This is a genomic window from Erwinia sp. TECH1, assembly GCF_054057575.1.
In genome coordinates this window covers 2281970-2339332 of record NZ_JBSRZK010000001.1, presented here as the reverse complement: position 1 = coordinate 2339332, position 57363 = coordinate 2281970, and the positions used below count along the sequence as shown (strand labels likewise).

At 55.5% G+C, this 57363-nt stretch carries 49 protein-coding genes and 1 pseudogene (2 of these 50 only partly in view); 19 read left to right on the top strand and 31 right to left on the bottom strand.

Annotation, left to right across the window (positions count from 1 at the left end; genetic code table 11):
* Both ACVWZ0_RS10965 and ACVWZ0_RS10960 read left to right on the top strand, forming a co-directional pair.
* A protein-coding gene (locus tag ACVWZ0_RS10965; RefSeq protein ID WP_253454260.1) for a GMC family oxidoreductase crosses the window boundary here: on the top strand, nt 1–485 show its end. Its footprint begins 1150 nt before the window's first position; 485 of the gene's 1635 nt are visible here — the last part of the coding sequence; its start codon lies beyond the left edge, outside the window; the stop codon is at nt 483–485.
* 355 nt (nt 486–840) lie between these two features.
* Nucleotides 841–1407, top strand: coding sequence for a hypothetical protein (locus ACVWZ0_RS10960; protein ID WP_253454261.1), 567 nt, complete (start codon nt 841–843; stop codon nt 1405–1407).
* 143 nt (nt 1408–1550) lie between these two features.
* Here the strand turns inward: ACVWZ0_RS10960 and ACVWZ0_RS10955 are convergent, their stop codons facing one another.
* Both ACVWZ0_RS10955 and ACVWZ0_RS10950 read right to left on the bottom strand, forming a co-directional pair.
* Nucleotides 1551–3923 (bottom strand): membrane-bound PQQ-dependent dehydrogenase, glucose/quinate/shikimate family, encoded by a 2373-nt coding sequence (locus ACVWZ0_RS10955; protein ID WP_253454262.1) that lies wholly within the window; start codon nt 3921–3923, stop codon nt 1551–1553.
* Nucleotides 3924–4357: 434 nt separating this feature from the next.
* Entirely contained in the window at nt 4358–5509 is a 1152-nt protein-coding gene (locus tag ACVWZ0_RS10950; RefSeq protein ID WP_253454263.1) for a glycosyltransferase family 4 protein, read from the bottom strand.
* Between the two features lie 998 nt (nt 5510–6507).
* On the opposite strand from ACVWZ0_RS10950, the gene ACVWZ0_RS10945 reads away from it, so the two are divergent.
* A complete protein-coding gene (locus ACVWZ0_RS10945; RefSeq protein ID WP_253454264.1) occupies nt 6508–7404 on the top strand; it encodes a LysR family transcriptional regulator in 897 nt (298 codons plus the stop codon).
* Nucleotides 7405–7464: 60 nt separating this feature from the next.
* Here the strand turns inward: ACVWZ0_RS10945 and ACVWZ0_RS10940 are convergent, their stop codons facing one another.
* The 7 genes from ACVWZ0_RS10940 to ACVWZ0_RS10910 all read right to left on the bottom strand — a co-directional run bounded on the left by ACVWZ0_RS10940 (nt 7465) and on the right by ACVWZ0_RS10910 (nt 13937).
* Entirely contained in the window at nt 7465–9114 is a 1650-nt protein-coding gene (locus ACVWZ0_RS10940) for a methyl-accepting chemotaxis protein (protein ID WP_253454265.1), read from the bottom strand.
* 105 nt (nt 9115–9219) lie between these two features.
* Nucleotides 9220–9750, bottom strand: coding sequence for a PadR family transcriptional regulator (locus tag ACVWZ0_RS10935; protein WP_253454266.1), 531 nt, complete (start codon nt 9748–9750; stop codon nt 9220–9222).
* Between the two features lie 64 nt (nt 9751–9814).
* Nucleotides 9815–10597 carry a siderophore-interacting protein gene (locus tag ACVWZ0_RS10930; RefSeq protein ID WP_253460984.1) on the bottom strand — a complete coding sequence of 261 codons (783 nt, stop codon included), beginning with the start codon at nt 10595–10597 and terminating at the stop codon, nt 9815–9817.
* A gap of 256 nt (nt 10598–10853) precedes the next feature.
* Nucleotides 10854–12170 carry a PQQ-dependent sugar dehydrogenase gene (locus ACVWZ0_RS10925; protein WP_253454267.1) on the bottom strand — a complete coding sequence of 439 codons (1317 nt, stop codon included), beginning with the start codon at nt 12168–12170 and terminating at the stop codon, nt 10854–10856.
* Nucleotides 12171–12179: 9 nt separating this feature from the next.
* Nucleotides 12180–12605 (bottom strand): DUF2231 domain-containing protein, encoded by a 426-nt coding sequence (locus tag ACVWZ0_RS10920; protein ID WP_253454268.1) that lies wholly within the window; start codon nt 12603–12605, stop codon nt 12180–12182.
* Nucleotides 12606–12722: 117 nt separating this feature from the next.
* Complete coding sequence (locus ACVWZ0_RS10915; protein WP_253454269.1) at nt 12723–13436, bottom strand: GNAT family N-acetyltransferase; 714 nt, start codon at nt 13434–13436, stop codon at nt 12723–12725.
* A 72-nt stretch (nt 13437–13508) separates the two neighbouring features.
* Complete coding sequence (locus ACVWZ0_RS10910; RefSeq protein WP_253454270.1) at nt 13509–13937, bottom strand: thiol-disulfide oxidoreductase DCC family protein; 429 nt, start codon at nt 13935–13937, stop codon at nt 13509–13511.
* A gap of 110 nt (nt 13938–14047) precedes the next feature.
* On the opposite strand from ACVWZ0_RS10910, the gene ACVWZ0_RS10905 reads away from it, so the two are divergent.
* Nucleotides 14048–15817 carry a sensor domain-containing diguanylate cyclase gene (locus ACVWZ0_RS10905; RefSeq protein WP_253454271.1) on the top strand — a complete coding sequence of 590 codons (1770 nt, stop codon included), beginning with the start codon at nt 14048–14050 and terminating at the stop codon, nt 15815–15817.
* 101 nt (nt 15818–15918) lie between these two features.
* Here ACVWZ0_RS10905 and ACVWZ0_RS10900 read toward each other — a convergent pair whose 3' ends face one another.
* Nucleotides 15919–17310 carry an NAD-dependent succinate-semialdehyde dehydrogenase gene (locus tag ACVWZ0_RS10900; protein WP_253454272.1) on the bottom strand — a complete coding sequence of 464 codons (1392 nt, stop codon included), beginning with the start codon at nt 17308–17310 and terminating at the stop codon, nt 15919–15921.
* 116 nt (nt 17311–17426) lie between these two features.
* Between ACVWZ0_RS10900 and ptrR the strand changes: the two genes are divergently transcribed.
* Together ptrR and ACVWZ0_RS10890 are read left to right on the top strand one after the other, a co-directional pair.
* Nucleotides 17427–18290 carry a putrescine utilization regulator PtrR gene (ptrR, locus tag ACVWZ0_RS10895; protein ID WP_253454273.1) on the top strand — a complete coding sequence of 288 codons (864 nt, stop codon included), beginning with the start codon at nt 17427–17429 and terminating at the stop codon, nt 18288–18290.
* 47 nt (nt 18291–18337) lie between these two features.
* Complete coding sequence (locus tag ACVWZ0_RS10890) at nt 18338–18883, top strand: sterol desaturase family protein (protein ID WP_253454274.1); 546 nt, start codon at nt 18338–18340, stop codon at nt 18881–18883.
* On the opposite strand, the gene crtB is transcribed toward ACVWZ0_RS10890, so the two are convergent.
* From crtB to ACVWZ0_RS10855, 7 genes are all read right to left on the bottom strand, one after another.
* Nucleotides 18780–19736, bottom strand: coding sequence for a 15-cis-phytoene synthase CrtB (gene crtB / locus ACVWZ0_RS10885; protein WP_253454275.1), 957 nt, complete (start codon nt 19734–19736; stop codon nt 18780–18782). The genes ACVWZ0_RS10890 and crtB overlap by 104 nt on opposite strands.
* Nucleotides 19733–21214 (bottom strand): phytoene desaturase, encoded by a 1482-nt coding sequence (locus tag ACVWZ0_RS10880; RefSeq protein WP_253454276.1) that lies wholly within the window; start codon nt 21212–21214, stop codon nt 19733–19735. Before ACVWZ0_RS10880 ends, crtB begins: the two co-directional genes overlap by 4 nt.
* A complete protein-coding gene (crtY, locus tag ACVWZ0_RS10875) occupies nt 21214–22374 on the bottom strand; it encodes a lycopene beta-cyclase CrtY (RefSeq protein WP_253454277.1) in 1161 nt (386 codons plus the stop codon). The genes ACVWZ0_RS10880 and crtY overlap by 1 nt, the downstream gene beginning before the upstream one ends.
* The gene (locus ACVWZ0_RS10870; RefSeq protein ID WP_253454278.1) at nt 22371–23642 is read right to left on the bottom strand and encodes a glycosyltransferase; all 1272 of its coding nucleotides are present in this window, start codon (nt 23640–23642) and stop codon (nt 22371–22373) included. Before ACVWZ0_RS10870 ends, crtY begins: the two co-directional genes overlap by 4 nt.
* The gene (fni, locus tag ACVWZ0_RS10865; RefSeq protein ID WP_253454279.1) at nt 23639–24682 is read right to left on the bottom strand and encodes a type 2 isopentenyl-diphosphate Delta-isomerase; all 1044 of its coding nucleotides are present in this window, start codon (nt 24680–24682) and stop codon (nt 23639–23641) included. Before fni ends, ACVWZ0_RS10870 begins: the two co-directional genes overlap by 4 nt.
* Nucleotides 24683–24703: 21 nt before the next feature.
* Entirely contained in the window at nt 24704–25615 is a 912-nt protein-coding gene (locus ACVWZ0_RS10860; RefSeq protein WP_253454280.1) for a polyprenyl synthetase family protein, read from the bottom strand.
* Between the two features lie 591 nt (nt 25616–26206).
* Nucleotides 26207–26896, bottom strand: a complete 690-nt coding sequence (locus tag ACVWZ0_RS10855) for a hypothetical protein (protein ID WP_253454281.1) — start codon at nt 26894–26896, stop codon at nt 26207–26209.
* Nucleotides 26897–27386: 490 nt separating this feature from the next.
* Between ACVWZ0_RS10855 and ACVWZ0_RS10850 the strand changes: the two genes are divergently transcribed.
* From ACVWZ0_RS10850 to ACVWZ0_RS10840, 3 genes are read left to right on the top strand one after another with little or no spacing between them, the layout of a single operon-like run.
* Entirely contained in the window at nt 27387–28148 is a 762-nt protein-coding gene (locus ACVWZ0_RS10850) for an alpha/beta fold hydrolase (protein WP_253454282.1), read from the top strand.
* A gap of 22 nt (nt 28149–28170) precedes the next feature.
* The gene (locus ACVWZ0_RS10845) at nt 28171–28845 is read left to right on the top strand and encodes a heavy metal response regulator transcription factor (RefSeq protein WP_253454283.1); all 675 of its coding nucleotides are present in this window, start codon (nt 28171–28173) and stop codon (nt 28843–28845) included.
* Nucleotides 28842–30311: a heavy metal sensor histidine kinase gene (locus ACVWZ0_RS10840; RefSeq protein ID WP_253454284.1), complete on the top strand. Its 1470-nt coding sequence runs from the start codon at nt 28842–28844 to the stop codon at nt 30309–30311. Before ACVWZ0_RS10845 ends, ACVWZ0_RS10840 begins: the two co-directional genes overlap by 4 nt.
* A gap of 170 nt (nt 30312–30481) precedes the next feature.
* On the opposite strand, the gene ACVWZ0_RS10835 is transcribed toward ACVWZ0_RS10840, so the two are convergent.
* The 4 genes from ACVWZ0_RS10835 to ACVWZ0_RS10820 all read right to left on the bottom strand — a co-directional run bounded on the left by ACVWZ0_RS10835 (nt 30482) and on the right by ACVWZ0_RS10820 (nt 36666).
* Nucleotides 30482–33556: an efflux RND transporter permease subunit gene (locus tag ACVWZ0_RS10835; RefSeq protein ID WP_253454285.1), complete on the bottom strand. Its 3075-nt coding sequence runs from the start codon at nt 33554–33556 to the stop codon at nt 30482–30484.
* Nucleotides 33540–34703: an efflux RND transporter periplasmic adaptor subunit gene (locus ACVWZ0_RS10830; protein ID WP_253454286.1), complete on the bottom strand. Its 1164-nt coding sequence runs from the start codon at nt 34701–34703 to the stop codon at nt 33540–33542. The genes ACVWZ0_RS10835 and ACVWZ0_RS10830 overlap by 17 nt, the downstream gene beginning before the upstream one ends.
* 98 nt (nt 34704–34801) lie before the next feature.
* Complete coding sequence (locus ACVWZ0_RS10825) at nt 34802–35974, bottom strand: sensor histidine kinase (RefSeq protein WP_253454287.1); 1173 nt, start codon at nt 35972–35974, stop codon at nt 34802–34804.
* Nucleotides 35971–36666, bottom strand: coding sequence for a response regulator (locus tag ACVWZ0_RS10820; protein WP_253454288.1), 696 nt, complete (start codon nt 36664–36666; stop codon nt 35971–35973). Before ACVWZ0_RS10820 ends, ACVWZ0_RS10825 begins: the two co-directional genes overlap by 4 nt.
* A gap of 120 nt (nt 36667–36786) precedes the next feature.
* Between ACVWZ0_RS10820 and ACVWZ0_RS10815 the strand changes: the two genes are divergently transcribed.
* The 3 genes from ACVWZ0_RS10815 (at nt 36787) to ACVWZ0_RS10805 (ending at nt 39572) form a co-directional block, all read left to right on the top strand.
* Nucleotides 36787–37569 (top strand): MipA/OmpV family protein, encoded by a 783-nt coding sequence (locus tag ACVWZ0_RS10815; RefSeq protein ID WP_125290026.1) that lies wholly within the window; start codon nt 36787–36789, stop codon nt 37567–37569.
* Between the two features lie 105 nt (nt 37570–37674).
* On the top strand, nt 37675–38049 hold the full coding sequence (locus ACVWZ0_RS10810) for a helix-turn-helix domain-containing protein (protein ID WP_125290027.1): 375 nt from the start codon (nt 37675–37677) through the stop codon (nt 38047–38049).
* A gap of 440 nt (nt 38050–38489) precedes the next feature.
* Nucleotides 38490–39572, top strand: coding sequence for a mechanosensitive ion channel family protein (locus ACVWZ0_RS10805; protein WP_253454289.1), 1083 nt, complete (start codon nt 38490–38492; stop codon nt 39570–39572).
* A 160-nt stretch (nt 39573–39732) separates the two neighbouring features.
* Here ACVWZ0_RS10805 and ACVWZ0_RS10800 read toward each other — a convergent pair whose 3' ends face one another.
* Nucleotides 39733–40992, bottom strand: coding sequence for a sensor domain-containing diguanylate cyclase (locus tag ACVWZ0_RS10800; protein WP_253454290.1), 1260 nt, complete (start codon nt 40990–40992; stop codon nt 39733–39735).
* Nucleotides 40993–41415: 423 nt separating this feature from the next.
* On the opposite strand from ACVWZ0_RS10800, the gene ACVWZ0_RS10795 reads away from it, so the two are divergent.
* Both ACVWZ0_RS10795 and ACVWZ0_RS10790 read left to right on the top strand, forming a co-directional pair.
* The gene (locus tag ACVWZ0_RS10795) at nt 41416–41895 is read left to right on the top strand and encodes a glutathione peroxidase (protein ID WP_253454291.1); all 480 of its coding nucleotides are present in this window, start codon (nt 41416–41418) and stop codon (nt 41893–41895) included.
* Nucleotides 41896–42229: 334 nt separating this feature from the next.
* Nucleotides 42230–42694 carry a hypothetical protein gene (locus tag ACVWZ0_RS10790; protein ID WP_253454292.1) on the top strand — a complete coding sequence of 155 codons (465 nt, stop codon included), beginning with the start codon at nt 42230–42232 and terminating at the stop codon, nt 42692–42694.
* A 201-nt stretch (nt 42695–42895) separates the two neighbouring features.
* On the opposite strand, the gene ACVWZ0_RS10785 is transcribed toward ACVWZ0_RS10790, so the two are convergent.
* Nucleotides 42896–43966: a LacI family DNA-binding transcriptional regulator gene (locus ACVWZ0_RS10785; protein WP_253454293.1), complete on the bottom strand. Its 1071-nt coding sequence runs from the start codon at nt 43964–43966 to the stop codon at nt 42896–42898.
* A 204-nt stretch (nt 43967–44170) separates the two neighbouring features.
* Here ACVWZ0_RS10785 and ACVWZ0_RS10780 point away from each other — a divergent pair, with 204 nt between their 5' ends.
* From ACVWZ0_RS10780 to ACVWZ0_RS10770, 3 genes and pseudogenes are all read left to right on the top strand, one after another.
* Entirely contained in the window at nt 44171–47278 is a 3108-nt protein-coding gene (locus tag ACVWZ0_RS10780) for a beta-galactosidase (RefSeq protein WP_253454294.1), read from the top strand.
* A 54-nt stretch (nt 47279–47332) separates the two neighbouring features.
* Nucleotides 47333–48599 (top strand): annotated as a pseudogene (locus ACVWZ0_RS10775) (oligosaccharide MFS transporter).
* 200 nt (nt 48600–48799) lie between these two features.
* A complete protein-coding gene (locus ACVWZ0_RS10770; RefSeq protein WP_253454296.1) occupies nt 48800–49798 on the top strand; it encodes an aldo/keto reductase in 999 nt (332 codons plus the stop codon).
* Nucleotides 49799–49878: 80 nt separating this feature from the next.
* Here ACVWZ0_RS10770 and ACVWZ0_RS10765 read toward each other — a convergent pair whose 3' ends face one another.
* The 8 genes from ACVWZ0_RS10765 to ACVWZ0_RS10730 are packed head-to-tail and all read right to left on the bottom strand — an operon-like array spanning nt 49879 to nt 55805.
* Complete coding sequence (locus tag ACVWZ0_RS10765) at nt 49879–51054, bottom strand: acetyl-CoA C-acetyltransferase (protein ID WP_253454297.1); 1176 nt, start codon at nt 51052–51054, stop codon at nt 49879–49881.
* Nucleotides 51051–51464 (bottom strand): carboxymuconolactone decarboxylase family protein, encoded by a 414-nt coding sequence (locus ACVWZ0_RS10760; RefSeq protein ID WP_253454298.1) that lies wholly within the window; start codon nt 51462–51464, stop codon nt 51051–51053. The genes ACVWZ0_RS10765 and ACVWZ0_RS10760 overlap by 4 nt, the downstream gene beginning before the upstream one ends.
* A complete protein-coding gene (locus tag ACVWZ0_RS10755; protein ID WP_253454299.1) occupies nt 51448–52671 on the bottom strand; it encodes an MFS transporter in 1224 nt (407 codons plus the stop codon). Before ACVWZ0_RS10755 ends, ACVWZ0_RS10760 begins: the two co-directional genes overlap by 17 nt.
* 22 nt (nt 52672–52693) lie before the next feature.
* On the bottom strand, nt 52694–53362 hold the full coding sequence (locus ACVWZ0_RS10750; protein WP_367399481.1) for an HAD family hydrolase: 669 nt from the start codon (nt 53360–53362) through the stop codon (nt 52694–52696).
* The gene (locus ACVWZ0_RS10745; protein WP_253454301.1) at nt 53349–53573 is read right to left on the bottom strand and encodes a tautomerase family protein; all 225 of its coding nucleotides are present in this window, start codon (nt 53571–53573) and stop codon (nt 53349–53351) included. The genes ACVWZ0_RS10750 and ACVWZ0_RS10745 overlap by 14 nt, the downstream gene beginning before the upstream one ends.
* 7 nt (nt 53574–53580) lie before the next feature.
* A complete protein-coding gene (locus tag ACVWZ0_RS10740; RefSeq protein WP_253454302.1) occupies nt 53581–54414 on the bottom strand; it encodes a hypothetical protein in 834 nt (277 codons plus the stop codon).
* Nucleotides 54407–55183 carry an AfsA-related hotdog domain-containing protein gene (locus ACVWZ0_RS10735; protein ID WP_253454303.1) on the bottom strand — a complete coding sequence of 259 codons (777 nt, stop codon included), beginning with the start codon at nt 55181–55183 and terminating at the stop codon, nt 54407–54409. Before ACVWZ0_RS10735 ends, ACVWZ0_RS10740 begins: the two co-directional genes overlap by 8 nt.
* 16 nt (nt 55184–55199) lie before the next feature.
* On the bottom strand, nt 55200–55805 hold the full coding sequence (locus tag ACVWZ0_RS10730) for a hypothetical protein (protein WP_253454304.1): 606 nt from the start codon (nt 55803–55805) through the stop codon (nt 55200–55202).
* Nucleotides 55806–55995: 190 nt separating this feature from the next.
* Between ACVWZ0_RS10730 and ACVWZ0_RS10725 the strand changes: the two genes are divergently transcribed.
* Both ACVWZ0_RS10725 and ACVWZ0_RS10720 read left to right on the top strand, forming a co-directional pair.
* On the top strand, nt 55996–56922 hold the full coding sequence (locus tag ACVWZ0_RS10725; protein ID WP_253454305.1) for a LysR family transcriptional regulator: 927 nt from the start codon (nt 55996–55998) through the stop codon (nt 56920–56922).
* A gap of 358 nt (nt 56923–57280) precedes the next feature.
* On the top strand, nt 57281–57363 hold the 5' end (the start) of the coding sequence (locus ACVWZ0_RS10720) for an oxidoreductase (protein ID WP_253454306.1). 808 nt of this gene lie beyond the right edge of the window; 83 of the gene's 891 nt are visible here — the first part of the coding sequence; the start codon lies at nt 57281–57283; the stop codon falls past the right edge of the window.

Here is a 57363-nt window from a genome sequence, read left to right as displayed (position 1 = left end):
AGAAAGGCGTGCTCGGCTCAAAGCTGGATGAGGAATTAAAAAGGATGTCGGCGCGTTCGCTTAATTTCGCTATCGACTTTGAGACGCTGCCGCTGGTGGAAAATCGTATCGTCCCCAGCAAAACCAAAAAGGACGCAATAGGGATACCTGTACCAGAAATATATTACAGCGTCACCGACTACTGGCACGCAGGAAAAGAACAGGGCCTGAAGGATTTTGATAAATTTGCTCAGCTACTAAATGCGGATATATCAAAAATTGATACGGGTTATCAGGATCGCCAGCATATTATGGGCACCACAATTATGGGTGATAATCCGGCTGATTCCGTGGTTAACAGACAGTGCCAGAGCCACGACCACCCTAACCTGTTTATCGCCGGCACCAGCGTGATGCCCTCTGCCTCCTGCATGAACCCGACGCTGACCGGCGCCGCGCTGAGTCTGCGCCTGGCCGACTATATGCTGAATACCGTTAAGGTTTAAATTAACGGGTTAGCGTTATTATACGGGCAGCATTAATACCGACTGCCCGTTATTTCCTGTGCGGCCCATTTGAGCATTTGGGCATTTGGGCATTAATATGAAGCTGCTTCAGAAAAAAATGTAAATCTCATGGCAGTGTTGCAAAAAGCTGAAGCCATCTCGAATATCCAGTGTTAAACTCCCTGGCAGCAGTAAATTCCTTTTTCATTCTTCTCTCGCCGCAATAATATAGCGGCAGGACAGAAAAAGGAGTTCTGCTATGTTTTACGATCGCGTTGCGTTAAGGAAATCGCCGCTCGTGTCCGGGAAGGAAAAACGAGCGCGCGCAAGGGATAAACCACAGGGAGGAGAGCCGATGAGCAGGCAGGTTAACCGTTTTGACCGGCTGGAACAGGATACGCATCAGATAAAGCTCAATTTAGCGATATTAACCGAGCGGGCCGAAACTTTCGTTACTAAAAACGATTTTAACGCGCTGGCCTCGCGTGCCGACACCTTCGCCACTAAAAGCGATATTCGCGAGCTGGCTACGCGAGCCGAAATGCACGCTGTCAAAAGCGATCTGCAGGTGCTGGCTGAACGCGCCGACACCTTTGCCACTAAAAGCGATCTGCAGGTGCTGGCTGAACGCGCCGACACCTTCGCCACCAAAAGCGATCTGCAGGTGCTGGCTGAACGCGCCGACACCTTCGCCACCAAAAGCGCTCTGCAGGTGATGGCTGAACGTATGGAGACCTTTGCCACCAAAAGCGATATCCTCGGACTGGCTACGCGTGAAGAGCTGGCTGAGGTCAGGAACGATCTGAACCTGTTGCGGGTCGAGATGTATAAAGCGCTAACCGGACAGACTAAGTGGCTGACGGCCTGCATGTTTACGGTAGCGATCCTGAGCCTGACTGCTGCAAAGCTGATTTTTGTCTGACGGAGCGGACGTAAAGCTGAGGTTTTTTGCTGACGGAGCGGACGTAAAGCTGCGGTTTTTTGCTGGTGTGACGGTGATGTCGACATCGTTATGAACAAATGAATAACGGACGGCATCCTGCCGTCCGTGTTTTTATTACGCCACTATTGCTTCAGGCGCCAGGCGACAACGCTGTCCCCTGCTTTGGTGCCCAGCGAACCGTGACCGCCTGCGGCGATAATCACATACTGCTTGTTATCCGCGCCCATATAGGTGGCTGGCGTCGCCTGACCACCTGCCGGCAGCTCGGTTTGCCACAGCAGCTCGCCCGTATTGATGTCGTAAGCGCGGAAGAAGTTATCCGCCGTTGCGCCATGGAACACCAGATCGCCCGCCGTAGTCAGCGGCCCGCCGTGCGCCACCATGCCCATCGGGAAGCCAATCGGGAAGCGGCCCGGCAGGAAGGTGGTTTTCAGGTTTTTGGTAGTGCCCACGCGGCGCAGCCATTCGGTTTTACCGGTAGTCAGATCGACACCGACCATACGGCCCCAAGGCGGAGCAATGCACGGGATCCCCAGGCTGGAGGCGAACTGCTGAATATGGATCGCGTAATCCCCTTCAAAGTTCTCGTTCCAGTATGGCGTGCCGTCTTTAGTAAACAGACGTTTGTTTTCCGTTTCTGGGGTACGCTTGATCAGGTTGTACTTGTAAGCCAGACGTACCGGCGAAGCGATCAGAATTTGACGTTCCGGATCGATGGCCACCGAGCCCCAGTTAAATACGCCGATATTGCCGGGGAAGACAATGGTGCCCGCTTCGGTAGAAGGCGTCCACGGGTTGCCGTCATAGCGCATAGATTTAAATTCGATGCGGCAGGCCATCTGATCGAACGGCGTCAGCCCCCACATCGACTTCTCTTTCAGCGGATCCGGGATAAAGTTCAGCGCCGAAACGGGCTGAGTCGGCGAAAACTTCTCGCCCTGCACGCCGCCTGTAGTAGAAACATCTACCTGATTAACAGGATAGACGGCCTGACCGGTCAACCGGTTCAGTACAAACAGGTTGCCGGTTTTGGTTGGCAGGATCACCACTGGCTGACGGCTGCCCTGATAGTCGATATCCAGCAGCGAAGGCTGGGAAGGATTATCACGATCCCACAGGTCGTTTTTGGATGACTGGAAGCGCCACTTAAAGGCACCGGTTTTTAAATCCAGCGCTACCAGGGTATCGCGGAACTTCTCTGTATTGCTGTTAGCGTCGCGGCGATTGCCCAGCTCGTCTGGCGATGCGTTGCCGAACGGCACGTACACCAGGCCATTTTTCAAATCGGCGCTCAGCGTAGCCCACGCAACCGGCGTGTCCTGAGGATAGGTCTGGCCTGCCAGCAGCGGCTGCGTCTGCTGCGGATTAGCCGGATCGAAGTTCCAGACCAGGCGACCACTGGTGACGTCATAAGCCCGAATAACGCCGGATGGGTTACCGCTGTTAAAGCCGTTATCCATCACCGAGCCGCCAACGATCACCAGGTTACCTGCAACCAGCGGTGCAGCGGTCTGCATCAGCGCGTGTGGACGAATGTTGCCCATATTCGCACGCAAATCAACGATGCCGTTTTCGCCAAAGTCAGCGCATGGCTTGCCGCTGTCCGCATCCAGCGCGATCAGCTTAGCGTCGGTCGTCGCGTTAAAAATGCGCTTGCGGCACATGGCCGGCGCTTCTGCTGCTGACGCTGGCTGCGCTTCTGGCGCATAATAGCTGACGCCGCGACAGGTCTGGTGCTGCTGCAGATAAGAACGATCTTTCGCAGGCTGATATTTCCACTTCAGCTCGCCGGTTTCCGGATTCAGCGCGTGAACTTCATTATGCGGCGTACAGAAATAAACGGTGTTGTTCACCTTCAGCGGCGTGGCTTCAAAAGTGTACTCCGTCGCATCCTTTTCGGTGCGCAGATCGCCGGTGTGATAGGTCCAGGCCACTTCCAGATTACTGACGTTATCCTTAGTGATCTGCTTCAGATCGGAGAAGCGCAGGCCGTTGCTGGTGCCGCCGTAGGCCGTCCAGTCATTGCTCGCCACGGCGGTATCAACCGGGGTGCGTTTGTTGGTCAGCTTGCCTGCCTGCGGATAAGGGTCATAGAAAGCCAGACCGATAACGAGAGCGATAATAACGATAACTGTCGTGCCGAGAAAAGGATGGAAGCCGGCAGGTTTAGCTGCGCCCTGCGCTTTTGACAACGGGCGTACAATCCAGGGTAAAGCCAGCCAGACGCCGAGCAGGCCAATAATGTCGCCGCGCGGGATCCACTGCCACTTATCAAAACCAACCTCATAAATGGTCCAGGCGACCACCAGCCACATTAAAATTGCATAAATCGACAGCGCAATTTTTTTATTTTTGAACAGCGCAATAGCCGTCAGCAACAGGCCAATCGCTATCACCACATAGAATGGCGACCCGCCCAACAGCAGCAATTTCCCACCCATGTAAAGCATAGCAATACCGACGATTGCTATAACAATACTCGTTAGCTTTATCATTTTCGTCTCTCGAATTAACCACAGGGATAGTTGATTTCAAATTACAATTACGCAACGTAAAATTAACCAAATTCAGTCAAAAAGAAAATACCATTTAATTAATGTATTTTAGGTGATAATTCAGGAGCGGAAGGATTATGTCGCGTACGCATTGCTGTCTGCATAAAGCGGGTAGTTCAGTTATGCGTTGTTGAGTGCATAAAGCGGGCATAACGGGTACGCATTACTCAGTGCATAAAGCAGGCATTTCAGGTATGCGTTGCTGAGTGCATAAAGCAGGCATTCCGGATACGCATTACTGAGTGCATAAAGCAGGCATTTAAAGCGCGGAAATCGTCAGCGTTTGTTTATTGCGCATGCTGAAAAGGGATAAGGCGGCGTTGTACAGACCGGGAGACTGAGCATGCTCCCGGCGTTGTTTAAGCGTGGTGAGGTTATTTGCTGTAAAGCTTCTTCAGCCTGGCCTGATACGCTTCTACGTTATGCTCAGACTGGATCCTGGCGATAGCCGCATTGGCTTTATCGTGGATCTGTTCAGGATGGCGAATAATATCCTCAATAATGTTTTTCATGCGGTCGACCGTTTTACGACGCAGGGCATCGCGGTCTTGCAGAGAAGTAATGGCATAGTCGCAATCGTCGTTCAGCGGATGACTAATCAACCAGCCCGCCTCTTGCGGATTGATTTCCGGCAGCGCACGCACGTTAGTGGTGATCACCGGACAGCCGCAGGACTGCATCTCCAGCACGGAAAACCCATAGGTTTCAGCCCAGGTTGGCAGCAGGCCGACATCCGCTTTTTGCAGCAGCTGCATCACTTTATCATTCGGCATGGCGCTGTGATGCTCGAAAAGATCGTAGCGGGCAATGGTCGCTTCCGTCTCACGGGCAAACGCCGGATCGTCCTGATAAGGGCCGAACGCGTAGTTGTTCGTTTTCTCAAGATCGCCTATCAGCGTAACTTTGATTTGTTCCGGCTGGATAGCGTTGGCGGCCAGCAGTTCGCCGAAGGCCTGCACGATTTCGCCGCCGCCTTTGCGATAAAAGTCTTTGCCAATAAAAACAAAATGAACCGGGTCGGCGGCATTACGCGCCGGTCGCTCGGTCATATAGAGCTTTTGCGGCGGATGCATAACCACCATCTTGTCGCGCAGCACGCGCGACAGCTCCGGGCTGTCGTTGAACAGCTTCATTTCCATCTTATAGGCCGCGCCGGAAAGCGCGATCAGCGCTAAACAATTATTGGCTGTCAGCGCTGAAGAGAGCCGTTGCAGCTTTGCGCGATTGTCCTCTTTGCTGCCGTTTTTAGGCGGCAGGATGCGTGGCAGCTCGGTTTCAAACGTCGCCACCCATTTACGGTCGGTTATTGCTATCTCGTTGAAAACGTGAAAGACATCAATGTTTTTTTTCTGCGAACCGACCAGCGGCCGAAACAGGAAAATTTTGTCTTTTTTAAGAAACTTCATGTTCAGAAGATTTATATAAGAATAAATATTCTTGTTTTTGAAGTTCACATATTCCACGTCAGCATCAACAATTATCGTCCGTTTCTCCGGGTAGTTATCGTTAGATACGCCGACTCTCATACCGCCACCTCATAGAAAATAATGCTAACCGCACTGAGTAATGTTATTAGAATTCAAATTTGCCCTGGTATTCATTCCATGACGCCCCGGTACTCCATCACATCGGCCGTCGCAAGTAAATACAGGCATATTCTTAATATCAAAACTGGCAAAATAGTTGCTGCTAAAAGCGGTGATGCTTACGCAGGCAATAGTTAAAATTTAGTTAAAATTTGTCGTCAATCTGGCGAAGCACCCCGGTTAATACTGGCTGCAACAATATACACAGAAAGACACCACATGAAATAAAATGTTACATTTACCGTCTCATATTTTTTTCTGAAAAGTAAGAAGCCAGGCATCACGGGCCTGTTGGCGCATTGCGGCCTCCTTCTCTGACACAACAACTCTATCCGACACGTAAAATAGAGGCCAGCCTTAATCAGAAAAAAGTAAACAAAAGGTTAACAAAATTGAGTGAGATCAATAAAAATATAACAGCCGCTTATATAAGATTTGGTCGACCCGAACCGGACCAGGACTTTTCTTCTGCCCTACATTTAAAGTATTAGTATTTGTAAAAATGATGTCCGGTTAATATCTGCGCCACTGCCGCTTTTATTTGCTCACCTGAGATAGCTTGTAGCGATTTTGTAATTAAGATAGTTCTGTTTTCATCGAGAGCACTTTCTGGATTGCGCCGAATTTCCCGGGCAAAAAGAGAGGTAAAAAACAGGGTAACTGAATAAGAAATTTCTGATTAAAAAACGCCGGGGCAACATTCAGATTAGCGGAAAAAAGCGCTTAAAAAGTACCAATAATGACCAGAATAAAGCGAAAATGCCGCACGCGCGACGGATTCAAAAACCTGGCCCGCTTTTGCCGTAAAGATAAGCCTGCCTTTTTTGCAGTGCTTTGATTTAATTTAGAATTACTCAGGTGAATGGCAGGAAGCCGTCGCACCCCGGCCCCAGCCAGGTTACACTTGGTTCCCTGCCTTGTTCACCTCTGAGATAGCCATGCTGAAAGAAAATTTTAACGACCTTATCTCGCTGATGGTGATCGCTCGCGAGAGAAGCTTTACCCGCGCGGCGGCCAGGCTGGGCGTTTCCCAGTCCGCTTTAAGCCATGCCATACGCGGGCTGGAGGAGCGGCTGCAGCTGCGTCTGTTAACCCGAACCACGCGCAGCGTCGCCCCTACCGAAGCGGGCGAACGCCTGATAAAAACCATTGGCCCGCACCTTGAAGAGATTGAAAACGAGCTGGCTGCCCTGCATGAACTGCGCGACAGGCCGTCAGGCAATATTCGCCTTAACGTGGGCGAGCACGCCCTTACCTTCGCCCTGTGGCCCGCAGTAGAACAGTTTTTACAGGCGTGGCCGGAAGTGAATATCGAAATTATGTCCGATAATTCCCTGACGGATATCGTCAGCGGCCGTTTTGACGCGGGCGTACGGCTGGGCGAACAGGTTGCAAAGGATATGATTGCCGTCAGGATCGGGCCGGACTGGCGGATGGTTGTAGTGGGCTCGCCCGCTTATTTCGCTCGCTACGGCAGGCCCGCTACGCCACAGGATCTGCAGCAGCACAACTGCATCAATATGCGCCTGCCGACCATGGGCAGCATCTATGCCTGGGAGTTTGCTAAAGCTCAGCGCGAAATCCGCGTGAAGGTGGACGGCCAGCTGACGCTGAATAATCTGCAAACCCGAATTAAAGCTGCCGTGGCAGGGATTGGCCTGGCGATGGTGCCTGAGGATACCGTTGAGGAAGCGGTTAAGGCAGGCCAGCTGGAAAAGGTGCTGGAAGAGTGGTGCGCGCCTTTTCCGGGCTATTACCTGTACTACCCCAGCCGCCGCCAGCATACCTCCGCCTTTGCGAAGTTTGTTGAGGCGGTTCGCTACAGCGAGATCTGACGGCAAACGCAAAGGCCCGAAGACAGATCGGGCCTTTGATTAATAACGTTTAAACGCCGGTCAGAAGGCTTCCCAGTTATCCGTTGAGGCGGTCGCCAGCACCGGCGATTTCAGCGCTGTCACGCCAGAACGACGGGCTACCTCTTTCCTGCCGGCCAGGCGAAACACGGCTACCGCTTCGTTCAGGCGAGCGGCCTGCTCTTCCAGCGAGGCGGCGGCTGAAGAAGATTGCTCCACCAGCGCGGCGTTCTGCTGCGTCACCTGATCGAGTTCCGACACCGCGATGCCGACCTGACTGATGCCCCGGCTCTGCTCCTCAGAGGCAGAGGAGATCTCATCCATGATATCGCGTACCTGCTGTACCGAGCTAAGGATACCGCTCATTGACTCTTCCGCCTGTCCGGCCAGCCGGGAACCGTTGTCAACGCGGGCCGAGGATTCAGCGATCAGCGCGTTGATATCTTTCGCCGCTACGGCGCTGCGCTGCGCCAGGTTGCGCACTTCTCCCGCCACCACCGCAAAGCCACGGCCGTTTTCGCCAGCGCGGGCGGCTTCTACCGCCGCGTTCAGCGCCAGAATATTGGTCTGGAAAGCGATGCTTTCAATTACGCCGGTGATTTCCGCGATTTTTTTAGAGCTTTCCTGTAGCCCAAAGATGCTTTTTATCACACCGTCCACGATAGCGCCGCCCTTCTCCGCCGTTTGCGCGGCAGAAAGCGCCAGCTTCGCCGCCTGATGCGAATTGTCCGCGTTCTGCTTCACCGTGGCGGTGATCTGTTCCATGCTGGCGGCGGTTTGCTCCAGCGAGGCTGCCTGCTCTTCCGTACGGGATGAGAGATCGTTGTTGCCCGCCGCAATTTCGCTGACGCCGGTTAAAATCGTATCCGCGCCGTTGCGCACGTTACCCACGGTTTTCACCAGCGACTGTTGCATTACCGCCAGGCCGGAAAGCAGATGGCCCATCTCGTTACGGGCGCGCGGATCGACCGCTATCTGCTCCGTCAGATCGCCCTGTTCAATAGCGTTGATATGCCCCAGCGCGCGCGCCAGCGGCTGGATCAGCACGCGTTTGATCACCGACCAGCTCACGATCACAGCGCTCAGCACCACCAGCAAAATAGCGCCCATCAGCCACAGCATCTGCGTGAATACCTGCTTGCTTTCAGCGGAGGTGGTCTTCGACAGCTGGCCAACGGCGGCGCGCCAGCGATCGTAATCGCCCTGCATAATCTTCTGGTTGCCCGCAACGTTAATGCTGAACAGGCCGGTTAAATCGCGGCGTGAAGCGATTTCCATCAGCTGATTAAGCTGTCCGGCGTACGCCTGGTAGCTTTGCGCCAGCCTGCTGTTAAGCGTGGCATCGAGTCCGGGAATAACCGGCCCGTTCTGGTAGTTTTTAAAATCGCGATCGGCCAGCGCCAGCTGCGCTTTGCCGTGCGCGACCATACCGCCCACTACGCTGCTGGTCGGCCCCTCTTTTTGCAGCCAGATCACCACGCGGTTAACGTCCGCACGCGCCGCGTTAAGTTCATACCAGGCATTGGTCAGCGCGGTCACCTGATCGCTGGCCGTCGAGGCGGTTTCGAAGCTCTCTTTATTGTGATCCAGCGCGCTGAGGAAGAGGATGCCAGCGACAAGCTGTAGGGTGCCGAAGGCAATGATCGTGCTGAGCAAGAACGAGGAGGTTTTGATTCGGGAAAAAACGGACATAGCCACACCTGATTATTGTTTCAGAAGCGACTTATATCGGCAAAGTTACCGGTAACATTAGAAAAAAAACGTGATTATTTATGTTGATAGGCAAATGGCCCTGCATCAGCTGCGCTCGATTTTACGCGCGGCTTCATCCAGCGCATCAATGATGTCGTGCAGCGTCTGCTGCGGCAGCGCCGACTGGGAAAGGCGCATATTCAGCGCCATACGCATATTGTTGATGGCCCGCTCCACTTCCGGAATGCTGCGGTTATTGACGAGGATCGCCATCGAGCTGAGTCGGTTAATGATGTCATGCAGCATTTCCTGCCCTTCTGCCAGCTGGCGCTCTCCTTCCCGGGTCAGGCTATAGGCCTTGCGCGCCGCCTGCGGATCGCGGGATTCGATGCATTCCATTTCTTCCAGCAGCGTCAGGTTGGGATAAATAATGCCGGGGCTGGGGCTGTATTCGCCTTTGGATAGCTCTTCAATCGTCTTGATTAGCTCATAGCCGTGTGCGGCGCCCTGTGCGATAAAGTGCAGAAGCAGCAGGCGAACGTCGCTGGCGTCCAGCATCTTTTCACGCCGTTTTCTCCGTGCGGCGCTGGCCGGGCCGCCGGATAAGTCATATTGAGAACTGCGCTGTGATTTCATCGCCTGCCCGAGCCTGTTTGAAGGGGATTGATAGTAAGTTAGCCCCCTGAAAAATACAACAACCCTACTTATCGTGCCAGTAAGCCACTGCACGGACGAAATCGGCGTCGCGCTCGCGCTTGCCGATAAAGTAGTCGCTGAGCTGCTTCACCGCCGCGCCTTCGCCCGTCAGCCAGATAAAGTAGTCGTCCGTCGGTAAGGCAACCTTATCCAGGTCGGCGATAAGCGATCCGACGCCAGCCTGCATTTTGCCGCTGCCCAGCCAGACGATTTCCACGTTTGGCGGATCGCCGAGATAGGCTTTGCCCTGCGCTGCGTCGACAAAGGCATAAAGCCTTACCGGCCTGTCGCCAAGCGAGGTCAGCCGTCGTTTGAACGCGGGCAGCCCCGTTTCATCGCAGACGTAAAGCTGGAAAGCGTAATCCTCCGGCACGATCAGCGAGCCGCGCGGGCCGCCGATGGCCAGCCTGTCGCCAGGGTGCGCCGTAACGGCCCAGTCGCTGGCTACGCCCGACTCGTGCAGATAAAAATCCAACGTCAGCCTGTTTTTCTGCGCGTTAAAGTACAGCGGCGTGTAGTCGCGCGCCAGCGGACGAATGCCGTCTTTCCAGACGATGCCCTCTTCCGTGACCTGGGGCAGATAAAGCTCGCCGGTGGCGGGATCCGGGAAAAAGACCTTAACGTGATCGTCGAAGCCCGCCGAATTAAAACCGGCCAGCGCTTCGCCGCCGAACTCAATGCGGTAGAAGCTGTTGGCGACGAAAGTTTTCGCAATCACTTCTACCGGACGAAAACGCAGTTCATTTCTTACGCGACGGGGAGCGCGACCTGTTTTTTCGGTCAAAATAATTCTCCTGACGGGGGCTGGCCCGTAATAGTAAACCGTAATTATTCTCAATAGCGGAGGAAAATATATCTATGATATATCTTAACCGCAAGCGGATATTTGCTCAGCGTCTGACCACCCGCACAAATAGTCCCTGGAAAACCGCGCAAAAAAGCCGCCGGGCAGAATGCCGGGCGGCTTGATAGTGATGACAAATTTAAAAGGACGCGCCGCCGTTTTTACAGCGCCACCACGGCGGCAGAGGTTGATAATAAAGTTAAGGCGCAGTCGCGCCGGTGACGCGCCAGACCACGTTTCCGGCATCGTCGGCAATCATCAGGCCGCCCTGTTTATCCATGGTCAGGCCTACCGGCAGGCCGCGAACCGATTTTTGATCGTCAGTGAGGAAGCCGGTGACCACCGGCTCTGGCTGACCCTGCGGCATACCGTTGCGGAAGGCGACCCACACCACCTGATAGCCGTTCAGCGGCTTGCGGTTCCAGCTGCCGTGCTCGCTGACAAAAGCGCCGCCACGGTATTTCTCCGGCAGGTTGGTGCCGGTATAGAACCACAGTCCCAGCGGCGCCACGTGCGAGCTGAGCGCATAGTCAGGCTTAATCGCTTTTTTCACCAGATCCGGGCGCGGCGGCTGCACGCGTTCGTCCACGTGCTGGCCGAAATAGCTGTAAGGCCAGCCGTAAAAGCCACCTTCCTGTACCGAAGTCAGGTAGTCCGGCACCAGATCGGCACCGATTTCATCGCGCTCGTTAACGATGGCCCACAGCTTGCCGGTTTGCGGCTCCCACTGCATCCCGGTGGGGTTGCGCAGCCCGCTGGCGTAGATCCGGCTGGCGCCGCTAGCCGCATCGACTTCCAGGATGTCGGCCCGACGATACTCCGCGCCGATGCCGTTTTCAGTGATATTACTGTTGGAGCCGACGCCAACATAGAGTTTGCTGCCGTCCGGGCTGGCCAGCAGCGACTTGGTCCAGTGATGGTTAATAGGCCCGCCCGGCAGCTCGGTCAGCTCGGTGCCGGGATCGGTAATCTTCGTCGCGCCGCTCTCATACCGATATTTCATCAGCGAGTCGGCATTCGCCACATACAGCGTGTCGCCGATCAGCTGCACGCCAAACGGCGAACGCAGGTTTTCCAGGAAAGGATATTTTTGCCAGCTTTTGCCGTCGCTGCTGCGCAGCAGCGTAATGCGATTGCCGCCGGCGCCGCCCTTGCCGGAGGCCTTTTGAACCAGACCGGTCACCAGCTGCTTCGGCTGGCTGGTCGGCGCTGCCGGAGCGCTGCCTTCCACCACCAGGATATCGCCGTTTGGCAACGTGTAGAGCTGGCGCGGATGCTGAAAACCGTCCGCAACTTTCTCTATCTTCAGGCCATCCGCGACTTTGGGCTTTTCACCCTCCTTCCATGACGTACCGTTCGGAACCTTCATGGGTGGGACAAGGAAGTTTTTTGCCGCCGGCAGCTCCGGATTTGCACCGGTTTGCTTTGCAGGATCGATTTTAGCGCCGTCGTCACAGCCGGCGAGCAGCAGCGAAACCGATACGGCCAGCAGTGAGAGTGTGGTTGACGTTTTCATAACTCCTCCTTAAGCGGTGCGATCGCGCACGGCGAGCTGCACGTTGGCGAACAGCATCAGAACCACCGCCAGGGTGGAGAGAATAACGCCGGCAGGCACCACGGCCCACGCGTCGCGGCTGTGTATAAAGGCGTTAAAGATTTCCAGGATAATAGCCAGCAGATAAGCCCAAAAATGCACTTTTATCGCCGATCCCTGCGGATAAGAGACGCCTACCCAAACCTGCACAAGGTTAATCAGGCGAGGAATAATCGCGATTATCAACCCGATAGCGATCAGCCAGCTCGCCGCCTGCGTCCAGAAGATTTCGGTACTGTAGAGATAAATAATGTCGAAGATCCAGCCCGCCACAAAAAAGCCGAGCGGGACAGGATGAAACAGCGAATAAACGGCCACCGCAAAAGTCGAATGGCGGGATGTTACCTGGGAAGTCATTTACCGGCTCCTTAAACAGGGAAAATGCGCGCGGCCCGAAAGCAATGCGGCAGCGCAGACTGTAAAAGGTTAGTAAAGTTAATGACTTCTTGTTTAATAATATGAAGAAAATTAGGATTATGCCCGCTGCTGGCGTAAATCGGCCAGCGAATGCCGCTGCACGCCTGCCGCGTCAAAATTGCTGACGTCCAGCCAACGCTCAAAGGCTTCGCGCAGCGCGGGCCATTCTTTATCAATAATGGAAAACCAGGCGGTATCGCGGCTGCGACCCTTATAGACGATGGCCTGACGGAACAGCCCTTCATAGCGAAAGCCGAGGCGCTCCGCTGCCCGCCGCGAAGGCGCGTTGAGGCTGTCGCACTTCCATTCGTATCGACGATAGCCCAGCCGATCGAAGGCGTAACGCATCAGCAGAAAATGGCTTTCGGTAGAGAGCGGCGTGCGCTTCAACGCGGGCGAAAAGGTCACGTATCCCACCTCCATCACGCCGTGCGCTGGCTCAATTCTCATCAGCGCCAGCGTGCCGACCGCGCGGCCGCTTTGTCGGTCGATTACGGCGAAATGCAGCGGATCGCGGCTGGCTTCGGCCCGGGCAAGATAGTCGCGAAGCTCCTCCGCGTTAAAAGGGCCGGCAGGCAAATAAGTCCAGTCCCGATCGTCTTCGGCGCCGCGCCACGCGGCCAGCAGATCCTCATAGTGACGGGCGCTTTCCAGCGGCTCCAGCACGCAGAAGCGCCCCGCCAGCGCCATGCGTTCAGGCAAAGGGCGCGGCGTCCATTCGGGAAGCGGTTCACCAACCGGCTGTTGAAATTCATTTAATCGCACGGACAATTTTCACCTCAGGCAATAAATACGTTGATTTTCCAGCATAACCTGCCGCACAACGAAAGCCAGTAGTGTTTGTTACCTGTCGATAAACCGGCCCGGATAGTCCGCCGGCGGTTTTTGTCGCTCATTAAATCGGCCAAACAGCCGATAACGGTTTTGTGCGATCAGATTGTAGCAGCGGTCGCTGATGAACTTTGGACAGAAGCGCAGTACCGAAAGCGCTCGCCACGGCCAAGGCAGCCCAAGCATAACGCGGAAAATAGCGTCGGCGCGCAGATAAACCTGCCCCCGTTCAAGCAGCACAATGGTATTGATTTCGTCAGGCGACATACCGGCGGCTTTCAGCAGGGATTTGCCTTTTTCAGTCTGAACCGCGGCCAGGCGTACGGTGCGGCGCCTGTCATAGCGCAGCAGAAAATTGACCCAGCCGTTACAGAGTTTGCACACGCCGTCATAGAGCACAATGCGCTCCTGCGACGGCAGAGTTTCAGCAGTATCGGACATAGCATCACCAAAGTCAGATAAAAATAAAAAGCCGCTTGTATGCGACCAGACCTTAAGCCTGGCCTGAAAAGCGGCATACATCCATTTTGAATCGTTTCAGGAACACCAGAATGCCGACTCCTCAAGGCGAAACCCGCTACCAGCTGGCGTTAGAGATGCTGACAGCAGACGACGCGGGACGGGATGAAATTCTCAGCAAGTTCACCCGGCTCACCAGCGAGCTGCTGAATATTCCCGGTAGCTTCGTGTCGATTATGAACGAGCACCAGCAATACATTAAGGCGGCGCGGAATTTCTCGCTACAGCAAAGCTCGCTGGAAGACGCGCTCTGTCGGCACACGCTCGCCAGCGGCGAGGTCATGGTCTGTCCCGACACCCATCTGGACGAACGGTTTAAGGCGCACCCGCTGATTAAAGACTCGCCCTATATCCGTTTTTACGCGGGCGCGCCGCTGAAAATGCGCGACGGCGCCATTGTCGGCACCCTGTGTGTTACGGACGTGCTGCCGCATATTTTCACTGAGGAACAGGTGAAGCTGCTGGAGCTGCTGGCGGAGATCATGACCGCCTGGCTGGACGCCTGGTATCACACCAGCCTGCGTGACGTTGTCACTCTTTTGCCCAATCGTCAGAGCCTGCTGCGTGATTTGGAGCAGCTGGAGGATGGCGGCATTATTCAGCCCTACAGCCTGGTACTGATTGACTGCATTGATATGGCACGCGCCTACGACATCGCCCGCGCGCTGGGGATGTATGCGCTGGAAGCTCTGCTGCAAAACATCGCCGCCCTGCTGCGTACGCGCCTGCAGCTCAGAGACGATGACCGGCTTTATACCGTGTCGAAAGGCCGGTTTGCGCTGCTTTCCGCCGGTAAAACGTCCGGCTGGCCAAAACAGCTGAGCGAAAAGCTGGGTCAGGTACGCGCGCGTATAGGCGAAGAGATTGCTATCGATCTGACTCTTCACCTGGGCGAAGTCTCTTTTGCGCCTGCGCTCTGCCCGCCGGTTGAAGCGCTGCGGCGCGGCGTCAGCGCGCTGCATGAGGCTATCGGCCAGGGCCTGCCCTACGCCGCTTTCGATCTGGAGAGCGATAACCGCCGCAAGCTGGATTTTCTGCTGCTGCACGATCTGGCGGAAGCGCTGCGCAGCGAAGGCGGGCTTTATCTGGTTTATCAGCCGCAGATCTCGTTGCACAGCGGCCTGCCGGTAGGCATGGAGGCGCTGCTGCGCTGGCAGCATCCCCGCCTCGGCAACCTGCCGCCGTTACAGTTTCTGCCGCTGGCGGAGCAAACCAACCTGATGGCTGGCGTCACCGACTGGGTGATCGTCAGCGTGCTGGCGCAGCTTAAGCTCTGGCGGGCAAAAGGCATTAACCTGCCCGTGTCGGTCAACGTCAGCGTCAGCGATCTGGCCCGTGAAGGCTTTGCCGACTGGCTGGAAAGGATGCTGCTGCGGGCGGGCCTCTCCAGCGATTTGCTGAGTATCGAGTGCCTGGAAACGGAAAAGCTGCTGGAAAGTCCGGATGCGATGCGCGGCCTGAATCAGCTCAAGCTGCGCGGCTTCACGCTGGCACTGGACGATTTCGGCAGCGGCTACAGCAATATTAACTATCTGAAGCGCATTCCAATGGACGTCATCAAGCTGGATCGTTCGCTGATCGCGCCGCTTGCTGCCGACGGCGGCAGCCAGATTGTGGCGCGCCACGTGATAACCATGCTTAAGGAGCTGAACTATATTGTGCTGGCGGAGGGCGTGGAGGATGAGGAAACGCTGCTGATGCTGCGCGGATTCGGCTGTGATGAAATTCAGGGCTACTTTTGCAGTAAACCCCTTCCGGCGGAAGGGGTTGAGCAATGGCTTAAGAGCGGGAAAACGCCTTAGATCAGGCGCCTGCGCAGACGATCGGCTCAGGATGCAGCCCAAAGGGTCAAATCAGGCGCCTGCGCAGACGGACAGCTCAGCGTCCTGCCCAAAGGATCCAATCAGGATTCTGCCCAGACGGTCTGCGCGTTGGTAAATTCCCGAATACCAAAGTGGGACAGCTCGCGACCGTAGCCGCTGTGCTTAACGCCGCCAATCGGCACGCGCGGGTCGGAGAAGCTCGGCGTATTGATAAACATGCCGCCGGTTTCCACCTTCGCGGCCAGCCTGCGGGCTTTCGCCACGTCGCGGCTCCACAGGCTGCCGCCCAGGCCGAACTCGGAGTCGTTAGCCAGCGCAATCGCGTCGTCCGCGTCCTTCGCCACAATCAGCGAAGCAACCGGGCCAAACAGCTCCTGCTTAAAGCTGGTCATGCCGGGTTTGACGTTGCTCAGCACGGTAGGCGCATAGAAGTTCGCCTTGCCCTGCATCACGTGGCCACCCAGCAGGCACTCCGCGCCTTCGGCGATGGTAGCCTGAACCTGAGAATCCAGCTCGTCGCGCAGATCGAAACGGGCCATCGGGCCGATATAGGTCGCCTCGTCACGCGGATCGCCCACCACCAGCTCTTTTACCGCCGCCACGAATTTGTCGCGGAACTCGGCAAAAACGGCCTCCTCCACGATAATCCGCTTAGCAGCCATACAGACCTGGCCGCCGTTCATAAAGCGACCCGCCACCGCGCCTTTCACCGCCGCATCGATATCGGCGTCGGCCAGCACGATAAAGGCATCGGAACCGCCCAGCTCCAGCACGCTTTTCTTCACCGCCGCGCCCGCCAGCGCCGCAATAGCCGCGCCTGCGCGCACGCTGCCGGTCAGGGTCACGGCCGCGATGCGTGAGTCTTTGATAATAGTAGCGACGGCGTCGTTATCGGCATTCAGGACGCTAAACAGTCCCTGCTGCACGCCCGCTTCCGCCAGCACGGATTGCAGCAGCAGCGCGCTGCCCATAATGCTTGGGGCAGGTTTCAGCAGATAGCTGTTGCCCGCCATAATAATCGGCACCGCGCCGCGCAGCACCTGCCATACCGGGAAGTTCCACGGCATCACGGCCAGGATCGGGCCAATCGGCAGATAGTTGACGTGCGCTTTTTCGTTTTCAACCAGCGTGGCTTCCGGCGCCAGGATTGTTGGCCCCTGTTCCGCATACCATTCACACAGGCGCGCGCATTTTTCCACTTCGGCCAGGCTCTGGGTAATCGGCTTGCCCATTTCGTCGGTCATCATTTCCGCCAGCGCGCGAGCATGTTTACGCAGGCTGGCCGCCATGTTCAGCAACAGCTGGCTGCGTTCCGCCACCTCGCTGTGACGCCAGTGCTGAAACGCGCCTTGGGCCTGCGCCAGCGCGGTTTCCACCTCGGCGGCGGTAGCGAAAGGCGTCTGGCGAATGATGTCGCCGGTAAAAGGGTTACGGGATACGGCGCCCGCCTGAACTGCTGATGAAGTCGTCATAAGATCCTCCGTCGGCCTCTCAGGCCGGTTGGTGATAGTGACGCTATCTTAGCCTTGCGCATCCTTCCTGAAAAATGAATAATAATGAAAATATCCTGCTCAAAATGAGAATGTTTATGGATCTGACCCAGCTGGAAGTGTTCCGCGCCATCGCGGAAGAAGGCAGCGTGACGGCGGCAGCGGGTAAACTGCACCGCGTTCCTTCTAATATTTCTACCCGCCTGCGCCAGCTGGAGGACGAGCTGGGCACGGCGCTGTTCAGCCGCGAAAAACTGCGCCTGCATATTACCGACGCGGGCCGCACGCTGCTGGATTACGCCAACCGCATCCTGGCACTGACTGAGGAGGCGCGCCTTCAGGTTTCCAGCCAGCATCCTGCCGGCGTCTTTACCCTTGGCGCGATTGAGAGCACCGCCGCGGTGCGGCTGCCGCCGCTGATTGCCCGCTATCATCAGGCCTGGCCGGAGGTAGAGCTGGATCTCTCTACCGGGCCGTCCGGCGCGATGACCGACGGGCTGCTGGCGGGCGAGTTCAGCGCGGTATTTATCGACGGGCCGCCGAAGCATCCGCAGCTGGAAGGCATCCCGGTTTTTAACGAGGAGATGGTGCTGATCTCTTCGCTGAACCATCCGCCGGTCACCTGCGCCAGGGAAATTTCAGGCGCCACTATTTACGCTTTCCGCGCCAACTGCTCCTATCGCCGTCTGTTCGAGAACTGGTTCGCCCGTGAAAACGCGTCGCCCGGCAAGATTTTCGAGATGGAGTCCTATCACGGCATTCTGGCCTGCGTCAGCGCGGGCGCCGGGCTGGCGCTGATCCCGAAAAGTATGCTGGAGAGTATGCCCGGCAGAGACAGCGTCAGCGCCTGGCCGCTGAGCGACAGCATGGGCGAGCTGGCGATCTGGCTGGTGTGGCGCAAAGGCAGCGGCTCCGCCAATCTGCGGGCGATGGTGAAGATGTTAGAAGCCGTGCAGGAGTAATAGCGCTGAACTACGCTTAACCCACCTGATACCGGATGGAAAAAACTATGTTGTGGCTGTACAACACATTGATTGTGCTGGCGACTATCGCCGCGATGGAGATTATCGCGGCGCTGGCGCACAAATATATTATGCACGGCTGGGGCTGGGGCTGGCACCTTTCCCACCACGAGCCGCGCAAGGGCTGGTTTGAAGTAAACGATCTGTACGCCGTGGTGTTCGCCGTGCTCTCTATCGTGCTGATCTATCTGGGCAGCATCGGCTACTGGCCGCTGCAATGGATCGGCGCAGGTATGACCGCCTATGGCCTGCTCTATTTTATGGTGCACGACGGTCTGGTGCACCAGCGCTGGCCTTTCCGCTACGTGCCCCGCCGTGGCTATCTGAAACGCCTGTATATGGCGCATCGTCTGCATCACGCGGTGCGCGGCCGGGAAGGCTGCGTCTCTTTCGGTTTTCTCTATGCGCCGCCGGTAGATAAACTTCAGGCTACGCTGCGCCAGCGGCACGGTCGCCGCCGCCGCCGGGACGCTGCCACAGGGCCGCAGAACGAGGCGGCGCAGCCTGCTTCCCGCGAGAAGCCAGCGCCCTGACCGCCCCGCCCGCCAGCAGGCCCAGCTTTTCCGCCTTGCTGGTGCCCTGGCGGCGATCCCAGGCTTTGCTGCCGGCGCGATCGACCTTCACGCCAATTTCCCGATAGACGCCGCGCGCGGTGGCGATAGCCCAGGCGGAGCGCAGCGGCAAGCCGGCCAGGCCCACCTCGGCCGACGCATAGTAAGGTTCAGCCGCCGCCACCAGCCGCTGCGCCACTTTCGCCAGCCGGTCGCGACTGGCCGGTTGCGCATAGTTCTCCAGCGTGAGTCCTTCTTCAGCCAGCCAGTTAATTGGCAGATAGCAGCGGCCGTTTCCGGCGTCCTCAACGATATCGCGGGCGATATTGGTCAGCTGAAAAGCCAGCCCCAGATCGCAGGCCCGATCCAGCACCGCTTCATCACGCACGCCCATCACTCGCGCCATCATCAGGCCGACCACGCCCGCTACGTGATAGCAGTAGCGCAGCGTATCGTCCAGCGTGGGGTAAAGATCGCCACGCACGTCCATGGCGTAGCCTTCCAGATGATCGAACGCCTGCTGCTGCGGAATGGCATGGGCCAGCGCCACCTCCTGAAACGCGGCGAAAGCGGGATCGCTCATCGGCTCGCCCGCGCAGGCGCGCAGCGTTAACGCCTTCAGCGTTTCCAGCCTTTGCAGCGGCGTGCTTTGCGCGGCGGCGGCCTGAAAGCCCAGCTGCTGATCGTCGATCACGTCGTCGCAGTGGCGGCACCACGCGTAAAGCATCAGCGCGCTGCGCCGGGTGGCCGGATCGAACAGTTTGGCGGCGGTGTCGAAGCTTTTCGATCCCGCCGCCATGGTTTCCGTGGCATGGCTGAGCAGCGCCTCATTCATCGTGCCCTGTCCTCCAGCATCAGGCTGGCGGTCACTTTCGCAGAAGCGATCACGCCGGGAATGCCCGCGCCGGGATGGGTGCCCGCGCCGACCACATAGAGGTTATCGATTTTGCTGTCGCGATTGTGCGGCCGGAACCAGGCGCTCTGCGTCAGCAGCGGCTCTACGGAGAAGGCGGAGCCCAGATGCGCGTCCAGCTGGTCGCGGAAATCAAACGGCGTAAAGATACGCTGCGTCACCAGCTGCTCGCGCAGGCCCGGCATGTAGTGCTCCTCCAGATAGGCGAAGATGCGATCGCGCAGGCGCGGCCCCTCCACGTCCCAGTCCAGGTTCGCCGTTCCTAAGTTAGGCACTGGCGCCAGCACATAGAAGCTGCCGCAGCCCGGCGGCGCCAGCGAGGGATCGGTTACGCACGGCGAGTGCAGGTAAAGAGAGAAGTCATCCGCCAGCTTGTCATGATGGAAAATCTCCTCAATCAGCTCTTTGTAGCGCGGCCCGAAGCAGACCGTATGGTGCGCCAGCTGGCTGTGCGGATTGTTCAGGCCAAAATAGATCACAAACAGCGAGTTGCTCATGCTTTTTTTCTTCAGCACGGCGGCCTGCGCAGCGCCGTGAGGATGATGACCAAGCAGTTTGGCGTAGGTTTGCACCACATCGGCATTGGAAGCGACGGCCGCGACTTCAATCCGTCGACCATCGGCGGTGATCGCCGCCGTAATATGGTCGCCTTCCGTTTCCAGCTTTTTAACCGGCGTGTTCAGTTCAAGTTGACCGCCCAGCTCGCAAAAAAGTCGGGTCAGGCCCTGGATCATCGCGCCGGTGCCGCCGCGCGCAAACCAGACGCCCCACTCGCGCTCCAGCGCGTGGATCAGCGTATAAATGGACGAGGCCGCAAAAGGGTTGCCGCCCACCAGCAGCGAGTGAAAAGAGAACGCCTGGCGCAGATGTTCGTTTTTAATAAACTTCGACACCATGCTGTAAACGCTGCGCCACGCCTGTAAGCGGATTAGCTGCGGCGAGACTTTAACCATGTCGCCGACCGAGAGAAAAGGCACGCTGCCGAGCTTAAGGTAGCCTTCTTTGAAGACCTCGCGCGAGTAGGCATGAAAGCGGCGATAGCCTTCTACATCGTCAGGATTGAACCGTGCGATCGCCTCTTCCAGCTGCTGCTGATCGTTGTCGTAATCCATCACCTCGCCCGACTCCCAGCAGAGGCGGTAAAAAGGCTTGACCGGCAGCATATCGATAAAGTCTGCGGTGCGCCGTCCGGCCAGCGTAAACAGCTCTTCAATGGCCGAAGGATCGGTGATCACCGTTGGCCCGGCGTCAAAAGTAAATCCTTGATCTTCGTAAACATAAGCGCGGCCGCCGGGCTTATCACGCGCTTCCAGCAGCAGCACGGGCACGCCCGCCGCCTGTAAACGGATAGCCAAAGCCAGGCCGCCAATACCGGCGCCAATTACAAGTGTTTTTTTCATCAGAAAGCTCGCAGCCGGGGAGATTTTTTTAACACGGCCAGCAACGCCTCGCCGACCGGTACCGGGGGCTTGCCTGTAAGGATCCGTGCCATATCTAAAGGTTTGAGACGACCGGCGTAAAATCTGGCGATCAGCCCATCGTCTAACTGATAGAAGCGCTGCATAACCTGCCAACGCCGCTCCGGCCGTCCGGCCAGAAACAGCATCCGGTTGAGGATGCGAAAAAAGCGCTGACGCCGCCACTGCCGGGCCATAAACTGCCCGATTAGCGGATGCAGCCGCTCGTGCGTCGGCCTGCCGTTGTCGGCAATCAGGTCGGCCAGCGTCGCCGCCAGCGGCAGCGAGTAGCCGGTAGTAGCATGAAAGAGGCCCGCGCGCAGACCGCTGCAAAGCTGTTCCCGTTCCTGACGGAAAGCCCGTGGCTGCCCCTGGAGCGTGATCGGCAGAACGCCCTGCTCTTCGCGCTGGAGATGTTGCAGCGTCCAGCCCTGATCCTGCGCATAGTCGGCGATCCGCTGCCGCGCCTCGTTGGCGTCCAGCGCCGTACTGTCCTGATAGTGTGTGTCCTCGATCAGCAGCGTGTCTGCCGACAGCGGCAGCGTATAGACGAAACGGTAGCTCTGCTGCTGATCCACGGTGGCATCCATCAGCACAGGCCGCGTCAGCCCGTGCGGCGCCGCCAGCCGCCATTCCTGTCCCAGAAAGGCCTGTAGCCCTACCGTCAGCCAGGGGCTGGGCTGATAGCCGCGCCCGTCAATCACCGCGGCGGTGTGCAGCGTGCTGCCGTCCGCCAGCGTGACGCCGTGCGGCGTGATGCCGCTGACCTCGCACAACGTTAAGAGATTTTCGCCCAGCGCCGTTTCCAGCGCCTGCGCAAAGCTTTCCGCCGTCACGCTAAGGTAGTCGCCCGGCAGCGTGCGCGTGTAGCGAGGAAAACGCACCTCGTAGCCCTGCCAGCGGTGCGCCACCAGCGGACGCAGCCATTCATGCTGCGCGGGCGTTAAGTCATCTTCATGAAAAGACCAGGTGTGATTGCCGCCCGCGCGCGCGTCCGCCTCCAGCATCAGCACCTTCAGCCCTGGCTGCCGCTGGCGCAGCCGCAAGGCTATCAGCCCGTTGGCCAGCCCGCCGCCCACCAGAATTACATCCCATTTCGTCATCCTGTCGCCTTAATCCTTTCCGAACGCGAACCCAGCGCCTGTTCTACGATATCCGCCGCCCTTTGCGCGCCGCCTGCCTGACTTAGCTGGCGCTGCGCCTCTTTCATCCTGCTGTGACAGCCTTTGTCCTGAAGCAGCGCGGCCAGCTGTTTCGCCATCGTTTTGCTGCTGGCGAAACGGGAAACGCGACGGCCCAGGCCATTCCAGACAACGCGCGAGGCGACGCCGGGCTGATCGAAAGCGATAGGCACCGCCAGGATCGGCGTCGAGCTGCTGACGGCGTCCGCCACGGTATTCAGGCCGCCGTGAGTGATCACCGCCTGCGCCTGCTGCAACACGCTCAGCTGATCGGCAAAATCCGTTACCCAGTAGGCGCCGCAGGCTTCCAGCTCCGCCTCCTGGCCGGGCGTCAGGCCGCCGCAGTGGGCGATCAGCAGCTGGACATGCAGACGACGGCAGGCGCGAGCGATGGTCTTGAACAGGCGGAAGCGGTGCCCCTGTAACGTGCCCAGCGAGGCGAAAACAAAGGGGCGCGAAGAGAGCAACGGCCAGAAGCGCCGTTCCGTGGTGGTCGGACGCAGCGGCCCGACCTGGTAAAAATGCGCCGGCAGCGCGTGGCGCGGAAAATCCAGCGCGGGCACGGTCTGGCTGATTTGCGCCAGCGGCGACAGACATTCATGCAGCCCCGTGCGCGGCGCCAGGCCAAAGCGCTCGGCGTGGCGCGCAATCACGCGGCCGTGGCTGCGCATCATCCAGTCATAGATGCGCTGGCTGGTGCGAAACAGCTTTTGCGCCCGCGGGTCGGTGCCGTAGCCAAACGACATTACCGGCAGCGGAATGCCCGGCTCGCGGTTAACCGGCAGCGCGCAGGCGACGGAAACAAAAGGCAGCGCCAGCCCTTCCGCTACCAGCCCGCCCGCCGCCTCCATCTGATCGACGATCAGCCCGTCCACCCGCAGTTTCTTTAATACGGCCGGCAGCTCGCGGCACAGCATATCCGTGGCGCGGGACATATCTTTAATCAGCGCGAACAGCGACGTGCCGGCAGGTGAAGCGGCCAGCCTGAGCGTGCGGGCCAGGCTGCCGGGCGGATGGGAATCCTGACCAACAGCCTGAAAAGCGATGCGCGGATCGTTGAGCAGCGCGCCCGCCTCCGCCTGATGAATAAACGTAACCTGATGACCCCGGTCAATCAGCGCCTGCGCCAGCGCCTGTAAAGCCTGCCAGTGGCTGTACAGCGGCGGCGCAACCACGGCGTAATGACTCATGCCTCGCTCCTGTTGCGGGAAAGCTTTGCCTGACGCAGACCGGCCAGGCTGGCGCTGCCGGTGCAGAAGCAGGCGATCCTGAGCTGGGCGATAACGGTCTGGAAGTGCGTGACGGTCGCCTCATAAGAGGCATTGGCGCTGGCGAGCACCGCCGCTGCCTGCCCCACCAGATCGGCGCCCAGCGCCAGCGCTTTTGCGACGTCGATACCGTTGGCGATACCGCCGGAGGCGATCAGCGGCAGGGTCGGCAGCGCGGCGTGAACGCTGCACAGTGCGTCGGCCGTTGGAATGCCCCAGTCGGCAAACGCCATCGCCATGGCGCGCATTTCAGGGCGCGACGCTCTTTCCGCCTCTACCGCTGCCCAGCTGGTGCCGCCAGCGCCCGCGACGTCAATCATCGCGACGCCCGCCTCGCTCAGACGGCGCGCCACCGCGGGTGAAATACCTGCACCGACCTCTTTCACCACGACCGGCACCTCAAGCTGCTTCACCAGCAGCGCGATGGCGTCCAGCACGCCGCGCCAGTCGCGGTCGCCGCCTTCCTGTAGGGCTTCCTGCAAGGGGTTAAGATGCACGATCAGCGCATCCGCCTGGATCATATCCACCGCGCGACGGGCATAGTCCAGCCCGCGCTGGCCGTGGATCTGCGCCGCGCCAAGATTAGCCAACAGCGGCACATCCGGCGCTATCGCACGCAGCTCGCTGGTCAGGCCAAAGCTGACGTCGCTTTCCAGCGCCACGCGCTGCGAGCCGACGCCCATCGCCAGGCCCAGCGTCTGCGCGGTACGAGCCAGATTAAGATTGATGTCGCGGGCGCGGGCCGCGCCGCCGGTCATCGAGCTGATCAGCAGCGGCGCGCGTAGCTGACGGCCAAACAGCGTAGTGCTGAGATCGATGTTGTCCAGATCCAGCTCGGGCAGCGCGCAGTGCTCAAAGTGCCAGTGTTCAAATCCGGTGCGGCTTTTACGGGCGTCGGCAGCCGGGTTGAGTACGATATCAAGATGATCGTTCTTACGCTGTATAAGGTTCGCGTCCTTCATTCACGCTCCGTTTGTGAATACTTAGCTAAAGGTCGCCAGCTGCTGGCTGAACCAGCTATGCATAAAACGCCGCGTCGCCAGGCCGTGCTGGCAGACGGAGAGATGCTGATCGGCGCTGTGCAGATGCTCGTGCAGGCGTGAGCGCACCGCCTCGGCGCCCAGCAGCGCCACCAGCGTCGATTTTCCGGCGTCCTTGTTAATATCTTTTCCCGTGCCGCTACAGCCGTCCGCCAGATCGTCGAGCAGCTGAAAAGCCTGGCCCAGATCGCGTGCGAAACAGCCCAGCTTCTGGCGCACGGCTGGCGTTGCATCCGCCGCCAGCGCCGCTATTTGCAGCGTGGCGCTAAATAGCATACTGGTTTTCAGGTCGTTGGTATCGGCTATCGCTTCTTCGCTGCGCGCCGTCGCGCCTTCGTTAAGATCGCGGAACTGTCCCTGCACCAGCCCTTGCAGACCCACGGCGGCGGAAAGCTCCGCCACGGCCTGGGCACGACAGGCATCCGACAGCCCTTCGGCGCCAGCCACCACGCCAAAAGCGTTGCTGAGCAGCGCAACCGCCGCGAGGATCGCCACGTCCTGGCCGAACTGACGATGGATAGTGGGCCGTCCGCGCCGCAGCGCCGCGTTATCCATACAGGGAATATCGTCCAGCATCAGCGAAGCGGCATGAACCATCTCCACCGCGCAGGCGAGATCGAGCAGTCCCGGATGATTTTTGTCGCAGCCCAGGTCGTATGCCGCCAACAGCAGCAGCAAAGGACGAATACGTTTGCCTGGCGCCAGCGCGCCTTCACGCATCGCCGCGCCGACCCGGTCGCGTTCGCCACCCGCGGGCAGGAGCTGGTCAAGACGCTGATGCAGCGCGTCGCGCAGCGCCCGCAGCTCGCTTTCCTGACTCAGTGATTCTTTCGCGTTGGTTATAGTTGCCGTCACTGGTTTTCCCGTCATAACGAGTGAATTAAGAGACCGTCGTGGCCCGCTCGCCCTTTTTTCGTCGTCGGGGCGACGACGGTCATGCTCATAAGAGCTAACGCTATTTCCGTTAAGCCTGGATGATGCTTAGCGAAAAAACAAAAACATTGCATTAATACTTATAAAAACAAGTAATTAATCAGCAAGGCCCGCTGTTTTTGGCTTTTATGTCTACAAAATAGCTAAACAGACAGCCTCTTTACTGCCTGTTGACATAAAAAAACCCGCCTGGCGGGCTTTTTTAGTGTAGTTCAATTAACAGGATAGCGAAGGCTATTGTTCTTTATGGGTAAAAATTGGAACCCCGTGCTCAGGGCTGGCGGAAAATCCATCGGCACGGAGCTTGTTATATGTGCTGTACGTAAAGGTTTAGCGGCGGCCGAGCCGTAAAGTGCTGTTGAGTGCGTAGCGGTATGGATCCCAGGCTTGAACCTGCGGGCTATAATGGGATGAACCGCCGGTTAATTCTGGCGGCCGTTTTATTGGCTGTATAAGCCGCTTTAGTGGTCATCACCACCTGATTAAAGCGCGCATGTCATCGTCAGCTTTATATCAATCCCAGGCGCAAGCTTCACACATATGATCCACATCCAGTCCCAGCTGCGTAAGAAATGCCCCCATGATGACTATTTCTGCCACAAATGCTAACCCATCGCTTAAGAAAAGCGCGGCCAGCTGCGCTGAAATAACAGTGCCCATAATGACCCAGTTATACCAGGCGAAATTTGTTTCAAGCGCGCCGAGAAATTGTCGAATACCCGTCAATTTCCAGATAGCGCTGAGCAGGTTGAAAACCGCCTGACCTGTCGCGCGCGCGCCCTGCGCATTACGGAACGCCTGAAGTAACAGCTGCAAGCCATTTAGCTGCGCTGCATTCAACTGACCGGCAATCTGTGCCGCCGCCCGTTGAGCCGGTGCTCCCGCTATGCCGCAATACTGTAGCCCAACAGACAGGACGTCACAGATGACGGTAATTTCCCACATAGTGCATTCACTAACGCCCGTCTTATTTGGTGCAGAGTCAAGTTCCAACTCTGCGGCGGCGGCGGGTTCTGCTGATTCAATGTCATAGCGGCCATTTACCAGATCGTACATGTCATGCACCGCTTTATCCCTGTCAAAAGTCTGCCCTGGGGGAGGCGGATTATCTGCAAGAAGTTGATCGAGATGGGGTAATACGGTTGCCCTGAAAGTATCAAAGTCCTGATTTTTCAATTGATCGGATGCGGTTGGCTCAGTCATGGCTGGCTATCCTCTAACAAGATGTAAGTAATTGATAAGTATTGAATAAGTAATTGTTATACGGAAAATATTTCAATGAAAATTAATCAGACGGATATACTTTAAAAGGAATCATTAATAATTCTATAGGATGGTCGTTGGTGTGCAAGTCAAGGGGCTGCTTTGAGTGATAGTCGCCCTCACCTGGCCAAGGGTCGCATGGAGGCAGACAAAGAAACCTCGTTATGTCTTTATCCGCAGGCTAACGGGAGCCGCACCGCAAATGCGGCTTCCCGCGAGGCTATATAAGCGCAACGGCTTTCGGCGACATACGCCTGTCAGAAGTCACCACTATTTCAGCCTTGCGCGAATCTGCCTCCGCCGTTAATCAGTACCAGATCACCTACATCCCCTTCCCTCCGGCGTCATTTTTTTGTCATCACTCCCTCACCCTGATGTCAGCGCCGGTTTCCTATCCTGTAGACGAACTTTCCTAATCAGGAGCACGATCATGAAACTGAAAAAAGTTGTTCTTGCAGTGAGTATGCTGGTGGCAATCGCAGGCGGCACGGCGCAGGCTCAGGCGCAGCCGGTCAAGAATATTGTGCTGGTTCACGGCGCTTTCGTCGGCGGCGCGGGCTGGCGCGCGGTGTACGATCGGCTGACGCATGATGATTATAACGTGACGCTGGTGCAGGAACCGCTGACCAGCTTTGCGCAAGACGTGGCCGCGACGCGTCGCGTTCTCGATCGACAAAACGGCCCGGTGATTTTAGTGGGCCACAGCTACGGCGGCGCGATTATCAGTGAAGTGGGCAACGACAATAAAGTGGCTGGTCTTGTGTATATTGCCGCGCACGTGCCGGAAAATGGCGAAACCGAAGCCGATAACGGCAAAAAAATCCCCAATAGCGCGCATCCGTTTGTAAAATCGAGCGATGGCTATCTCTCTATTGCCCCGGAATATTATCATGGCGATTTCGCTGCCGACCTGCCTGCCGCCCAGGCCAATTTCGAAGCCCATGCGCAGATGCCGACCAACGCAGCAGTGTTCACCGCCAACATTCCCCATCCGGCATGGAAAACGCGACCCAGCTGGTACATGGTGGCGAAAGCTGACAAAATTATCAGCCCCGATCTGGAACGTCTGTACGCCAAACGCGCGCACAGCCATACGGTGGAAATTGCCGGTGCCAGCCACTCGGTGTATCAGTCGCATCCTGATGAGGTTGCGCGGTTGATCGAGCAAGCCGCGCAGCACGCACTGCCTTAACAGGGTTCACAGGGAGAAGCGCATGAAAATTTTAGTGATTGAAGATGAAGTCAAGGCACGCGAATACATGCGCAAAGGATTGACGGAAGCGGGGTTTATCGTCGACGTGGCGGAAAACGGCCAGGACGGCCTGTTTTACGCGCAGGAGCATCATTACGATTTGATTTTACTCGACGTAATGATGCCCTGTATGGATGGCTGGCAGGTGATGACGGCGCTCGATAAACAGATCCACACGCCGGTGATCTTCCTGACGGCCAAAGGCACGTTGGAAGACCGTATTAAAGGACTGGAGCTGGGCGCGGATGATTATCTGGTCAAGCCCTTTTCGTTCGCCGAGCTGCTGGCGCGCGTCCGCACGCAGCTGCGACGCGGCAGCCTGCAAAAGCTGCCGGATGTGCTGACGCTGGCCGATTTGCAGCTCGATATTGTTAAACGCCGCGTCGAGCGCGACGGTCAGCGAATCGACCTGACCAACAAAGAGTTCAACCTGCTGCATCTGTTTCTGCTGCATCCTGGCGAAGTGCTGACCCGCCCCCTGATTGCTTCCCGCGTGTGGGATATGAATTTTGACAGCGACACCAACGTGGTGGATGTGGCGGTAAAACGCCTCCGGCAGAAAATTGATGGCCCCTTTGCCCAACCGTTGATCCATACCGTGCACGGCGTGGGCTATCGCTGCGAAGCAGAACCGTGAAAAAATACTCTCTCGCGGCGCGTCTGTCGCTTATGTTAAGCGCCACGGTGATGGCGATTTTTGCACTCATTGGCCTTGCGCTTTATCACTCGCTGGCCATACAAATTGGGCTACGCGACGATGGCGCATTGCTGACGCGTATCGATCAGATCCGCACGCTGTTACGCGATGAAGATGCCATTACGCTTATCCAGCAAAAGCCGCGTTTGTTTGCCAATATGCTGGGTAACACCGAGTCTTTACTGGTGCTGCGTTTTCCCGGCCAGCCACCGCTGATTGCGGTCAATCCTGGCCGGCGCCCTCTTCCCGTTATTACGCCTGTCGCCGCTGATCAGCCGCTGACGCTGTCGTCCGTTCATCACTTTGCCAGCGATGACGGCACGCCTTTTATCGCGGCGGCGGCACTCACGCCCACGCGCGACGGCAGCGGACAGATTGAGATCGTCACCGGTCGCCTGATGAACAATCGCACGCAAACGCTGCACGGCTACCGTAATCAAATTATCCTGGCGACTTCCCTGGCTGCCTTACTGGTGGCAGCCATAAGCGTCTGGCTGGTGCGGCGCGGTTTATCCCCACTCCGCCGCCTGACAACCGAGGCGAACGCGATCGATGTGCGTCATTTATCACGCCGCATGCCCGATCAGGCTCAGGCTGAACTGCAGCCGCTTATCGCTGCTTTTAACCAAATGCTCGGTCGCCTTGAAGGCGGCTACCAACAGCTGAGCCAGGTTGCTGCGGATATGGCGCACGAGCTGCGCACGCCGATCGGTACGCTGATCGGCCAGACCGAAGTGGCGCTGAGCCAGACGCGCAGCCTCAGCGATTATCAGGCGTTATTAGGCTCCAATTATGAAGAGCTGGAGCGTCTCGCCAGGATGATCGACAACATGCTGTTTCTTGCCAGGGCGGAGGATGCCAGCCAGTCGATAGCTATTCAGCGCATCGATCTGGCGCAGCCTGGTGAGAAATTGCAGAGCTATTTTGACAATATGGCGGAAGAAAAGGCGATGCGGCTTGAGATAAGGCTGGATGGCGAACTGTCTGCCGACCCGCTGCTGGTGCAACGCGCGCTGGCGAATCTGATAGCGAATGCGCTGAGCTATGGCGAGCGTAACACCACAATCCACGTCTATAGCAAGGCGCAGCCGCACGCCATCGAACTGGTAGTGGAAAACAATGGCCCGGTGCTGAGCGCCGAGTACCAGTCGCGCATTTTTGACCGTTTCTGGCGCGCTGACACCTCACGTCATCAGGGCAGCAGCGGGCTGGGATTGTCTATCGTGCGCAGCATTATGCGATTACATCAGGGAAGCTGTGAGGTAAACAGCGAGCACGGCGTCAATCGGTTTACGCTGCGCTTTCCCGCTAACGCTGCGAATGCCGTCGTCGACGTTTCTCCCGGCCATAGTGGTAAGAACAGCGAACGGGCAAAAAGCCCGGCTTCAGCTGCATCAGGATCCTGAACGGTGGCGCGTACGTCATGCACAGGCTGCGATAAGCCAAATTCGCCATCGGGTTTCGGGCATTACCCGATGTCAGTTGCAGACCCTGAAGAGCGCTGTTTCCCGGAAAGCGCCATTCTGAAAGCTGGCCTCCGTCCGTAAAGAGAAGCCCGGACAGGGCCAGCTTTTATCTATCCTGCTTCAGCGCCAGAAGATTTTTTCCGGCTGGCCCGGCGCGCTTCCGTCTGCATCACCAGACTCAGGGCCGCCGGCAAAACGGTGAGCGTCACCAGCGTCGCCACGATCAGCCCGCCGATAATCGCCAGCGCCATTGGCCCCCAAAAAATCTGGCGGGAAATGGGGATCATGCCCAGGATGGCTGCGCTGGCCGTCAGAAGGATTGGGCGGGCGCGGTGAGAGGCAGCGGCCTGAATGGCGGCGTTATAGTGCATACCTGAGCGCCGGTTATTGTCCGCCTCAGTGATGAGTATGACCGCATTGCGGATAATCATGCCCGCAAGCGCAATGATGCCCAGCAGCGCCACAAAGCCCATCGGCGTGCCTGTCGGCAGCATAGCCAGCACGATTCCGGGCAGGCCAAAAGGTGCCATCAGCAGCGCCAGAAGCATACGGGAAACGCGCTGTAGCTGAACCATCAGCAGCACCAGCATACAGAGCAGCGTGACTGGCAGAATAGCAAATACAGAGCTGTTGCCCTTGTCGGACTCGGCTACGGCTCCGTCCTCGCTGAGGCTGTAACCCAGCGGCAGTCCGGCCCTGAAGCGGTCAATAACGGGCTTCAGCCCGGCCGATACCCTTTCGGCGCGCAGGCCAGGTGCAAGATCCGTCTGCACGGTGATAAACGGCAGGCGCTGACGCCGCCAGATTACGGGATCCTCAAGCCCCCACTGCGGCGTGGCCACCTGCGCCAGCGGGATTTTCGCGCCCGTTTGCGCTGTCAGAAGCAGCCCGGACAGGCTGTCAAGACGGCGCCCTTCATCGTTGCCCTTGAGAACGACATCAACCAGCCTGTTCCCGTCACGCACGGTGGTAATCAGCATTCCCGACCACAGCGTGTTCAGATAACGGGCAATCAACTCGGAAGAGAGGCCCGCTGCCCGCGCGGCCGACTGATCCACCTTCAGCGTGACAACCCGTTCAGGCTCGCCCGCCGTCTGGTTGACCTCACGCGTCAGCGGAGAGGCGCCAAGCGTTGCTGCCAGTCGCTCTGCCTGCGCCCTGACCTGCTGGTAGTCAGGCCCGCTGACGCGGTAGCGAACGGGCCAGCCTACGGGCGGCCCCAGCTCAAGAGGAGCAACCCGCGTGGTGATGTCGCTAAAATCCCGCGCAAGCACGCCATCAAGATAGCGCCGCAGTCTTTCTCTGGCCGCCAGGCTTTTGGCCACCACCACCAGCTGAGCGGTATTTTCATCATCAAGTAAAACGTCCATCGGCAGATAAAAGCGCACTGCTCCGGTGCCGACGTAAGACGAGTAGTGGTCAACGTCGCGGCTGGCTGATACGGCTTGTTCCAGCCGCTCTGTCTGACGTAGGGTCGCCTCCTGAGAGGCATTCGCTGGCAAAGACAGGCTGACCAGAAGCTCGGGCCGATCCGAGGCCGGGAAAAACTCGCCCTGCATCCGGGTCATACCCGCACCTGCCAGCAGCAGCGCCAGTAGCGCGAGGCCAAGCGTCAGAAGCCGGTGTTGCAGAACGCGGGCGAGCAGGCGGCGATAAAGCCCGCCGAGGCGACCAGGACCGGCGGCGTGTTTCTGCCGGGTGCCCGGCAGCAGCCAGCTGCCGGTCAACGGTGAAAACAGCACGGCCACTATCCATGAGCTGATAAGCGCAATCAGCACCACGGCAAACAGGGTATAGCAGTATTCTCCCGCGCTTGAGGCGGCCAAGCCGACCGGAATAAAACCGGCAATCATGACCAGCGTACCGGTCAGCATCGGAAACGCCGTAGAGGTGAACGCATAGGTTGCCGCGCTGGCGCGTGAATCGCCGGCTTCAAGCCTGGCCACCATGGTTTCCACCGTTATCATTGCATCGTCAACCAGCAGCCCCAGGGCGATAATCAGCGCGCCGAGCGAGATCCGCTGTAGCCCAATACCGGCAAGGTGCATACAGATAAATGTCATAGCCAGCACCAGCGGGATTGCTGCCGCCACCACCAGGCCGGCACGCAGGCCCAGTGAAACAAAAGACACGGCCAGCACGATGATCACTGCCTCTACGAGCACGTGCATAAATCCGCTGACGGCCTCATCCACCACGGCGGACTGATCGGCAATACGCGTCATCTCAATACCGTGCGGCAGCCGTTCGGCCTCGCCTGCCATGCGCGCGCGCAGCGCCTGGCCGAAAGCAAGCATATTCCCGGTCTGCGCCATCGAGACGGCGAGCCCGATCGCAGGCTGTCCGTTGACGCGATAAAGCGGCGCAGGCGGCTCTGTAGGTCTGCGCACGACGGCGGCAATCGCTGTAAGAGGGATATAGCGTCCGTTTACCCGCAGCGTCACCGTGCGCAGGCTCTCTTCGTTTTTGAAAGCCCCGCTGACTCGCAGCGCTATAGTGTCATCGGCCGTACGCACGGTACCCGCTGGCTCTACCACGTTCTGCGCGCGAAGCGCCTCAGCGACCTGCTGTAAATCCAGCCCCATCGATGACAGCTTACGCGGTGAAAAGGCCACCACCAGCTGCTCTTCCTGCTCGCCCAGCAGCTGAATTTTACCCACGTCCGGCAGGCTCATCAGATCCCGGCGAATGTTGTCCACCCGATCTCTTAATTCCCGCATGGAAAAACCCTCTGCGGTAAACCCGTAAATAGTGCCGAAGGTGTCTTCAAAATCATCGTTGACGGCAGGCCCCTGCACGCCCTGCGGTAAAGAAGGGGCGGCATCCTGCATTTTTTTACGTACCTGATACCAGATGTCGGCAACCTGCGCAGGGGGCGTATCATCGCGAAGGTTTATAAAGATAACGCTGCGCCCGGCGTGCGTCTCGCTCTGGACGTAGTCAAGCCGGGGGATCTCCTGCAGTTTTTTCTCCAGCGTGTCGGTCACCAGCCTGACCGTATCGCTGAGGTTCGCGCCCGGCCATTGGGCAGAAACCACCGCCGTTTTGATGGTAAATGCGGGATCTTCAGTCCGCGAAAGCTGCTCATAGCTTATGATGCCCGCAGCCATAATGAGCAGCATCAGGAAGGCAATTAACTGCTGCTGCTTCAGCGCCCAGGCGGAAAGGTTAAAGCTCTGCTTCATCCTGATCCTCCTTGCTCCAGGCCACGCGCTCGCCGTCACGCAGGCTTCTGACGCCCGCCGTAACGACCCGCTCCCCGGGCGCGATCCCGGCGCGTATAAATACGGAATCTGCCGAATAGCCTGCGATATGCACGGCTCTCCGACGGACCCGGTTGTTAACCGCATCCAGCACAAATACGGCGGGATCGCCTGCCTGGCGCGTCAGGGCCGACGCCGGAAGCACCATAACCGCCTCAGCTACCGTTTCTGCGGCTGGCAGCGTGACCGTGACGCTGGCGCCCATCGCCATATCGGGCGGTGGATTATCCAGCGTGACCCGCACTCGCCAGCTTCGCGTTTGCGGATCGGCCTGCGGACTGATATCGCGCAGATGCCCCAGCGCGCTTACGGTCGGATCCCGCAGCAGCGCAAGGTGAAAAACGGCACCGGGCTGGCGGGATACCATTGCGGGACTGGCAACGTCAAACACGACGTCGCGGCCATTGCCAGCGGCAACGGTAAATACCGTTTCTCCGGCGCTGACAACCTGCCCTGCTGATGCGCTGACGCCCGTCACTACGCCGCTGGCAGGCGCGGTAAGGGCCGTCCAGCGCAGGTTTTCCTTCGCATTTTTCAGCGCCGCCTCGCTGCTCTGCGTGCGCGAAAGCGCCGCCTGCCAGTCAGCCGTGGCCGTATCCAGCTGAGCACGAGCGATAGCACCGGACGGCATCAGAAGACGCATTCGATGCAGATTAAGCAGCGCCACTTTTTCTGCGGCCCGGCTGCTGCTGACATCAGCCTGCGCGCTGATAACCTGGTTCAGCGCCGCCGGACTGTCCAGCACGGCCAGCGTGTCGCCCTGGCTGAACCGGCTCCCGACGTCGGCACTGCGCGTCAGTATGCGGCCCTCCAGCCTGAAACTCAGGGAGGTTTCATCATGCGCGCGGACTTCACCGGTCAGCGTCTGCTGAGCAGGCGCCGTGCGCGGGCCGATCGTCATCCATTCAACCGGACGCGGTGCGGGTGGATTTTGTTGTTTTTGCCGATCGCAGCCGGTCAGCATAACAGCCATCAGCACAAGGCCGAGCAGCAGTAAGACACTATGATGTCGCAGATCCAGCAGTTGCCAGGCCCCCTGTTTTATCAGGCCTGGAAGGTTGTCTGACATGGCGCAGTTCCTCAATTGAGTTTTGCGCCATTAAACCTCGCCATTATCAAGAACCCGGCCACATTCCATCAAGGGAGTGTCAAGACCCTCAGCAACCGTTATGCATCGTGAGGCAGCACGATCCGCATTCTTAATCCGCCCTCAGGCGGCAGCGTGGCGTCCAGCGTTCCGCCGTGCGCCTGACAGATAGCGCGTGCAATTGAAAGGCCCAGCCCGCTCCCGCCAGAATGCCGTGCCCGTGAGGCCTCTCCGCGCGTAAAGCGCTCAAACATGACTTCAAGAAACGCCGGCGGCACGCCGGGCCCTTTGTCCTGAAAAATAATCTCATAATGCCCGTCTGTGCTGCGGCTGCTCAGATACAGGCTGGTGCCGGAACCCGCATAGCGCAGCGCATTTTCCAGCAGGACGGTAAAAACCTGCCCCAGACGAAACGGATCGACGTTAAGCAGCGTTTTTTCAGCCAGTTCGGCAACCGGATAAATGCCTGCTTCATCAAGCTGGGATTTTATCCACTGCAGGCGATAGCGCAGGATCTCGGACGGACAGCAGCGAACCCTTTCCAGGCTAAGCTGCCCGGCGTCCGCCAGTGAAAGCAGCTGCAGTTCATCAATCAGCCTGCGCAGGCAGTTCAGCTGGCCCATGATCATGGCAAGCTGTCGCCCATCCGCGCTGAACACGCCGTCAAGCAGCGCCTGTAGCCGAACCATGGCTGCGGTCAGCGGGGAGCGCAGCTCATGCGCCATAGCGACATGTGAGGCGCGAAGCTCTTTTTCATAACGCGCAAGCTGGCGCGTCATGGCGTTGAAGTTTTGTGCGAACTGCACCAGTTCTGCTGGTGCCGACGGCGTCAGCGCAGCCTGCGCACCGAAGTCACCTTCCGTTACCTGTTCAGCTGCGCCTCTGAGCTGGCTGAACTGAGCCGACAACGGGCGGGCATGGCGCAGCCCGAACCAGGCAATGAATGGAATCGTCACCAGCACCAGGACGCCGACGGTGATCCAGTCCGAAGAGGCGATGGAGGGATCGGAATAGCCGATACCCCACCAGCTATCAATGATCTGATGAAAACGCGCCGGATTAAGATTAGGGTTTTCACGCAGAACCAGGAATTCCTGCAGTATCGCGTGGGGCATATGCCAGGTGATCCAGAGATACTGAAGCGTAAAGCGCAGCCACATGCACAGCGCTATCAGGACAACGGTACCGATGGCAAGCGTCAGAATGCGAACGCAGATCCAACGCCACAGGGTTTGCAGCTGTGGATTTTTCATGGCTGCCGGAACCTGTAGCCGACGCTGCGTACGTTAAGAAGAACCTCTTTCATGCCGGCCGCCTCAAGTTTTTTGCGCAAGTTGTAGATATGTGTATCGACCACGCGTTCAAGCGCGTCGCTTTCAGGCAGGCACCGCTCCAGTAAAAACTGACGGCTGAGCGCACGAACCGGGGCGCGCATCATCGTCACCAGTAATAAAAACTCGGTTGGGGTCACGTCCACGTTGATTAGATCATCAATACCGCGCGTAACGGTTACGGTCATGGCCGAAGTATGAACCTCCAGCGCCTGCCAGCGCAGCACCTCCTCTTGCTGAACGGCTGGCTGACTTCGCCGCAGCACGGCCTGCACGCGCGCCACAACCTCTCCGGGATGGTAGGGCTTGACCACGTAGTCGTCGGCACCGTAGCGCAGCGCGCCGATGCGATCGGGCATGTCGCCGATGGCCGTTACCATAATCACAGGAACGTCACTGCTGCGCCTGATTTTTGCCAATACCTCCGTACCGTTAAGACCCGGCAGCATCACGTCCAGCAGGATCAGATCAGGGTGCCAGCGCCCGGCTATTTCCAGGCCCGACACCCCGTCCCCGGCCGCGCGAACTTCGTAGTTTTCGCGGCGTAAATAGGCTTCAAGCACCTCAACCGCATCTGCGTCGTCCTCAATAATAAGAATTTTTTTGTTTTGCATGGTTCACCTTGACACTTTCTTCACAATTCCCTGGCCGTTTATTGACACACCCACAGGATACTCCGGGTTGTCGATACGGGTGTATCGGCAAAGTGGAATGAACCCATAAGAGGTAAGGTGATGATAACCAGAAAAGCACTGCTGTATATGGCCGGTCTGGCCCTGACAACTTCAGCGACGGCCCGCGCGGACAGCGGTGATGCCCAAAATAGCGTGACCGTCGGCGTCGGCGCACAGTCTGCGCCCCGCTACAGCGGCTCGGATCAAACCCGCCTTCAGCCGGTTCCGGTTTTCCAGGCCCGACACGGTGCCTTCTTTGCGGATGCTCAAAAAGGCATTGGCTACGATTTACAAAGCAACAGTGGACTCTACCTGGAACATACGCTGGGCTACAACCTCGGACGAGATGACAAAAATTCAGACTGGCGTGACGGCGGTAAGAGGCTGAAGGGCATGGGCAAAATCGATCCCACGGTCAATACAGCGCTGGCCATCGGCTGGCAGGTCACGCCATGGCTCAGCGCCGAGGGCAAAGCGGTTCTGCCGTTCAGTGACGATCAGGGCGTCAATTATCAGGCATCCCTGACCCTTCTGCCGGTGCAGAGTGAAAGCGATACCGTCGCGCTGCAAACCGCGGCATTATTTGGCGATGCCCGCTATATGAATACCTGGTACGGCGTCAGTCAGGCGCAGAGCCAGCGCAGCAGGTTTACGCGCTACCGCGCGCCGGGCGGTTTTTACGGTATTGCAACCTCTCTGATCTGGAGCCACCAGTTTGATCCTCACTGGGGAACGCTTATCAGCGCGGGCTATACCTGGCTTGGCGATCGCGTAGCCGACAGCCCTGTTGTTTCCCGGCGCAATGAAGCAACGGGCACGGTCGGCTTTACCTATACATTCTGATGCTTTCTGCGCATAAGCGTTTCCAGGCCGTGCCTCATTGCGTACCTGCCCGTGCAGGCTCGTATCGATATTTATCAAACCTGGGCAGCCAGCGGGAATAACAATATGCTGTCGGACGACGTATTTTTTACGGGGCTGGTATGTTGGATAAGAGAAAACTTAACCAGAAAAGTCACCGTTCAGGAGGTGGCGGCCCGCTACGGTTATTCAAAGTGGTATCTGAACCGGTGCTTTGTGCGCTACGCCGGTATCAGCCTGGGTGCTTTTATTCGTCTGGAAAGGATGAAGGCCGCCGCTGATGAGCTTATCAGCGGCGACCAGCGAATTATAACTATCGCCCTGCGCTATGATTTTGAGTCGCAGCAGACGTTTACGCGGGCATTCAGCCGACAGTACGGTATGCCGCCCGGCGCGTTCAGGCAGGTTATGCGCAAAGCGAAGCCTGAACATTCAGAGAACGCTCACGCCCGAACATGCTAGCGGCTGATTATCATTCCCTTTCATCGCTTTCAGTATTGCCCGGACATACCTGCTCTTCCTTCTCTACGGCTGCCACGCTCGTCTGAATTATCGCGAAGGCTGGTTTTGCTTATCGAATCCGGCGGCGATCTGACGCTATGCTTCTGGTGAGCCTCCTTCCGTCAGGCCACCGCTCAAGATCTATACGATACAGGCATGGTCGCCCGGCTTACTGGCTGATAAATAAAAATTATTATAAATTTCAATTAATTAAATAAAAAACTCATCTGAATTATCGGTTTTGTCCGATTTTTTTACGTTTACTGCGTCAGTTAACAGAATTTTTCATAAACTCATCTGCGTAAACCATTTACGCTGCAGATAACCGTGAAGACAGCGGTTACTGGATGTTTATGACTTCGCTGACAGCCTGTGGTTGTTGCTGGATATAAGGGAAAAGAATGCCATTACTATTCGATGAGTTATCTGGCGCGCCATCGTGGGTGCCTGCTTTATTGCTCGTCACGCTCTCTTTCGCTGCGGGGGCCGTTGCGCGATTTATCATTCTCAGGTTCATCCGCTACTGGCAGAATCGTGACAGGAAATTATTTAAATCCCTTGAAAAGCATCTTCGCGGATCAATTTTTCTTTTCATCCCGCTGATGTTAATCAACGTCGGGCTTAATTATATTAATATTCACCCGCACTATCTTGATCTTATTACAACGATTATTAATACCTTCATTATACTTTCGCTTTGTTCTATCCTGATTCGTTTGACTAATGTCGTGCAGGATATGCTTTTTATCCGCTATGACATTAATCTTTCTAACAATCTTCGTGCCCGTAAAATCCGTACGCAGATAATATATGTAAAAAAGGTCGCTATCGTCCTGCTCGTGACGCTGTGTGTTTCACTGATCCTGCTCAGCTTCCCCGGCGTGCGAAAATTCGGCACCACAATTCTGGCCGGTGCCGGGGTGGCCGGAATAATAATTGGCTTTGCCCTGCAAAAGTCGCTCGTTAACCTGTTTGCCGGTATTCAGATAGCCTTCACCCAACCGATTAAAATTGATGATGCTGTAGTGGTTGAAAAAGAATGGGGCTGGATTGAGGAGATAAACCTGACGTATGTGGTGGTGCGTATCTGGGATCTGCGCCGGCTGGTTCTGCCCATCACCTACTTTACAGAAAACGCCTTCCAGAACTGGACGCGTAATAACGCCCAAATATTAGGCACCGTTTTCCTTTACCTTGACTACTCCATGCCGTTAGAACCTCTGCGTCAGCATTTCGAAAAAATCCTCAGTGAAACAAAGCTCTGGGATCAGGAAACTCAGGTGCTGCAGGTAACGGATACTGATGACAGAACCATGACCATCAGATTATTGATGACGGCACAAAACTCCCCCATGGCCTTTGATTTACGCTGCCACGTGCGGGAAAAGATGATTGAGTTTATTCAGCAAAACTATCCGCAGTGCCTGCCTAAAACCAGGGCTACACTGGCCGATCCGCTGCTTGACGGCCCGGGAAGTCGATAACTAATCGCGTTTTTTTCTGAACACAGAGAGTGGGACGTACAGTGCCCGTCAGGGCGCGGCACAAGCATTCGGGCAGCTGTGCTTCCGCTTCTAGCTTTCAGGCGCCGGCTTTATGCCAGGCAGACACCACAAGAGATCGCAAAACAGAGCCAACGCTATGCTAATGACGTAACGGCTGCGCCGCAGGCTCGAAAAACTGATATGACCCATCCTGTCGTGCTTTCGCCTGGTACATCGCTTTATCGGCATTTTCAAACAGCATGTTGGCCGATGCCGCCCCGAACCGTGCGAGGCTAATGCCAACAGACGCCCCAATGCGTACTTCTGTGCTATTGATAGCAAATGGCTCTTTCAGGCTGTTAATAATGCGCCGGGCGATGGCAGATGCCGCCTTGCGGTTGGTACACTTCGCGGCTACCACAAACTCATCCCCGCCCAGACGCGCCACCGCATCGCCAGGGCGCATACAGCGTCGTAGCCGCTCGCTTACCAGCTGTAGCAAAACATCCCCTACTGCGTGCCCCATCGAATCATTGACCGCCTTGAACCCGTTCAAATCGATAAACAGGACGGTGGTATAGGCCAGATCTTTTCCCTGCGCAAGCATGTGGCTCACCCGGTCGTTGATCCAGGCCCGATTAGGCAACCCGGTTAACGTGTCGCGGGTGGCCAGTTTTTCGAGCTTGCGGATCCGCTCTTTATCATGAGTAATATCCCGCGAAACCAGCACGGCACCGATGTTCTTGCCGGTGGAAGGGTCGCTGACGCCGCAGGCCTTGGTGCCAAGCGTAATGTAGTGACCGTCGCGATGCCGCTTACGCACCTCGACCACATCCGACCGCACGCCACCGTTGAAAAGGAATACCAGTGCATCCGTAGCGGATGCCCGATCATCGGGGTGCAGGAAATCCACCACCGGTTGACCTTTCATCTCATCGGCTGACCAACCGATCATTTTGCTGTAAGAAGGCGAGATTGAAACGTACCTGCCGTCTGCGTCGCAATGGGCGATCAGGTCAGTGCTGTTTTCAATTAACAGACGGTATTCCGCCGCCGTGCGCAGCGCTTCCTCCAGGGCTTTGCGCTGCCCGGTTATATCAAAAATGAAGCCGCTATATTGCAGGCAAGGAACATTGGGTGGACAGTCAGGCAGGCCTGAAACAATCACACAGCGTGTCGTGCCATCCAGACAACGGATTGGCACTTCGATATGAAAAGGCGTGACGCATTCCAACGCCGCAGTCAGTTGCAGCGCGATCTGCGCATCATCATCAGCCTGTGCGAGCCTCAGCCATGCACTTAGCGTTACGCCTTCCAGTGTGGGTATAAGGCCAGCAGGGCTTTCCTGACTGGTGATGCAAATGCCCTGGGCGTCTGTGGACCAAACGGCGGAAAGAGTAGGTTTGATCACAGTGTTCATGGTGGTCGGGTCCGTTGTTGGCTGATGCCGCAGTTTCTACGGTGCCATTTCACCTGCCGGAGCGGGAAATTATCTATGGCAAAACTCAAGGGTCAGAAGCAGTAGACTGCGTTTATCGGCCAATTCGCCCATAACCTTTAATGAATATTGCTTGATTAAACGGCTGTACAGCCTGCAACTGTCGCGTTATGCCTGAATTATACAATGCGTAGGGATTTTCGACTTTTCCCGGCATCGTTACGTTATGTAAGGCAGCCTTGACGTAGAGCAGCTATGCCCGCGTCTCGCTCATCGCTGCCCTTGCTGCTGACACAGGCAGCTTTGCGTCAGCAGCTGATGTGAAAAATATGCCATTCTGCTCGACGGGCAACTATCCTGTCTTACACAAGCCATCTGCAATATGAGTATTCTGAGGATGTCGACATGACCACGTTTTACCAACTTACCGCCACCAGCCTGAGTGGCCAGCCGATCCCTATGGCCGACTACGCTGGCAAGCTGGTGCTCGTGGTCAATACCGCCAGCCATTGTGGCTTTACGCCACAGTACGCGGGCCTTGAATCGCTCTATAAGCGGTACGCCGCCCAAGGGCTGGTGGTGCTGGGTTTTCCCTGCAATCAGTTTGGTAAGCAGGAACCCGGCAGTGCTGACGACATCGCGCAGACCTGCCACATCAACTATGGCGTGAGCTTTCCGATGTTTGAGAAAGTGGCGGTCAACGGCGCCCTGGCGCACCCGGTGTTTCGTTACCTGAAAGCCGAATTGCCCGGCGTGCTGGGTGGGCGAATCAAATGGAACTTTACTAAGTTCCTGATCGGACGCGACGGCAAACCACTTAAGCGTTTTGCACCGATCTCTACCCCAGAGAAAATGGAAGCCGCGATCCTTGCTGCACTGGAATAAGCGCTTCAGTTAAATTATAAAGGCTGTGCGGCAGCCTTTATAAGGTAGCGTAGCGATAATAGAAATGATGAGAGCACTGCGTTATTGACTTGTGTGCTGCGCTTGATGGGAAGGTTTGGGCAGGTGCCAACAGACTGGATTAATTGACTGTTGACTGTACGTTTGATGATGGATGTGCACTTTGTGGCAGAAGCGGATATACAAAAATCCGTTGGGTAATAATGACTGATAGCCCCCCAGAGCCCGGAGATATCAGCCTAAAAATTTGCGCACAGATATTAATGAAAGTTAAAGTTGCACATAATGTTTATGGGCAGCAACCAGGAATTAACTTATGGCACGTCGAAGTGAATTAAAAGGTATAGTGAATGCGCTTAATGGGAGCTTTGTTAGCAGAAACAACGACTTTAAAGGATACTGGTCTATAGGCCAGCTTAAATCGTTAGCTCTGGACAATTGCCTTTCCTCAATGATTTTTCCTCTTATTCTGTCTAAAACTACCCCCACATATAATCTGCAAAGTTACATTGTGCATCGCTACGCCAACATGCTCAAAAACCTACTAACCAAACAGAAAATACCTGGCTTTTGGGTAAGTAAGGCTGTCATAAAGATCGACTTTATAGCTAATGCCGAACAGGCAAAGTTATATGAATACACCACCTCAGGCGAACTTTTCCAATGCACCTGTCAGATAACTGATGATACTGGTCATGATTACGAATCCCTAATTTATGGGCGTTGCTTGCCGCATTCTGTTGTGCGAGAGTTAAAATCGACTCGTAAATTCACCGTGTAGTTGATCACTTCAACGTCCTCTCCTCGCGCACTAAGCATTATGCAATAATGCCTGGCTGCGGGCATCGCCGTGCAACGTTAATCTATAAAATCACGACATTACTCACGACGCTATATGAGGTAGTAACCTGAGCAGGCGCTTGTTACTGCCGCAACCGGCCAATACGCCTTTCTGCTGCAAGGCTAAATAGACGCGGAAAATTCACAACCTTTCCACCAGCGTTTTTAATTGGGCAATCACTGCCCCCTTCTCATCCTCGTTTTCTCCGCCGCAGGGCCAGGTTGACTGCCGGACAATCAAACGCGTCGGCAGCAGCTCACGGATGCGCATCTGCGGTGCGGCCATCTTCTGAACTAACAGCTCAACGGCTTTTTTCCCTAACTTATCGAAATCCTGCGCAACGGTTGTTAACGGCGGCTGGAAATAGAGGCTGTCCGCCGTATCGTCATAGCCGGTAACGGAAACCGCCCTGCTGCCGGTGCGATTAAGCTGTGCCAGCGCGCTCAGCACCCCGAGCGCCATTTGATCGTTCGCGACAACGATCGCGCTAATGCGCGGCTGCTGATGCAACAGCTCAAAGGCTTTGTGCCAGCCGCTGGCCGCACTCCAGTCGCCAAAAACCGTTACCGCGTTGCTCACCCCAAGCCGGTGCAAGGCTTCGCGCCAGCTGCTCAACCGCATCCGCGCCGAGACGGAACTCTCTGGCCCGGCAAGCAGACCGAACTCCCGATGCCCCAGCGTCCAGAGATGGTTGACGCAGGCGCCGCAGCCGTCCAGATGATTAAACCGCACCGAGCAGACATCGGTTTCCGGCGAGATATCTAAAAAGAGACAGCTAATATCCGGGTTCTCACTGACCAACTTTTCCGCCAGGCTGCTTTCCAGGGGAAGATTGATGATGGCGCCACGGATATTCTGTGCGCGAAACTCATGCAAACGTGCCTGAAGAGAAGCGTAATCGGCCGTTACCGGCATCGCGATAGCAACCTCCAGCTGATGCGCGCCCGCGTGACTTTTTATCGCGGCGGCGATTTGCGAAGGAGCATGCAGCGTTAACGACGCGGTAATCAACCCGATCGACGGCGCCGATTTCCCCGCCAGCAACTGTGCCGAACGGTTAGGCACGTAGTGCAACGCCTGCATGGCGTGGATGACTTTGTCACGGGTTCGTTCAGAAACCACATCAGGCCTGTTCAGCACACGCGAAACCGTCTGTTGTGATACACCGGCCTCACGAGCCACATCTTCCAGAGTTGCCATACGCCGCTGCATCTTCTTTTCCTCTGTCCTCTGCCCTGAATGTCTTACGCTAACATTTATTGTCTAAAATACGACAAAAAATGGCTGTTTCTATCCTGTTTCGTGATCGCCAATGAGTTTCAATCTCAGCAATATTGCGGCTACTAACAAAATATCTGATAACACACTCCATCTTGTCTGGCGAATGACATTTACTTTTAGCTATCAGGTAGACCTATGCGCAATCACGACGGCCATGCCCCCCACAGCGTTTCGTTTCATGACGTGCTTGCACGTGAAGACTGGCAAAACCAGACCATTACGCACCTGAACCGTTTACCGGCCCATGCGCCTTTCTCCAGCTGGCGCGATCTTCGCGCGGCAAGGGAAAATCAGACCTCATCACACCGCCGTCAGCTGGATGGCCAGTGGCAATTCACTTATGCGCGCAGCCCGTTTGAGGTGGACGCCAGCTGGCTGGAAAGCGATCTGGCGGAGAGCCGTCCTACGCCCGTGCCTTCGAACTGGCAAATGGAGGGTTACGACGCGCCAATCTATACCAACGTGCGCTATCCCATCGACACCACGCCGCCGCGCGTGCCGGAAGAGAACCCGACCGGCTGCTACTCGCTGACGTTTATAGTGGAGGAGAGCTGGCGGGACGAAGGTGAAACGCAGATTATCTTCGACGGTGTAAATTCTGCCTTCCATCTTTGGTGCAATGGCAAATGGATCGGTTACTCGCAGGACAGTCGCCTGCCTGCGGCCTTCGATCTCAGCGCCGCGCTTCAGCCGGGCGAGAACCGCCTTTGCGTTATGGTGATGCGCTGGAGCGCGGGCACCTGGCTTGAAGATCAGGATATGTGGCGGATGAGCGGCATCTTCCGTTCAGTATGGTTGCTGAATAAGCCGTCGCTGCACCTGAGCGATGTTCAGCTTACGCCGCAGCTTGATGCGCTTTATCGCGACGCTGAGCTGGAGGTGAATGTCACCGTTGCTGCTCCGGAACGGCTGCTTGAAAAACTGACGGTCAACGTGGAGCTGTGGCATGACGCGCAGCGGGTCGCCAGCCACCAGCAGCAGCCCGGCTCGCCAGCCATTGACGAGCGAGGCAACTATGCGGAACGCGCCATGATGCGCGTTCCCGTGGAGCGTCCGGCCCTGTGGAGCGCGGAAACGCCGAACTGCTATCGGGCCGTCGTCTCGCTGTGGCACGGCGATGAGCTGATCGAGGCCGAGGCCTGGGATATTGGTTTTCGCCGGGTTGAAATCGACAATGGCCTGCTGAAGCTGAACGGTAAACCGCTGTTGATCCGTGGCGTTAACCGTCACGAGCATCACCCTCAGCGCGGCCAGGTCGTTACAGAAGAGGATATGGTGCAGGACATTCTGCTGATGAAGCAGAACAATTTTAACGCCGTTCGCTGCTCGCACTATCCCAACGCGCCGCGCTGGTATGAACTCTGTAACCGCTATGGCCTGTACGTGGTCGACGAGGCCAATATCGAAACCCACGGCATGGTGCCGATGAATCGTCTTTCCGACGATCCGGCCTGGCTGCCGGCCTGGAGCGCCCGCGTCACGCGGATGGTGCAAAGCAATCGCCACCACCCGTCGATCGTTATCTGGTCGCTGGGCAATGAATCCGGCGGCGGCAGCAATCACGAAGCCATGTATCACTGGCTCAAGCGTAACGATCCGTCACGCCCGGTGCAGTATGAAGGCGGCGGCGCGGACAGCACGACCACCGATATTATCTGCCCGATGTACGCCCGCGTGGAAAACGATCAGCTCATTCCAGCGGTGCCGAAATGGGGCATTAAAAAGTGGATCGGTCTGCCCGGCGAGCAGCGCCCGCTAATCCTTTGTGAATACGCTCATGCCATGGGCAACAGCCTGGGCAACTATGCCGACTACTGGCAGGCGTTTCGTGATTACCCACGCCTGCAGGGCGGCTTTGTCTGGGACTGGGCCGATCAGGCGATTAGCAAAACCTTTGACGACGGCAGCATCGGCTGGGCCTACGGCGGTGATTTTGGCGATAAGCCCAACGATCGCCAGTTCTGCATGAACGGGCTGGTGTTCCCTGACCGCCGCCCTCACCCGTCATTAATTGAGGCCAAACACGCGCAGCAATACTTCCAGTTTGCCCTGCTGTCGCAACATCCGCTGCGCATCAGCATTGTCAGCGAGTATCTGTTCCGTCCGACGGATAACGAGGAGCTGCACTGGCAGGTTCAGGCAGCCGGTGAAACCATTAGCCAGGGCAGCACAACGCTTGCGCTGCGGCCTGAAGGCCAGAGCGAGCTGACGCTGCTGGAGGAACTGACGTTGCCCGCCGGGGCCGAAGAGGTCTGGCTGACGCTGGAGGTTATCCAGCCGCAGGCCACCGCCTGGTCCGCTGCCGGGCATCGCGTTGCCTGCCAGCAGTTTGTGCTCGCCGCCCCATTGGTGTTGCATGCGCCTCAGCCAGCAGGCGATGCGCCTGAGCTTGAACGCAGCGACAGCGCCTGGACGGTGCGCAGCGGCTTACAGCAGTGGGTGATTGACCGTCAAAGCGGACTGTTGACGCACTGGCAGATGGATGGCGTGGAGCAGCTATTGACCCCGCTGCGTGACCAGTTCGTGCGCGCGCCGTTGGATAACGATATTGGCGTAAGCGAAGTGGAGCGTATCGATCCCAACGCCTGGGTTGAACGCTGGAAGAGCGCTGGCCTGTACGACCTCACCGCTCGCTGCGTACAGTGTGACGCGCAGCGTCTGGCCCATGAGGTGGTGATCGACAGCTGCTGGCACTACCTGAGCGGGGACGAGGTGGTGATTATCAGCCATTGGCGGATGACTTTTGATGCGCAGGGCAAGCTGCATCTGGCCATTGACGGCGAACGTGCCGCCACCCTGCCGCCGCTGCCGCGCGTCGGGCTGACTTTTCAGGTGCCGGATCAGAATAAACCGGTTTCATGGCTGGGATTCGGCCCGCATGAGAACTACCCGGATCGGCGTACCAGCGCCTGCTTCTCTCGCTGGGAACTGCCGCTGGAGGAGATGAGCACGCCGTACATTTTCCCGACCGAAAACGGACTGCGCTGCGACACCCAAGCCCTGGACTGGGGGCGCTGGCATGTGGCGGGCGATTTTCACTTCTCCGTACAGCCCTACAGCACCGCGCAATTAATGAAGACCGATCACTGGCACCGGATGCAGCCGGAAAACGGCGTCTGGATAACCCTTGACGGCCAGCATATGGGCGTTGGCGGCGATGACTCCTGGACGCCCAGCGTATTGCAGCAGTGGCTGTTGCTTGAAACGAAATGGCACTACCAGTTAACGATGCATTTCCAATAATAATCGGGGGCGCAGGCCCCCGGCTTATCGGTATAACCAGATGGAAAAGTCGCCATGAAACTCTCTGCACTCGCTCCAAGAGAACGCCATAATTTTATTTACTTTATGCTGTTCTTTTTCTTTTACTATTTCATTATGTCCGCGTATTTCCCGTTTTTCCCGGTCTGGCTGGCGGAAGTTAACCATCTGACCAAAACAGAAACGGGGATTGTTTTTTCCTCTATTTCACTGTTTTCGATTGTCTTCCAACCGGTATTTGGGCTGATTTCCGATAAGCTGGGGTTACGTAAACACCTGTTGTGGACAATCACGGTCTTACTGGTGTTGTTTGCGCCCTTCTTTATTTTTGTTTTGTCGCCTCTGCTGCAAATGAATATTTTCGTCGGCGCGCTGGCTGGCGGTATCTATTTGGGGGCCGTTTTCTCCAGTGGCTCCGGAGCGGTAGAAGCCTATATTGAACGCGTCAGCCGCGCTAACCGTTTCGAGTATGGCAAAGTTCGCGTTTCCGGCTGTATCGGCTGGGCGCTGTGTGCCTCCATCACCGGCATTCTTTTTGGCATAGATCCTAATATTACTTTCTGGATCGCCTCCGGTTTTGCCCTGGTGCTTGGCGTACTGCTCTGGGTGTCACGCCCGGAAGGCAGTAACAGCGAGCGGGTTATCGAGGCACTGGGCGCCAACCGCCAGGCCTTCTCGCTGCGCACCGCCGCCGAGCTGCTGCGGATGCCGCGCTTCTGGGGTTTTATTGTTTACGTGGTTGGCGTCGCCAGCGTCTATGACGTTTTCGACCAGCAGTTCGCCAATTTTTTCAAAGGCTTTTTCTCCAGCCCACAACGCGGCACCGAAGTGTTTGGCTTCGTGACTACCGGTGGAGAATTGCTCAACGCCTTGATTATGTTCTTCGCCCCCGCCATTGTGAACCGCATTGGCGCGAAGAATGCCCTGCTGATCGCAGGCGTTATTATGTCGGCACGTATTCTGGGGTCGTCTTTTGCTTCATCGGCCGTGGAAGTTGTTATCTTAAAAATGCTGCATATGTTTGAACTGCCGTTCCTGCTGGTGGGCACATTTTAAATATATTTCCTCCGCATTTAACCCAAAGCTTTCGGCAACGTTGTTCCTGATAGGCTTTAATTTATCGAAACAGCTCTCGGGCGTGGTGCTGTCGGCATGGGTAGGCCGGATGTATGACACCGTTGGTTTCCATCAGGCTTACCTTGTGCTGGGCTGTCTCACCTTAAGCTTTACCGTCCTTTCCCTGTTTACGCTGAAAGGAAGTAAAACCCTGCTCCCCTCCACCAGCTATAACAGCGCCGCCTGATAATAAACGCCCGTGTTGTTTAACGGGCTTTTAACTTGTCGATCCGAATAAAGACAGAATCAGATTATGAGAATTTAACTGCAGTGGCTAACCCGCCATGTGGTTCTTCTGACCTGATACTTTTTTTGTATAACCAAAATAACAATTCATTAACCGCAATCAAGGTGGAACAATTAAAAAATTCAGAAAAAGGAGAGATTATGTATACCCGAAATTTATCCCAGGATTTTACAGTCAGCGCTGTCGGCTATGGGGCCATGGGCCTGAGCGAATTTTATGGTCAGACAGATGACAAGGCTTCTCTACAGCTGCTCTATAACCTTATTGACCTGAATATTACGTTAATTGATACCGCTAACCTGTACGGGCGAGGCCACAATGAACGACTTATTGGTCACTTTCTTGCCGGGCTCGATAAGGCCACACGCCAGCAGTTTAAAATTGCCACAAAGTGCGGGATCGATCGCTCCCCTGACGAATCTTATGCCCGCACCATTAACAATCAACCCAATTATATTACCCGCTGCTGTAATGAATCCCTTAAAAGGCTTGGCATTGAGCGGATCGATCTGTTTTATCTTCACAGGGTCAGTCAGGCTACACCTGTTGAAGAGAGCATGGAATGCCTGAGCCGTCTCGTCAAAGAAGGTAAGATTAACCATATTGGACTCTGCGAGGTTTCCGCTTTAACCCTGCGCCGCGCCCATGCTGTACATCCTCTCACAGCCCTGCAGACGGAATATTCATTGTGGACACGCGATATTGAAGATGAAATTCTCCCGGCAGTGAAAGAGCTGGGTATTGGTCTGGTTCCTTATTCTCCGCTGGGCAGAGGCTTTCTGACCGGGAAATACCGTAAAAACAGCGATTTTGCGGAAGGTGATTTCCGTAAAAATAATGCGCGATTTATTCAGTCCAGCCTCGATCATAACGCCCAGCTTCTTGACGTTATGCAGCCGCTTGCTGAAAAATACAGCTGCACCACAGGTCAGATTGCGCTAGCCTGGCTGCTCGCGCAGTACGATAAGCTGGTACCGATTCCCGGCACCAGGCACATCAATTATCTGACCGAAAATGCGCTCGCGGCCGACATCGTTCTGGACAACTCAGATATTGCCTTGCTGAACAATATTCACCAGCGTATTGAGATCAAAGGCGAACGGTATTCAGAGGAAGGCATGAAAGGCGTTAACGCCTGAAATCAGCCCTTATAATCAAAAAACCGGATCATCCCGGTTTTTTGTTCTTAACCAGCGCAGCTGCTGTAGAGCTGATATTTTTAGCGATAAACGCTCAGCGCTACGCCTTCACCACCGCCCACACACAGTGCCGCAACGCCGCGCTTATTATTACTACGCACCAGGCTATGCACGAGCGTCACCAGGATACGGCATCCTGAGGCCCCGATAGCATGCCCGAGCGCGATTGCACCGCCGTGCGGATTGACACAATCAGGTGAAATACCCGTCCGGCTCATCACTGCCAGCACCTGGGCTGCAAAGGCTTCATTGGATTCAAGATGTTCAACGTCTTCAGGTTTCCAGCCCGAGCGTGAAAGACAGTCTGCGATAGCCTGTATCGGTGCTGCGCCCATTAATGCCGGTTTAATTCCTGAGTTAGCAAACACGCCCAGAGAGGCGAGAACCGGTAGCCCTCTTGCCGTCGCCGTATTTCGGGTACAGAGGAGGACAGCGGCGGCGCCATCGTTAAGTGAAGAAGCATTACCTGCTGTCACCGTTCCGCCCTTTCTGAAAACAGGTTTCAGCTGCATCAGTTTTTCAATGCTGGTTTTGCGGGGGCCTTCATCCGTATCCACTTTCAGGGTTTCGCCTTTTCTGTTCTGCCATTCTACAGGAACGATTTCACGTTCGAAAATCCCCTGTTTCTGAGCACCCATTGCTTTAATATGAGATAAAAAGGCGTATTCATCCTGCATTTCGCGACTGATATTGAACTTCTCCGCAACGTTCTCGGCGGTTACTCCCATATGATTATTGTCGAAAGCATCCCAGAGCCCATCAGACATCAGGGTGTCTTTCATATAACTGTCTCCCAGCCGTGTCCCGGTGCGCGAAGACATCAGAATATGTGGTGCGCTGGACATGCTTTCCTGACCGCCGGCAATAACAAATTCTGCTTCACCAGTCTGCAACGCCTGCATACCCAGGTGAACCGACTTAAGACCTGATCCGCAGACCTTGTTAATAGTCAGGCATTGCGTTGTAACAGGCAGTCCGGCATTCAGTGCGGCCTGACGTGCTGGATTCTGGCCGCAGCCAGCCGTCAGGGCCTGCCCCATAATGACCTGAGAAATTTCACCAATTTTCACGTCCAGGTCTTCAAGAAGCGCACGAATGACGCGGCTCCCAAGTTCGGCGGCGGAATGATCCGACAGGGAGCCCAGGAACGTGCCCGTTGCCGTGCGTTTTGCAGAAACAATGACAACTTCGCTCATGAGTTTTCCTCTTTCAGGCCGGGCAAAGTATGGCCTGTCGCCGCCATAGCAGCGCGGTAGGCCGTCAAACCGTTCATACAGGCCGGTACGCCGGCATAGACGGCCATCTGTATCACAATTTCGAGTAGCTCTTCAGGGCTGACGCCAGTGTTAAGCGCGGCTCTCATGTGTAACTCAAGCTGCGGCATAGCGTTACCCAGCGTCACAAGCGATGCAACGGTCAGCATTTCCCTTGTTCTAAGTTCCAGACCGGGGCGGCCAACCACAGCGCCAAAAGCGTAATCGGTGATCAAAGCCGGTAAGGTGGCGTCAAGTTCATTCAGTCGTCCGGTGACTTTATCGGCAAGACCGGGCTCAAGGCGGTTCATAATGTCTCTGCCATAATGTGTCAGATTACTTATTTGACTCATAAGGTTTCTCCATGATGGTTAGTGCTGACGTAGCGCGCGTTGGGATTGCGGCTACGAGTAAGACAGAAAACCCGATAGCTGCACCTGCTACGATATAAAGTAGCTGGATTGAAAAAGCGGATATCATCCAGGCACCGGCAGACGCTCCGACACCAATGGCGATATTGAAAAATGATACGTAAACTGCAGAAGCCGGAAAGGTTCTGTCTTCTGCCAGTCGTAAAACCCATGTCTGGAAGCCCACAAAGATCCCAGAAACAGCTACGCCCCAAATGGCCATTGCGGTAAAGACAGCGGTGCCTGAAAGTGCCGCACCGGATAAACCTAAAGATATCAGTACTGCGCAGATAAGCAGGACCGACGCCGATACCGTTAACTTGAGATATTTATCAATCAACATCCCGGTCAGAAAATTACCGGTAAGACCTGCTATACCATACACAAACAGAACAACCGGGATTATTGATGTTGTAAGAGAATGCTGAGTGTGCAGCCATGGTTCGATGTAGGTAAAAGCGGCAAAGTGCGCGGTTACTGCCAGTAAAGTGGCAGAGTAAATTTTCCGCAGTATGGGGCATTTCAGCACGCTTTTTAGCGCCTCCAGACCGAGAGTACTTTTGCTGGTTATCTGCGGAACAAGTACGGTGATACCGGCAAAAGCAATCACGCTGAGTACAGCCATCAGCCAGAACGCCTGTCTCCAGCCGAAGTGACTACCGATATAATTTGATAGCGGCACGCCAAACACGCTGGCTGCAGAGACGCCACCAAAAACGATAGAGGTTGCGGCACCTATGTATCTGACCGGCACGATAGCAACTGCCGTAGCCCCGATCATCGCCCAGAATGCACCATGAGCAAGCGCACCCAGTACGCGTGCTGCAAGCAGTACCGTATATGTGTTCACCATAGCGGCAAGGACGTTAGACAGAAAAAGCACGACCGTGAGCGTGAGTAAAAGCCGTTTTTTGGCAAAATTGCCCAGAAAGACCGACGCACAAAGCGCGCTCAGTGCACCTACCCAGGCATAAAGCGAAACCGTCATGCCAACAGCTGATTCAGAGGAACGGAGCCCTTCTGCAATGGGCGTCAGCAGGCCAACGGGAGCCAGCTCTGTCGTGACGATCGTAAAAGTTGAAAGAGCCAGAATAAACAGGGCAAGCCATGACCTTAAGGACATAGTCTGCGGGGATATTTCTGCCTTCATATTTTCCTACCTCTGGGGTGGTTTAAATAACTGGCCAATGCTGGTTTATCGCATATTTGGCAAGCGCCGTAGATTTCCCTACACAAACGGGGTGGCCGACAGATTCAAGCATGGGGATATCTGAGAGATCATCTCCATAGGCATAGCAGTCAGCAGGACTTATTTTTTTGTGACTGCAAAATTGAATAAGCACGTCCTTCTTTCCGCAACCAATAGTCTGCGGCATACCTATTTCGCCTGTAAGCGTTCCTACATCAGTAATTACCAATGGAGCGCAGAGGATATCTTTTACACCAAGATATATTGCAACAGGAGAAAGAATGGGACGCATCGAACCAGATATAAAAACGGCATCCGTATTCTCAGCCTGATGTTTTCTCAGAGCCCTAACTGCACTGTCTATAAAAAAACCTGACTCAAAATTAACCCTGAACCATTTTTCGCCGGCTTCTTCCAGTTTTTTATAACTAACACCCACAAAATTTCGATAATAATCTCTATTGAGTTGCTCGCGAGATGTTCCTTTTTTTACTTGATCGCGAAAATGTTCCATATAGTTTTCGAATTTATCGTAGCCATTATTCTCACAACACCAGAACTCATAAAAATTAAACATGCTTTTAATATTTATAAGCGTCTCATCGACATCAAAAAAAGCGACTAACTTTTTGCAAGGCTTACTCCTCGTAATTTTCCCTTCGACTTTTTACCTTGAAATCTTTATGGTTGCCGGGTACACCTGCATCAGACCAGCGAGATGGCTGTACCTCGGAAATAACAACGGAGATTTTATCCAGAGGTGCTCCGGTATTTTTATGCACTGCAAATGTGATATCTTCCTGCAGTCTGATAATTTCAATTTCATCTTTCGCAGGCCAGGTGGTGACATGAATAAATGGCATTTTTACCTCATTTTAATGTAATTAACTCATCGAAAGAGCGACTTTTCAATTTTAAGTGTGCATGGATGTCTCCACCCAGACCATAAAGTCCTACAGCGCCCCCGTAGCTCTGACGGGAACTCATATAAAGGACGACGACATTAATAACCCGATTACCATTCCGTTCGTGTGCTGGAAAGGGGTCTGGTAATTCCGCCCAATAATCTCCATTACCGTTGTGATCGGTGATAAATACGTTAGGTACGCCCAGAGGTCCCGGTCGACTTGGATTTTCTGTCGCTAAATCTTTCTCACGAAGGCTCATTACGGTATAAATACTATCGGGAACAAGATGGCGAAATGAAAACCTAAACATGGCGCGCGTGCGATCTTCCGAAAGCAATATTTCAAAAATGCCCTCAGCACGTATCCAGTCTGCAAGAGTGACAGGCCGAATCTGACGTTTTCCATCACTGCTACGGTAATCAGCTATATAGCCTTCATGCAGGGGCAGGCTTGGTCGGCTTTCGGTGTTTGCCTGCGGTCGCTGCTCTGGCGCAAACGACATGCCATAATTATTTAATGGGATGGGGAGAGGAAGAGTATGCAGCATGACATCCTTTAGCTCTTCCTGTGGCATGTCATCTATGTCACACAATATTTTGTAGGGTGCAGTGGCCCCGAATACAGGAAGAGGACTATCAGCTGCGACAATCACACTACGCCATTCCAGCCCATTCTCTCCCGGAACCATGCCAACCACCACAAAATTGCCGTTACCGTCCATGACCTCCGCAGGGGGATACAGCGGTCCCTGCGTAGTAGCAACCAGACGGTATTTCTTAGTACTTAGCTCAGGCATGAGTGACCACGTGCGGCACGCCATGCTGTCCTGGGATTGCTGCCTGCATGGCAGCTTCAGCAAGCGACTTCTCTTTTTCACAAATCAATCCCGAAGGATATACGGTGAACGATACATCCATAGTCGTGCAAAGCGTCTGATGCTGAGTTACACGAACCTGTGCCTTAAAGCGTCCCCTGCGATCATTAATATCTTTCTGAAGGAATTCAAAATGGACCAGTGCCGGTAAAGGAAACAGAAAACTTGAAAAGGTAATTGTCATGCTGTTGATAATGTAATAACGTCCTGTTTCCTGCTTATAAATAAACTCTTCCGTTACGGCAATAAAAGCCTGGCGGCTTGCCTCTACCAGAAGCATCCCCTGAACATGCTGTCCTGTCTGATGATCGGCCATGATCTCACAGCGTTCATCAATCAACAGCGACATGACGAAAAGGTCACCGTTATGTTCAGTCTGTTCCGCTGAGCCTATAAGGACATTCTGCTCAAACCGCTTATGGCAATGTGTATTTTTTCTATCATTAACCATTTTTTCAAGAGCACATATTTTAATTTTATTTCCGTGAGCGGCGTTTCTGCCCTGATTTAAAATGACTTTCTCAGCGAAGTCTTTTCGTACACCCTGACCGATAATGATTTCATGCTCTTTATCAATTATATTGGAAGGAATTTGCGTCAGTAATTTAAGCTGAGAAATTGTCAAAACATCTTTGCCGTTGGCGAATTCATTAAATTTATCGCCTACAACAACCACTTTTTTAAAGTTCATCTATTATTCCTTATCGTCAACAGGCTCGGTAGATACGGGTGTAAAGACCTTCCTTGCCACCGGTAATGTAGTTATCGCCAGCTTGCTCGATGATTTTCTGGTAATCTTCATTAGCAAACACTTCCTTATAGGCTTCTTTGTCACCGTTAAACGATGAGATAAACATTACACCCGGTACGCCACTAATAAAGGAGCGAAATGCTTCAAAGCCTTCAATCTTATCTTTATTATCCCTTACGACATTAAAAATGGTTTCATCACGCCACTGCCGATATTTTTGATAATTATGCGCAGGAACTTCAACATGGCGCAGCTGAATATATTTTGTTTCGGGGAGGTCTTTTTTATTATCGAAAGGAGATTCAACAAACTTGAGAAGCTCCCTACGAATATCTGCAGAAAGAACGTCAGCAAAGCGATAAAACATTGACTCCATTTCTTCTTCTGTCCATGAGATTTCTTTAATATCTTTAAACGAACGGAGTTCCAGTAGTTCATTCACACCCTGCTCTTCACAAAGAAAATAGCGCGTACTTTTAGTGCTTTTTAATGATGAGAAAAAATCATCATAAATATTATTTTTTAACGGAAAGCGCGACACCAGCACATAGTTAGATGACATTCTTATCTCCCTGATGATGTTTGATTAATTTAGAGGGGAATCTAACAGCCTTTGACACAAATGGAATTGTTAAATGTGTAATATAGTTTTTGTATTGCTATAAGGCGCGTTTTTGTGATATGAGTTTCGTGTTATATCTGGCTGTATAAAAAGGGTGTAGAATAATTTTTTGACTGACAGGATGGAATCTATGGCCACTGCAGGACACCTAATCAACAACAACCTCCCCAGCGTTAAACAGCTCCAGTGCTTTCTTGCTGTTGCTCATGAGCTGAACTTTCGCAGGGCTGCCGAACGGCTCAAAATGACCCAGCCGCCGTTAACCCGACAGATTAAGCGCCTTGAAGCTGTACTGGACAGGCAGCTATTCAGCCGCAGTACACATGATGTCAGCCTGACGGAAGCTGGCCGTGCATTGGTAATAAAAGCAGAAAGGATCCTTCAGGAACTTAATGAACTGAAAACACATTCCCCTTCTTCGAAGGAGAGCCTGCGCATTGGCCTTACCCGAACGCTCAATTTTGAATTAATTGATCCCGTCAGCAAGCAGCTTATTAAACTGCATGCTAAAGACGACGTTGAAACGCCTAATCTGACATCTGCGCAGCTGCTTCAGTGCCTGTCGAAAAATACGCTTGACCTCGTGCTTACGGGCGAAAAAGGTATCGGTCATGAAGATACCGTCCAGTATCGCTGGGTTTGCCGTGAACCCCTACTGATGGCTATGCCAGCCATGCACTCAGCCAGTATGAAACAAAAAGTATCACTCGAAGACGTCAGTGATTTACCGCTCTTCTGGTTTGCAAGAAGCGCGAACCCATCATTTTACGACAAATGTGAAAGTTATTTTGATCTACTGAAAACTCCATTAAAAAGAGTGAAAGAGCCGGACGATTCACTCGTTATGCTCACTCACATCGCAAGAGGAAAAGGGTTTGCTCTGATGCCGCAGTCCAAATGCACCTTTAATCAGGAAGGGCTTTGCTACCGCGCGCTAACAGACTATGAATCGCAGAAATTGAACATCGATATTTATGCTGCAACCCGGCTAAACGATAAGCGGGAGACCGTACTAAATGCCCAGGATATACTATGTGATAATAATCTTGCCGACTGAAATAATATTCAGCCACCCCGAATTGAAGTTACAGGTAAGTTATTTCAAATAAAGCTTAGTTTATCGCGACTGCTCATATTGCGTACTCAACAATAACGGTTAAGTCATGGGTTAATCACCTTAAGCTTTACCGTCCTTTCCCTGTTTACGCTGAAAGGAAGTAAAACCCTGCTCCCCTCCACCAGCTATAACAGCGCCGCCTGATAATAAATGCCCGTGTTGTTTAACGGGCTTTTATTGATTTGGCGCTGGCTCGGGCGATCCATTTTCCGACAAAGCGCGTATGCTGAGAAAACCCTGGCGTGCGTAGCGATGGTAATCGGCGCGCCGATCGTTGACGAACAAGGGAGAAGATAAAATGGCTGACCGTCCTGGCATTGCCCTGCTTGGCCCTGGCGCTATCGGTACGACCCTCGCAGCGGTACTACATGAGGCAGACCG

What these genes read in the sequence shown, in the direction of transcription:
- ACVWZ0_RS10940 (WP_253454265.1), bottom strand. Translation starts at nt 9,114, where the DNA reads ATGTCCGTTTTTTCCCGAATCAAAACCTCCTCGTTCTTGCTCAGCACG.
- ACVWZ0_RS10805 (WP_253454289.1), top strand. Translation starts at nt 38,490, where the DNA reads ATGCCATTACTATTCGATGAGTTATCTGGCGCGCCATCGTGGGTGCCT.
- ptrR (WP_253454273.1), top strand. Translation starts at nt 17,427, where the DNA reads ATGGATCTGACCCAGCTGGAAGTGTTCCGCGCCATCGCGGAAGAAGGC.
- ACVWZ0_RS10835 (WP_253454285.1), bottom strand. Translation starts at nt 33,556, where the DNA reads ATGAAGCAGAGCTTTAACCTTTCCGCCTGGGCGCTGAAGCAGCAGCAG.
- ACVWZ0_RS10780 (WP_253454294.1), top strand. Translation starts at nt 44,171, where the DNA reads ATGCGCAATCACGACGGCCATGCCCCCCACAGCGTTTCGTTTCATGAC.
- ACVWZ0_RS10760 (WP_253454298.1), bottom strand. Translation starts at nt 51,464, where the DNA reads ATGAGTCAAATAAGTAATCTGACACATTATGGCAGAGACATTATGAAC.
- ACVWZ0_RS10800 (WP_253454290.1), bottom strand. Translation starts at nt 40,992, where the DNA reads ATGAACACTGTGATCAAACCTACTCTTTCCGCCGTTTGGTCCACAGAC.
- ACVWZ0_RS10725 (WP_253454305.1), top strand. Translation starts at nt 55,996, where the DNA reads ATGGCCACTGCAGGACACCTAATCAACAACAACCTCCCCAGCGTTAAA.
- crtB (WP_253454275.1), bottom strand. Translation starts at nt 19,736, where the DNA reads ATGAATGAGGCGCTGCTCAGCCATGCCACGGAAACCATGGCGGCGGGA.
- ACVWZ0_RS10770 (WP_253454296.1), top strand. Translation starts at nt 48,800, where the DNA reads ATGTATACCCGAAATTTATCCCAGGATTTTACAGTCAGCGCTGTCGGC.
- ACVWZ0_RS10810 (WP_125290027.1), top strand. Translation starts at nt 37,675, where the DNA reads ATGCTGTCGGACGACGTATTTTTTACGGGGCTGGTATGTTGGATAAGA.
- ACVWZ0_RS10845 (WP_253454283.1), top strand. Translation starts at nt 28,171, where the DNA reads ATGAAAATTTTAGTGATTGAAGATGAAGTCAAGGCACGCGAATACATG.
- ACVWZ0_RS10765 (WP_253454297.1), bottom strand. Translation starts at nt 51,054, where the DNA reads ATGAGCGAAGTTGTCATTGTTTCTGCAAAACGCACGGCAACGGGCACG.
- ACVWZ0_RS10920 (WP_253454268.1), bottom strand. Translation starts at nt 12,605, where the DNA reads ATGACTTCCCAGGTAACATCCCGCCATTCGACTTTTGCGGTGGCCGTT.
- ACVWZ0_RS10855 (WP_253454281.1), bottom strand. Translation starts at nt 26,896, where the DNA reads ATGACTGAGCCAACCGCATCCGATCAATTGAAAAATCAGGACTTTGAT.
- ACVWZ0_RS10880 (WP_253454276.1), bottom strand. Translation starts at nt 21,214, where the DNA reads ATGAAAAAAACACTTGTAATTGGCGCCGGTATTGGCGGCCTGGCTTTG.
- ACVWZ0_RS10790 (WP_253454292.1), top strand. Translation starts at nt 42,230, where the DNA reads ATGGCACGTCGAAGTGAATTAAAAGGTATAGTGAATGCGCTTAATGGG.
- ACVWZ0_RS10945 (WP_253454264.1), top strand. Translation starts at nt 6,508, where the DNA reads ATGCTGAAAGAAAATTTTAACGACCTTATCTCGCTGATGGTGATCGCT.
- ACVWZ0_RS10890 (WP_253454274.1), top strand. Translation starts at nt 18,338, where the DNA reads ATGTTGTGGCTGTACAACACATTGATTGTGCTGGCGACTATCGCCGCG.
- ACVWZ0_RS10745 (WP_253454301.1), bottom strand. Translation starts at nt 53,573, where the DNA reads ATGCCATTTATTCATGTCACCACCTGGCCTGCGAAAGATGAAATTGAA.
- ACVWZ0_RS10740 (WP_253454302.1), bottom strand. Translation starts at nt 54,414, where the DNA reads ATGCCTGAGCTAAGTACTAAGAAATACCGTCTGGTTGCTACTACGCAG.
- ACVWZ0_RS10830 (WP_253454286.1), bottom strand. Translation starts at nt 34,703, where the DNA reads ATGTCAGACAACCTTCCAGGCCTGATAAAACAGGGGGCCTGGCAACTG.
- ACVWZ0_RS10850 (WP_253454282.1), top strand. Translation starts at nt 27,387, where the DNA reads ATGAAACTGAAAAAAGTTGTTCTTGCAGTGAGTATGCTGGTGGCAATC.
- ACVWZ0_RS10910 (WP_253454270.1), bottom strand. Translation starts at nt 13,937, where the DNA reads ATGTCCGATACTGCTGAAACTCTGCCGTCGCAGGAGCGCATTGTGCTC.
- ACVWZ0_RS10935 (WP_253454266.1), bottom strand. Translation starts at nt 9,750, where the DNA reads ATGAAATCACAGCGCAGTTCTCAATATGACTTATCCGGCGGCCCGGCC.
- ACVWZ0_RS10755 (WP_253454299.1), bottom strand. Translation starts at nt 52,671, where the DNA reads ATGAAGGCAGAAATATCCCCGCAGACTATGTCCTTAAGGTCATGGCTT.
- ACVWZ0_RS10815 (WP_125290026.1), top strand. Translation starts at nt 36,787, where the DNA reads ATGATAACCAGAAAAGCACTGCTGTATATGGCCGGTCTGGCCCTGACA.
- ACVWZ0_RS10905 (WP_253454271.1), top strand. Translation starts at nt 14,048, where the DNA reads ATGCCGACTCCTCAAGGCGAAACCCGCTACCAGCTGGCGTTAGAGATG.
- ACVWZ0_RS10900 (WP_253454272.1), bottom strand. Translation starts at nt 17,310, where the DNA reads ATGACGACTTCATCAGCAGTTCAGGCGGGCGCCGTATCCCGTAACCCT.
- ACVWZ0_RS10735 (WP_253454303.1), bottom strand. Translation starts at nt 55,183, where the DNA reads ATGAACTTTAAAAAAGTGGTTGTTGTAGGCGATAAATTTAATGAATTC.
- ACVWZ0_RS10730 (WP_253454304.1), bottom strand. Translation starts at nt 55,805, where the DNA reads ATGTCATCTAACTATGTGCTGGTGTCGCGCTTTCCGTTAAAAAATAAT.
- ACVWZ0_RS10960 (WP_253454261.1), top strand. Translation starts at nt 841, where the DNA reads ATGAGCAGGCAGGTTAACCGTTTTGACCGGCTGGAACAGGATACGCAT.
- fni (WP_253454279.1), bottom strand. Translation starts at nt 24,682, where the DNA reads ATGAAGGACGCGAACCTTATACAGCGTAAGAACGATCATCTTGATATC.
- ACVWZ0_RS10955 (WP_253454262.1), bottom strand. Translation starts at nt 3,923, where the DNA reads ATGATAAAGCTAACGAGTATTGTTATAGCAATCGTCGGTATTGCTATG.
- ACVWZ0_RS10870 (WP_253454278.1), bottom strand. Translation starts at nt 23,642, where the DNA reads ATGAGTCATTACGCCGTGGTTGCGCCGCCGCTGTACAGCCACTGGCAG.
- ACVWZ0_RS10925 (WP_253454267.1), bottom strand. Translation starts at nt 12,170, where the DNA reads ATGAAAACGTCAACCACACTCTCACTGCTGGCCGTATCGGTTTCGCTG.
- ACVWZ0_RS10825 (WP_253454287.1), bottom strand. Translation starts at nt 35,974, where the DNA reads ATGAAAAATCCACAGCTGCAAACCCTGTGGCGTTGGATCTGCGTTCGC.
- ACVWZ0_RS10785 (WP_253454293.1), bottom strand. Translation starts at nt 43,966, where the DNA reads ATGCAGCGGCGTATGGCAACTCTGGAAGATGTGGCTCGTGAGGCCGGT.
- ACVWZ0_RS10950 (WP_253454263.1), bottom strand. Translation starts at nt 5,509, where the DNA reads ATGAGAGTCGGCGTATCTAACGATAACTACCCGGAGAAACGGACGATA.
- ACVWZ0_RS10795 (WP_253454291.1), top strand. Translation starts at nt 41,416, where the DNA reads ATGACCACGTTTTACCAACTTACCGCCACCAGCCTGAGTGGCCAGCCG.
- ACVWZ0_RS10820 (WP_253454288.1), bottom strand. Translation starts at nt 36,666, where the DNA reads ATGCAAAACAAAAAAATTCTTATTATTGAGGACGACGCAGATGCGGTT.
- crtY (WP_253454277.1), bottom strand. Translation starts at nt 22,374, where the DNA reads ATGACGAAATGGGATGTAATTCTGGTGGGCGGCGGGCTGGCCAACGGG.